At 71.8% G+C, this 57,671-nt stretch carries 47 protein-coding genes (2 of these 47 only partly in view); 29 read left to right on the forward strand and 18 right to left on the reverse strand.

Annotated features, from left to right (window positions below; genetic code table 11):
* Both ABT053_RS02525 and ABT053_RS02530 read left to right on the forward strand, forming a co-directional pair.
* Positions 1-779 carry the 3' portion of an alpha/beta fold hydrolase gene (locus ABT053_RS02525; protein WP_350967033.1) on the forward strand. 1,156 nt of this gene lie to the left of the window's left edge, so only the last 779 of its 1,935 coding nucleotides appear in the window; its start codon lies off the left edge, out of view; its stop codon occupies positions 777-779.
* A gap of 274 nt (positions 780-1,053) precedes the next feature.
* On the forward strand, positions 1,054-1,500 hold the full coding sequence (locus ABT053_RS02530; RefSeq protein ID WP_350967034.1) for a hypothetical protein: 447 nt from the start codon (positions 1,054-1,056) through the stop codon (positions 1,498-1,500).
* Positions 1,501-2,022: 522 nt separating this feature from the next.
* Here the strand turns inward: ABT053_RS02530 and ABT053_RS02535 are convergent.
* From ABT053_RS02535 to ABT053_RS02550, 4 genes are read right to left on the reverse strand one after another with little or no spacing between them, the layout of a single operon-like run.
* A complete protein-coding gene (locus ABT053_RS02535; RefSeq protein WP_502991697.1) occupies positions 2,023-3,180 on the reverse strand; it encodes an acyl-CoA dehydrogenase family protein in 1,158 nt (385 codons plus the stop codon).
* A gap of 2 nt (positions 3,181-3,182) precedes the next feature.
* Positions 3,183-4,133: a hydroxymethylglutaryl-CoA lyase gene (locus tag ABT053_RS02540; protein WP_350967036.1), complete on the reverse strand. Its 951-nt coding sequence runs from the start codon at positions 4,131-4,133 to the stop codon at positions 3,183-3,185.
* A 25-nt stretch (positions 4,134-4,158) separates the two neighbouring features.
* A complete protein-coding gene (locus ABT053_RS02545; RefSeq protein WP_350967037.1) occupies positions 4,159-6,165 on the reverse strand; it encodes an acetyl/propionyl/methylcrotonyl-CoA carboxylase subunit alpha in 2,007 nt (668 codons plus the stop codon).
* A gap of 35 nt (positions 6,166-6,200) precedes the next feature.
* Positions 6,201-7,769 carry a carboxyl transferase domain-containing protein gene (locus ABT053_RS02550; RefSeq protein ID WP_350967038.1) on the reverse strand — a complete coding sequence of 523 codons (1,569 nt, stop codon included), beginning with the start codon at positions 7,767-7,769 and terminating at the stop codon, positions 6,201-6,203.
* 132 nt (positions 7,770-7,901) lie between these two features.
* Between ABT053_RS02550 and ABT053_RS02555 the strand changes: the two genes are divergently transcribed.
* A complete protein-coding gene (locus tag ABT053_RS02555) occupies positions 7,902-8,519 on the forward strand; it encodes an SACE_7040 family transcriptional regulator (RefSeq protein ID WP_350967039.1) in 618 nt (205 codons plus the stop codon).
* Positions 8,520-8,525: 6 nt separating this feature from the next.
* On the opposite strand, the gene ABT053_RS02560 is transcribed toward ABT053_RS02555, so the two are convergent.
* Together ABT053_RS02560 and ABT053_RS02565 are read right to left on the reverse strand one after the other, a co-directional pair.
* Positions 8,526-9,392, reverse strand: a complete 867-nt coding sequence (locus tag ABT053_RS02560; protein ID WP_350967040.1) for a universal stress protein — start codon at positions 9,390-9,392, stop codon at positions 8,526-8,528.
* Positions 9,393-9,931: 539 nt separating this feature from the next.
* A complete protein-coding gene (locus ABT053_RS02565) occupies positions 9,932-10,465 on the reverse strand; it encodes a hypothetical protein (RefSeq protein WP_350967041.1) in 534 nt (177 codons plus the stop codon).
* A 598-nt stretch (positions 10,466-11,063) separates the two neighbouring features.
* Between ABT053_RS02565 and ABT053_RS02570 the strand changes: the two genes are divergently transcribed.
* On the forward strand, positions 11,064-13,280 hold the full coding sequence (locus tag ABT053_RS02570) for a thiamine pyrophosphate-dependent enzyme (RefSeq protein ID WP_350967042.1): 2,217 nt from the start codon (positions 11,064-11,066) through the stop codon (positions 13,278-13,280).
* Positions 13,281-13,441: 161 nt separating this feature from the next.
* Positions 13,442-13,855, forward strand: a complete 414-nt coding sequence (locus ABT053_RS02575; RefSeq protein ID WP_350967043.1) for a hypothetical protein — start codon at positions 13,442-13,444, stop codon at positions 13,853-13,855.
* A 40-nt stretch (positions 13,856-13,895) separates the two neighbouring features.
* Here ABT053_RS02575 and ABT053_RS02580 read toward each other — a convergent pair whose 3' ends face one another.
* The 3 genes from ABT053_RS02580 to ABT053_RS02590 are packed head-to-tail and all read right to left on the reverse strand — an operon-like array spanning position 13,896 to position 16,482.
* Positions 13,896-15,041 (reverse strand): magnesium and cobalt transport protein CorA, encoded by a 1,146-nt coding sequence (locus tag ABT053_RS02580; RefSeq protein WP_350967044.1) that lies wholly within the window; start codon positions 15,039-15,041, stop codon positions 13,896-13,898.
* A gap of 30 nt (positions 15,042-15,071) precedes the next feature.
* Positions 15,072-15,548 carry a nuclear transport factor 2 family protein gene (locus tag ABT053_RS02585; protein ID WP_350967045.1) on the reverse strand — a complete coding sequence of 159 codons (477 nt, stop codon included), beginning with the start codon at positions 15,546-15,548 and terminating at the stop codon, positions 15,072-15,074.
* Between the two features lie 16 nt (positions 15,549-15,564).
* Positions 15,565-16,482, reverse strand: a complete 918-nt coding sequence (locus ABT053_RS02590; RefSeq protein WP_350967107.1) for an amidohydrolase family protein — start codon at positions 16,480-16,482, stop codon at positions 15,565-15,567.
* Between the two features lie 83 nt (positions 16,483-16,565).
* On the opposite strand from ABT053_RS02590, the gene ABT053_RS02595 reads away from it, so the two are divergent.
* The 10 genes from ABT053_RS02595 to ABT053_RS02640 all read left to right on the forward strand — a co-directional run bounded on the left by ABT053_RS02595 (position 16,566) and on the right by ABT053_RS02640 (position 28,314).
* Entirely contained in the window at positions 16,566-17,279 is a 714-nt protein-coding gene (locus ABT053_RS02595; RefSeq protein ID WP_350967046.1) for a M50 family metallopeptidase, read from the forward strand.
* Between the two features lie 617 nt (positions 17,280-17,896).
* Complete coding sequence (locus ABT053_RS02600; RefSeq protein ID WP_350967047.1) at positions 17,897-18,598, forward strand: sensor histidine kinase; 702 nt, start codon at positions 17,897-17,899, stop codon at positions 18,596-18,598.
* Between the two features lie 148 nt (positions 18,599-18,746).
* Positions 18,747-21,443 (forward strand): class III lanthionine synthetase LanKC, encoded by a 2,697-nt coding sequence (lanKC, locus tag ABT053_RS02605; RefSeq protein WP_350967048.1) that lies wholly within the window; start codon positions 18,747-18,749, stop codon positions 21,441-21,443.
* 4 nt (positions 21,444-21,447) lie between these two features.
* On the forward strand, positions 21,448-21,579 hold the full coding sequence (locus ABT053_RS02610; protein WP_350967049.1) for a SapB/AmfS family lanthipeptide: 132 nt from the start codon (positions 21,448-21,450) through the stop codon (positions 21,577-21,579).
* Between the two features lie 49 nt (positions 21,580-21,628).
* Positions 21,629-21,766 (forward strand): SapB/AmfS family lanthipeptide, encoded by a 138-nt coding sequence (locus tag ABT053_RS02615; protein ID WP_350967050.1) that lies wholly within the window; start codon positions 21,629-21,631, stop codon positions 21,764-21,766.
* 59 nt (positions 21,767-21,825) lie between these two features.
* Positions 21,826-21,963, forward strand: coding sequence for a SapB/AmfS family lanthipeptide (locus ABT053_RS02620; RefSeq protein ID WP_350967051.1), 138 nt, complete (start codon positions 21,826-21,828; stop codon positions 21,961-21,963).
* Between the two features lie 62 nt (positions 21,964-22,025).
* Positions 22,026-22,160, forward strand: a complete 135-nt coding sequence (locus tag ABT053_RS02625) for a SapB/AmfS family lanthipeptide (RefSeq protein WP_350967052.1) — start codon at positions 22,026-22,028, stop codon at positions 22,158-22,160.
* 175 nt (positions 22,161-22,335) lie between these two features.
* Complete coding sequence (locus ABT053_RS02630) at positions 22,336-24,462, forward strand: ABC transporter ATP-binding protein (protein ID WP_350967053.1); 2,127 nt, start codon at positions 22,336-22,338, stop codon at positions 24,460-24,462.
* Positions 24,459-26,213, forward strand: a complete 1,755-nt coding sequence (locus ABT053_RS02635; protein WP_350967054.1) for an ATP-binding cassette domain-containing protein — start codon at positions 24,459-24,461, stop codon at positions 26,211-26,213. The genes ABT053_RS02630 and ABT053_RS02635 overlap by 4 nt, the downstream gene beginning before the upstream one ends.
* Before the next feature lie 106 nt (positions 26,214-26,319).
* Positions 26,320-28,314, forward strand: coding sequence for a prolyl oligopeptidase family serine peptidase (locus ABT053_RS02640; protein ID WP_350967055.1), 1,995 nt, complete (start codon positions 26,320-26,322; stop codon positions 28,312-28,314).
* Positions 28,315-28,554: 240 nt separating this feature from the next.
* Here the strand turns inward: ABT053_RS02640 and ABT053_RS02645 are convergent, their stop codons facing one another.
* Complete coding sequence (locus tag ABT053_RS02645; protein WP_350967056.1) at positions 28,555-30,906, reverse strand: HelD family protein; 2,352 nt, start codon at positions 30,904-30,906, stop codon at positions 28,555-28,557.
* Between the two features lie 322 nt (positions 30,907-31,228).
* Between ABT053_RS02645 and ABT053_RS02650 the strand changes: the two genes are divergently transcribed.
* Together ABT053_RS02650 and ABT053_RS02655 are read left to right on the forward strand one after the other, a co-directional pair.
* A complete protein-coding gene (locus ABT053_RS02650) occupies positions 31,229-31,735 on the forward strand; it encodes an EF-hand domain-containing protein (RefSeq protein WP_350967057.1) in 507 nt (168 codons plus the stop codon).
* Between the two features lie 105 nt (positions 31,736-31,840).
* Positions 31,841-32,722, forward strand: a complete 882-nt coding sequence (locus ABT053_RS02655; protein ID WP_350967058.1) for a class I SAM-dependent methyltransferase — start codon at positions 31,841-31,843, stop codon at positions 32,720-32,722.
* A gap of 327 nt (positions 32,723-33,049) precedes the next feature.
* Here the strand turns inward: ABT053_RS02655 and ABT053_RS02660 are convergent, their stop codons facing one another.
* The gene (locus ABT053_RS02660) at positions 33,050-34,027 is read right to left on the reverse strand and encodes a helix-turn-helix domain-containing protein (RefSeq protein WP_350967059.1); all 978 of its coding nucleotides are present in this window, start codon (positions 34,025-34,027) and stop codon (positions 33,050-33,052) included.
* A 242-nt stretch (positions 34,028-34,269) separates the two neighbouring features.
* On the opposite strand from ABT053_RS02660, the gene ABT053_RS02665 reads away from it, so the two are divergent.
* On the forward strand, positions 34,270-35,223 hold the full coding sequence (locus ABT053_RS02665) for a proline dehydrogenase family protein (protein WP_350967060.1): 954 nt from the start codon (positions 34,270-34,272) through the stop codon (positions 35,221-35,223).
* Between the two features lie 107 nt (positions 35,224-35,330).
* On the opposite strand, the gene ABT053_RS02670 is transcribed toward ABT053_RS02665, so the two are convergent.
* The 3 genes from ABT053_RS02670 to ABT053_RS02680 all read right to left on the reverse strand — a co-directional run bounded on the left by ABT053_RS02670 (position 35,331) and on the right by ABT053_RS02680 (position 37,923).
* Entirely contained in the window at positions 35,331-35,987 is a 657-nt protein-coding gene (locus ABT053_RS02670) for a response regulator transcription factor (RefSeq protein WP_350967061.1), read from the reverse strand.
* A gap of 417 nt (positions 35,988-36,404) precedes the next feature.
* Positions 36,405-36,788: a hypothetical protein gene (locus ABT053_RS02675; protein ID WP_350967062.1), complete on the reverse strand. Its 384-nt coding sequence runs from the start codon at positions 36,786-36,788 to the stop codon at positions 36,405-36,407.
* 280 nt (positions 36,789-37,068) lie between these two features.
* On the reverse strand, positions 37,069-37,923 hold the full coding sequence (locus ABT053_RS02680; RefSeq protein WP_350967063.1) for a helix-turn-helix domain-containing protein: 855 nt from the start codon (positions 37,921-37,923) through the stop codon (positions 37,069-37,071).
* A gap of 216 nt (positions 37,924-38,139) precedes the next feature.
* Between ABT053_RS02680 and ABT053_RS02685 the strand changes: the two genes are divergently transcribed.
* From ABT053_RS02685 to ABT053_RS02715, 7 genes are all read left to right on the forward strand, one after another.
* Positions 38,140-39,357: a hypothetical protein gene (locus tag ABT053_RS02685; protein ID WP_350967064.1), complete on the forward strand. Its 1,218-nt coding sequence runs from the start codon at positions 38,140-38,142 to the stop codon at positions 39,355-39,357.
* The gene (locus ABT053_RS02690) at positions 39,347-40,885 is read left to right on the forward strand and encodes a hypothetical protein (RefSeq protein WP_350967065.1); all 1,539 of its coding nucleotides are present in this window, start codon (positions 39,347-39,349) and stop codon (positions 40,883-40,885) included. The genes ABT053_RS02685 and ABT053_RS02690 overlap by 11 nt, the downstream gene beginning before the upstream one ends.
* Before the next feature lie 209 nt (positions 40,886-41,094).
* Positions 41,095-44,559 carry a coiled-coil domain-containing protein gene (locus ABT053_RS02695; protein WP_502991698.1) on the forward strand — a complete coding sequence of 1,155 codons (3,465 nt, stop codon included), beginning with the start codon at positions 41,095-41,097 and terminating at the stop codon, positions 44,557-44,559.
* Between the two features lie 586 nt (positions 44,560-45,145).
* Positions 45,146-46,213 (forward strand): endonuclease domain-containing protein, encoded by a 1,068-nt coding sequence (locus tag ABT053_RS02700; protein WP_350967067.1) that lies wholly within the window; start codon positions 45,146-45,148, stop codon positions 46,211-46,213.
* The gene (locus ABT053_RS02705; RefSeq protein WP_350967068.1) at positions 46,213-46,839 is read left to right on the forward strand and encodes a hypothetical protein; all 627 of its coding nucleotides are present in this window, start codon (positions 46,213-46,215) and stop codon (positions 46,837-46,839) included. The genes ABT053_RS02700 and ABT053_RS02705 overlap by 1 nt, the downstream gene beginning before the upstream one ends.
* Before the next feature lie 2 nt (positions 46,840-46,841).
* Positions 46,842-49,997, forward strand: coding sequence for an ATP-binding protein (locus ABT053_RS02710; RefSeq protein WP_350967069.1), 3,156 nt, complete (start codon positions 46,842-46,844; stop codon positions 49,995-49,997).
* Positions 49,998-50,908: 911 nt separating this feature from the next.
* Complete coding sequence (locus ABT053_RS02715; protein ID WP_350967071.1) at positions 50,909-52,072, forward strand: cytochrome P450; 1,164 nt, start codon at positions 50,909-50,911, stop codon at positions 52,070-52,072.
* A gap of 133 nt (positions 52,073-52,205) precedes the next feature.
* Here the strand turns inward: ABT053_RS02715 and ABT053_RS02720 are convergent, their stop codons facing one another.
* Entirely contained in the window at positions 52,206-53,159 is a 954-nt protein-coding gene (locus ABT053_RS02720) for a DNA-3-methyladenine glycosylase family protein (RefSeq protein ID WP_350967072.1), read from the reverse strand.
* A gap of 393 nt (positions 53,160-53,552) precedes the next feature.
* On the opposite strand from ABT053_RS02720, the gene ABT053_RS02725 reads away from it, so the two are divergent.
* Positions 53,553-53,900: a VOC family protein gene (locus ABT053_RS02725; RefSeq protein ID WP_350967073.1), complete on the forward strand. Its 348-nt coding sequence runs from the start codon at positions 53,553-53,555 to the stop codon at positions 53,898-53,900.
* 85 nt (positions 53,901-53,985) lie between these two features.
* Here ABT053_RS02725 and ABT053_RS02730 read toward each other — a convergent pair whose 3' ends face one another.
* Positions 53,986-54,441 carry an ATP-binding protein gene (locus tag ABT053_RS02730; protein ID WP_350967074.1) on the reverse strand — a complete coding sequence of 152 codons (456 nt, stop codon included), beginning with the start codon at positions 54,439-54,441 and terminating at the stop codon, positions 53,986-53,988.
* 195 nt (positions 54,442-54,636) lie between these two features.
* On the opposite strand from ABT053_RS02730, the gene ABT053_RS02735 reads away from it, so the two are divergent.
* Genes ABT053_RS02735 through ABT053_RS02745 form a run of 3 tightly spaced genes read left to right on the forward strand, consistent with a single transcriptional unit; the run spans position 54,637 to position 55,897 of the window.
* Entirely contained in the window at positions 54,637-55,467 is an 831-nt protein-coding gene (locus ABT053_RS02735) for a helix-turn-helix domain-containing protein (RefSeq protein ID WP_350967075.1), read from the forward strand.
* On the forward strand, positions 55,458-55,667 hold the full coding sequence (locus ABT053_RS02740) for a DUF397 domain-containing protein (protein WP_350967076.1): 210 nt from the start codon (positions 55,458-55,460) through the stop codon (positions 55,665-55,667). The genes ABT053_RS02735 and ABT053_RS02740 overlap by 10 nt, the downstream gene beginning before the upstream one ends.
* Before the next feature lie 20 nt (positions 55,668-55,687).
* On the forward strand, positions 55,688-55,897 hold the full coding sequence (locus ABT053_RS02745) for a DUF397 domain-containing protein (RefSeq protein ID WP_350967077.1): 210 nt from the start codon (positions 55,688-55,690) through the stop codon (positions 55,895-55,897).
* Between the two features lie 172 nt (positions 55,898-56,069).
* Here ABT053_RS02745 and ABT053_RS02750 read toward each other — a convergent pair whose 3' ends face one another.
* Both ABT053_RS02750 and ABT053_RS02755 read right to left on the reverse strand, forming a co-directional pair.
* A complete protein-coding gene (locus tag ABT053_RS02750) occupies positions 56,070-56,720 on the reverse strand; it encodes a response regulator (protein ID WP_350967078.1) in 651 nt (216 codons plus the stop codon).
* Positions 56,720-57,671 carry the 3' portion of a sensor histidine kinase gene (locus tag ABT053_RS02755; protein WP_350967079.1) on the reverse strand. The gene runs 206 nt beyond the window's last position, so 952 of the gene's 1,158 nt are visible here — the last part of the coding sequence; its start codon lies off the right edge, out of view — the gene reads right to left on this strand; its stop codon occupies positions 56,720-56,722. The genes ABT053_RS02750 and ABT053_RS02755 overlap by 1 nt, the downstream gene beginning before the upstream one ends.

Below are 57,671 nucleotides of genomic sequence, written 5' to 3' on the forward strand. Positions count from 1 at the left end.
TCGCCATCAACGACCTGGGGGCGACTCCGGGAAGCTCGACCCTCGGCATGCAGGACGTCTGCGTCGACTGGCCTGCTCCCCGCGTCAGCCCGCCCGTGCCGCCGGGCGCCGGACACCCCCGGGTGCCGGTCCTGGCCCTGGGAGGGGACTTCGACTCGACCACCCCGGCGGAGGCAGCCGCGGTGACCCGGCGCTTCCCCGGCTCCACCTTCTCCCGGGTCCGCTTCGGCGGCCACAGCGTCACCGTGAGCGCTCCGGTGAACGAATGCGTCCGTGGCGCGATGCGCGCCTTCCTCGGCAACCCGGCCGCCTTCGACGGCAGGCCCCGCTGCGACGAGTCGAACCACCGCGCCCTCGGCTCCTTCCCCGGGACCGTGGCGCAGGTGCCCCCGGCGCGTGACACCGCCCTGGACGCGAAGGAGCGGCGGATCCTCGCGGCGGCCTTCGCCACCGCCGCCGACGCGACCGCCGGGCGCAATCCCCTCGGGTACCCGTCCTGGCTGCCGGCCACGCAGGAGGGCCTGCGCGGTGGCCGGCTGACGTTCGACGACAAGGCCGGCACCGTCCGGCTGCGGGACGTCCGCTTCGTCGGCGACCTCACGGTGAACGGCGAGATCAGCCTGGGCGCCACCGCCACGGCCCGGTTGACCGTCACCGGCGGCGACGGCGGATCCCACGCGATGGAACTGTCATGGAAGGCGTTCCGCGCCGAGGACGACACCGCCGTCTCCGGCACCTTCGCGGGCCGCGGCTTCACCGCGAAGGTCCCCACGCACTGACCCCCCGGCCCGACCGGGCGGCCCGACCCGACGGGGGCCGGGCCGCCCTCCGGCGCGCCCGCGTGGCCGGTGCCCGTGGGGCGGGGGCGGCGAGAAAGGTTGATCTTCTTTCACGAGAGCAGACGACCACTCGCGAGCGCGACAGACAAAGGGGAACATAACGTGGATTATGTTCCTAGTTTTTGGATCATGAACGCGTGACCTGTCACACACGCTATGTCGCAATTTGATCACTCAGACCTAGTGAACCGACTCGCCACGATGCAATAGCAACGTGGACGTCTTCAATCTCTATTTTTTCGACTTCGGCGGCGCCTTACTGGGTGCCGCCGCCGCTTTTTTCATTGCGCTCGCGATCGTCCGCTCAGAGCGACAAGCCAGGCGTCGATTGAATGCAGTCCGTGAGGATCCTGGCGAAGGGCTCCGCCGCCGCATCGAGCGCGTCAACGAGGCGTTCATCGAAGCCGCCACCCTCATGGCTGACCTGCAGCACGACCTCGCCGCTCAACAAGCCGCCCGCGAAGAACTCATCGCCAAAGCCGAAGAGCAACAGCGGCTCCTCGCCATCGACCAGGAGACGGCCGAGAACATCCGGCAGATCCTCGTCGGCGAGACCAAAGCCACCATCCGCGCCGAGCAGCGTCAGCAGTGGAAGTTCTTCCTGCTCGGCGCCCTCATATCCATCCCCATCGGCATCGGCATCAACGTGTTCGTCCCCTGACCACGCTCACGCCGCCGCAGTCGCGAGTTCCGCACGAAGCTCGTCGCGCCCTTCCGGCGTGGCCGCACCGGATCGCCCCGCCAGGTGCAGTCCGCGATCGTCGCGAGATCCGCGAAGTCGTACACCACCACGGCATCCGCTCGGGCGTCGAACCGGCGAGCCCACTGACGAATCGTCACCGCAGACCGGCCCAGCCGCACCGCCGCCATAGCCGCCGTCACAGGGGACACGACCACCCCCGGACCACAGGAAGCCCCGAGCAATCAGCTTGAGGGCGCACGTCTCTCCGTCGAACCGACGTGTCACACGCCCTCCGACCAGCCGCAAGCCGGAAGCGGGACCGCTACCGGCCTCGTCCGCGACCAGGCCTCGCTCCTCCACCTGCGACACATGACGGCCACACGCCGAACACACGAAGAACCCCACCCGGACGTCCCGGTTCAGCACCCGCTCACCGCACCGGCACCGCGCAGGCACTGCGCGGGCACTGCGCGGGCACTGCGCAAACGGGGTTTCGGCAGGTCAGAGGCCGGAGAGCCCCAGTTCCCGGGCGATCAGCATGCGCTGGACCTCGCTCGTGCCCTCGCCGATCTCCAGGATCTTGGCGTCGCGGTAGAAGCGGCCGACCGGGTACTCGTTCATGAACCCGTACCCGCCGAAGATCTGGGTGGCGTCGCGGGCGTTGTCCATGGCGGCGTCGCCGGCGACGAGCTTGGCGATGGCGGCCTCCTTCTTGAACGGCTCGCCCGCGAGCATCTTCTCGGCCGCGTGGTGGTAGGCCAGGCGGGCGGTGTGGGTGCGGACCTCCATGTCAGCGATCTTGAACTGGATGGCCTGGTAGTGGCCGATGGGGTGGCCGAAGGCGTGGCGCTCGCGGACATAGCGCAGCGACTCGTCCACGCACCCCTGGGCCAGGCCGGTGGACAGGGCGGCGATGGCGACGCGGCCCTCGTCGAGGGTCTGCAGGAACTGCGCGTAGCCGCGCCCGCGCTCGCCGAGCAGGTTCGCCGACGGGACGCGGCAGCCGTCGAAGGAGAGCTCGCGGGTGTCGGAGCAGTTCCAGCCCACCTTGGAGTACTTCTTCGACACGGTGAGGCCCGGGGTGCCGGACGGCACCAGGATGGTGGAGATCTCCTTCTTGCCCCCGGCCCGCTCGCCGGTGATCGCGGCGACGCCGATGACGCCGGTGATGTCGGTGCCGGAGTTGGTGATGAACGCCTTCGTACCGTTGATCACCCACTCGTCGCCGTCCAGCACGGCGGTGGTCCGCATGCCGCCGGGCACGTCGGAGCCGCCGCCGGGCTCGGTGAGGCCGAAGGCGCCGAGCATCTCGCCCGACGTCAGCCGGGGCAGCCACTCGGCGCGCTGCTCGGGCGTGCCGAACCGGTAGATCGGCATCGCGCCCAGCGACACCGCGGCCTCGACGGTGATCGACACGCTGGAGTCGACCCTGGCCAGCTCCTCCAGGGCGAGGCAGAGCGCGAAGTAGTCGCCGCCCATGCCGCCGTGCTCCTCGGGGATCGGCAGCCCGAACAGGCCCATCGCGCCCATCTGCCGCACGATGTCGTAGGGGAACTGCTCGCGCTCGTAGAGGTCCCCGATCACCGGGGCCACCACGTCGCGGGCGAACGCCTCGACGGTCTTGCGAAGCTCCTCGTACTCCTCGGTCAGCTTGGGCATGATCACTCCTCGGCGTTCTCTGCGGTGGTGCGGGACGGGTTCTCGCCCAGGGCCTGGACGACCCGCGACGGGCTGGGGCGGCCGAGCCTCGCGGCGAGCCAGGTGCTGGTCTCCACCAGCGAGGGCAGGTCCAGCCCGGTCTCGACGCCGAGGCCGTGCAGCATCCAGACCAGGTCCTCGGTGGCGAGGTTGCCGGTGGCGCTCTCGGCGTACGGGCAGCCGCCGATGCCGCCGGTGGAGGCGTCGACGACGGTCACCCCCTCGCGCAGGGCGGTGAGGGTGTTGGCGAGGGCCTGGCCGTAGGTGTCGTGGAAGTGCACCGCGAGCCGGGAGGGGCCGCCGAAGGCCTCGATCAGCGCGGCGACGTGGCCGGGGGTGCCGACCCCGATGGTGTCGCCGAGCGACAGCTCGAAGCAGCCCAGGTCGAGGAGCCTGCGCCCGACGGAGACGACCTGCGCGACCGGCGTCGGCCCCTCCCACGGGTCGCCGAAGCACATCGAGACGTACGCCCTGACCCTCAGGCCGTGCGCCAGCGCCCGCGCGACGACCGGCTCGAACATCTCGAACTGCGATTCCAGCGTCCGGTTGAGGTTCCGGGCCGCGAAGGTCTCGGTGGCGCTGGCGAAGATCGCGATCTCCTCGACGCCGTGTTCGAGCGCGCGGTCGAGGCCGCGCTCGTTGGGGACGAGGACCGGGTAGCGCACCCCGGGCACCCGTTCCATGACCGCGAGCAGCTCCGCGGCGTCGGCGAGCTGGGGCACCCACTTGGGGTGCACGAAGCTGGTGGCCTCGATCACGCGGTGCCCCGCGGCGGCCAGCCGGGCGACGAACTCGGCCTTGACCTCGACGGGGACCACCGCGGCCTCGTTCTGCAGCCCGTCGCGCGGCCCGACCTCGTAGACCGTGACCCGCTCGGGCAAACCCTCCGCCCGGACCCGCTGTGGCTCGCGCATCACGCCCTCCTCACCGGCTCGCGCGTCATGACGGCTCCTCCCCGCTGACCACGGCGAGCACGGCGTCCATCGCGACCGCCTGGCCCGCCCGGACCCGCAGCTCGGCGACGACCCCGCCGATCGGCGCGGTCACGGTGTGCTCCATCTTCATCGCCTCCACGATGAGCAGCGGCTGCCCCTCGGCGACCCGCTCCCCCTGGCTCGCCTTCACCACGAGGACGGTGCCCGGCATCGGGCTGCGGACCTGCCCGTCCCCCGCGCCGCCCGCGCCGGCCCGGTCGCCGGGGTCGCCCAGGTGGCGGCGGGTGAGCGCCCAGGCGTCGCCGTCGCGGCCGAGCCACACGGTGTCGCCGTCCCTGGCGACGGCGTAGCGCCTCGCGGTCCCGCCGAGGGTGACGAGCAGGTCGCCGCCCCCTCCGGCCCCGTCGCCGCCCCCGTCACTTCGGTCGCCCTCGTCGGCCAGCCGCGCCCGTACGGGCTCCCCGTCGGGCAGGCGGACCTCGGCCCCCGAGGCGGGCAGGCCGCGGACCCGGAGCTCGGAGACGCCGTCGCGGGTCTCCAGCCGGTAGACGGTCCAGGCCGCCTCGCCCAGCCGCCAGCCGTCGGGGACGTCCCACGGATCGGCGGCCCCGGACGGGACGTGCTCGCGGTGCAGGACCAGGGCGGCGGCGGCCAGGACGTCGGCGGGGACGGAGGGAGCGCCCGCGTGGGGGACCAGCTCGCCGAGGTGGCGCTCCACGAGGCCGGTGTCGAGGTCTCCGGCGACCACGGAGGGATGGCCGATCAGGGCCCGCAGGAAGGCGATGTTGGTGGGCACCCCGAGCACGGCCGTGGCCGCGAGCGCGCCGTCGAGCCGCCGCAGGGCGGCCGCCCGGTCGGGACCCCAGGCGATGACCTTCGACAGCATCGGGTCGTAGTCGCTGCCGACCAGTCCTCCGGTCATCAGGCCGGAGTCGACCCGCACCCCCGGCGGCTCGCGCAGCGCGAGGACCCGGCCGCCGGTCGGCAGGAAGCCCCTGGAGGGGTCCTCGGCGTAGACGCGGGCCTCGACGGCGTGGCCGTCGAGGCGCACCTCGTCCTGGGTGAGCGGGAGCGGCTCCCCGGCGGCGACCCTGAGCTGGAGCTCGACCAGGTCCAGGCCGGTGACCAGCTCGGTGACGGGGTGCTCGACCTGCAGACGGGTGTTCATCTCCATGAAGTAGTAGTCGCCGGTCTCGCCCTGGACGATGAACTCGACCGTCCCGGCGCCGGTGTAGCCGACGGACCTGGCGGCCTCGGCCGCCGCCGCGCCCATCGCGGCCCTGGTCGCGGCGTCGAGGAGCGGGGACGGCGCCTCCTCGACGATCTTCTGGTGCCTGCGCTGGAGGCTGCACTCGCGCTCGCCCAGGTGGATGACGCCGCCGTGCGCGTCGGCCATCACCTGGATCTCGATGTGCCGGGGGTTCTCCACGAACCGCTCGATCAGCAGGGTCGCGTCGCCGAACGCGGCGGCGGCCGTACGCCGGGCGGAGGCGAGCGCCTCCGGCAGCTCCCCGGCGGAGCGCACGAGCACCATGCCCTTGCCCCCGCCGCCCGCCGAGGGCTTGATCAGCGCGGGGAAGCCGACCCGTACGGCGGCCTCGGCCAGGTCGTCGCCGGGCTCGGCGCCGCCGGGGACGACGGGGACGCCGGCCGCGGAGACGGTGGCCTTGGCGCGGATCTTGTCGCCCATCGCCTCGACGGCCTCCGGCGGCGGGCCGACGAAGACGAGCCCGGCCTCCGCGCAGCGCCGGGCGAAGGCCGCGTTCTCGGCGAGGAAGCCGTATCCGGGGTGTACTGCCTGGGCGCCGGTCGCCGCGGCGGCGGCGAGGATGCCGTCGGCGTCGAGGTAACCGCCGGGGAGCCGCACCGCGACGTCGGCCTCGCGGACGTGCCGCGCTCCGGCGTCGGCGTCGCTGTGGACGGCGACCGAGCGGATGCCCAGCCTCCTGAGGGTGCGGGTGATCCGCAGGGCGATCTCGCCGCGGTTGGCGACGAGGACGGTGTCGAACATCCGACGGGGTGGCGATGAGAGGGTCATGGGTGCGGTCACATCCGGAAGACGCCGTAGCCGACGGGTTCGAGGGGGGCGTTGGCCGAGGCGGACAGGGCCAGGCCCAGGACGGTGCGGGTGTCGAGGGGGTCGATGACCCCGTCGTCCCAGAGGCGGGCGGTGGAGTAGTAGGGGTTGCCCTGCTCCTCGTACTGCGCGCGGATGGCGTCGGGGTCGGCGTCGCCCACCGTGGACAGGACGTTGGCGGCCTGCTCGCCGCCCATCACCGAGATGCGGGCCCCCGGCCACATCCACAGGAACCGGGGCGAGTAGGCGCGCCCGGCCATCGCGTAGTTGCCGGCCCCGAACGAGCCGCCGACGACCACGGTGAACTTGGGCACCCGGGCGCAGGCGACGGCGGTGACCATCTTCGCGCCGTGCTTGGCGATGCCGCCCGCCTCGTACGCCCTGCCGACCATGAAGCCGCTGATGTTCTGCAGGAAGACCAGTGGGATGTTGCGCCGGTCGCACAGCTCGATGAAGTGGGCGCCCTTGAGCGCCGACTCGCCGAACAGGATGCCGTTGTTGGCGACGATCCCGACGGGGTGGCCGTGGAGGTGGGCGAACCCGGTGACGAGCGTGGATCCGTACTCGGCCTTGAACTCGCCGAACCTGCTGCCGTCGACGATCCGGGCGATGAGCTCGCGGACGTCGTACGGCGTGCGGGTGTCGGCGGGGACGATGCCGTACAGGTCGCGGGGGTCGTGCGCGGGCTCCTCCGAGGGCGCGCGCTCCCAGGGGGAGGGGGTGCGCGGCGCGAGGGTGGAGACGATGTCGCGGACGATCCGCAGCGCGTGGCGGTCGTCGTCGGCGAGATGGTCGGTGACGCCGCTGACGCGGGCGTGCAGGTCGCCGCCGCCCAGCTCCTCGGCGCTGACCTCCTCGCCGGTGGCGGCCTTCACCAGCGGCGGGCCGCCGAGGAAGATCGTGCCCTGGTTGCGGACGATCACCGCCTCGTCGCTCATCGCCGGGACGTACGCGCCGCCCGCCGTGCAGGAGCCGAGGACCGCGGCGATCTGCGGGATGCCGCGCGCCGACATGGTGGCCTGGTTGTAGAAGATCCGGCCGAAGTGCTCGCGGTCGGGGAAGACCTCGTCCTGCCTGGGCAGGAACGCGCCCCCCGAGTCGACGAGGTAGACGCACGGCAGGTTGTTGTGGAGGGCGACCTCCTGGGCCCGCAGGTGCTTCTTGACGGTGACCGGGTAGTAGGTGCCGCCCTTGACGGTGGCGTCGTTGGCGACGACCACGCACTCGCGGCCGGAGACGCGGCCCACCCCGGTGATGATCCCGGCGGCGGGGGCGGCGTCGCCGTACATCCCGTGGGCGGCCAGCTGGGAGAGCTCCAGGAAGCGCGAGCCCGGGTCGAGCAGGGAGTCGACGCGGTCGCGGGGCAGCAGCTTGCCCCGGGAGACGTGCCGGGCCCGCGACCTCTCCGGGCCGCCCAGGCCCGCCACCGCGACGCGCTCCCTGAGATCGGCGACAAGGCGCTCGTTGACCTCGGCGTTGCGCTTGAAACCCTCGCCCCCCGGGTCGCAGGCGCTGCGCAGCACCGGCCAGCCACTCATCCGAGCCTCCCCGTCCGGCCTGCCCGGCCTGTCTGATCCGCGCCTGTCTGATCCGCCCGGCTTCGCCGCCGCCGGGTCACCGGTCATCAACTCCACCGCAGATGTTAGTCATTATTAACGTTACCGTCTACCATGCGAGGGGTGACGACTGTTCAGCCCTCCGCCCGCGGCCGCGGCTCACGACGTGTGGAGATCCTGGACGCCGCGGCGGAGCTGTTCGCCGCGCGCGGCTTCCACGGCGTCTCGATCGAGGACATCGGCAGCGCGGTCGGCACCTCGGGCCCGGCCCTCTACCGGCACTTCAGCGGCAAGGAGGCCCTGCTCGCGGAGATGCTGCTGGACGTCAGCGAGCGCCTGCACGCCTCGGGCGCGCGCCGCGTGACCGAGGCCGCCGACGCCGAGCAGGCGCTGGACGCCCTGCTCGGCTGCCAGATCGAGTTCGCGCTCGGCCATCCGGCGCTGATCACCGTGCACGACAGGGAGCTGGGCAACGTCCCCGAGCCCGCCCGGCGGCGGATCCGCAGGCTCCAGCGGCTGTACGTCGAGGAGTGGGTCACCGTGCTGAGCGAGCTCTACCCGGGACGCCCGCAGGCCGGGCTGCGCGCCGCGACCCACGCCGTCTTCGGGCTGCTCAACTCCACCCCGCACAGCGCGGGCGAGCTGCCGCCCGCGGCGATGGCCGGGCTGCTGCGCGGGATGGCCCGTGCGGCGCTGGCCGCCACCCAGGGCGCCCAAGGCGTCCAAAGTTAAGAACCACTAACTCCTGACGAGGCGTTTCCGCCGCGGGGACGGGTGCCACGCCTGCGAGGGGGTTACCACGACCGTGCACGGCGCCTCGCGCAGCATCACCTGGCAGACCGGGCCGATGGCGGGATCCATCGGGTCGTCGCGCTCCCGGTCGGCGACCACCAGCAGGTCGGACCGGTCGGCCGCGTGGCGCAGCACCTCGACGTGCGGCCGCGTCTCGACCAGGCTCTCCACCTCGACCGCGGGATACTTCTCCTCCCACACCGCGACGTCGGTGTTGAAGCGGACGGCCGCCTGCCTGATGTCGCGGGTGTTCTCGGGACAGAGGCAGATGACCAGCAGCTCCGACCTGCGCAGCCTCGCCTCCTCGAAGGCGATGCCCAGCTCCGCCGAGTCGGGGCCCGCGTTCTCCGCCGCGATCGCCACCCGTCCGGCGCGCGGGTGGCCGGACCGCCTGACGACGGCCACCGGGCAGCGGGCGTGCGCGGCGACCTCGACGGTCGAGCCGATCCGCAGCTCGTCGGGACCGCCCGCGCCGCGCGGGCCGATCGCGATCAGCTCCGCGGCGCCCGACAGGCCCACCAGGGCCGCGGCCGGGGTCCCCTCCACCAGCTGCCCGCGCACCGGCACCCTGGGCGCCAGTTCGCGCGCCGCCATCAGGCCGTTGTCGAGGACGCGCCTGCCCATGCGGCGTACGACCTCGGTGGTCTCGGGGGCGAGGGAGAGCCTGGGGTAGGGCCACTGCCAGGCGTGGCAGACGAGCAGCGGGCGAAATCTCAGGCGGGCCTCCTCGACGGCCCACCGCAGGGCCAGGCGGCTCTCCGCCGAGCCGTCGTATCCGACAACCACCGGTCGCCCGTCGTCCTGTACCGGCATCACGGCTCCTCTCCCCCGTTTCCCCGTCACTCCCTCCCATCCTTCTCCGATCCGCCTGCCGGGAAGGGTGTGCTCCTACAAGACTCTTCGTGTTTTGCGGCTCGTATCGGTAAAGCTCATTCGGCAAAGCCCGTATCGGCGAAGCCGCCTCGGCGAAGACGCCCGTCTCCCGCCCGGGGGCGACGGGAGTGCCCGGGGTGGCGGGAGGGCGCTCGTGATCGGCCGGGGCCGGGCCCGGGACCCGGACCCGGGCCGCACGGGCCCGCCGGAGCGGCACGGCGGCCGGTCACCGGCGGGTCGTCGGTACGGGGCGATCACGGGCATGGACCGCCGGTCACCGGCGTGAGCCGGTCACGGGCACGAGCGGCTCACGAGCGTCCCACGGGCAGCTCCACGAGCGGGCAACACAGGCGACTCAGAGCGGCTCCACAGGCGGCTCACGAGCGGCTCACAGGTGCCTCACGGGCATGAGCCGCTCACGAACACGAGCGGCTCACGGGCACGGGAACGAGCCGGTCACGGGCGCTGGTACGGCCCCGTCACAGGCACGATCCGGCCACCGTCACGACGGCGGTCGGCGCGCAGAGCGTGCTCGCCCAGGCGGCGACGGCGGACGTGACCACGAGCGGGGTGCCCGGCGCGGCGAAGATCACCGGGACCGACGGGACGACCGCGGGCGGCGCGGTCACGGGCGGCACGACGTCGACCGGCGGGGTGGCGCCGGGCGGCGGGACCGCGCCGGGCGGGGTGGCACCGGGCGGCGGGACGGTCCCCGGCGGGACGCCGTCGGAGGGCGGAGGGGTCCCGGGCGGGGTGGCGCCGGGCGGAGGGGTGGTACCGGGCGGGACACCGTCGGTCGGCGGAGGCGTGCCGGGCGAGGCGCCGTTGGACGGCGGAGGGGTGCCGGGCGGCGGGACGGCGTTGGACGGCGGGGGCGTGCCGGGCGGCGGCGGGACGGCACCCGGCGGGACACCGTCGGACGGCGGCGGGGTCCCGGGCACCGCGGCGTTCGAAGCGCTCCCCGGCACCGGAGGCGGGGGCGGCGTCGCGGCCGAGGGTGACAGCGCGGACATCGGTGCGGTCCCCGGCACCGATGCGCCTCCGGGCGCCGATGCGCCCCAGGTGGCCGGTGCGGCGGGGGCCGGTATCCCGGGTACCGGCGTGTCACCGGAGAGCGCCGGGACGGGTGACGCCGTATCCGGAAACGGCACGGCGGCGTGGGCCGCGGCCGGCAGCATGACGGCCGCCCCCACCGCCCCGGTGAGAATCAGTTTTCCAAGCATGTGCGCCTCCACTGATGTGACCGATGTGACTGGTGTGATGGACGTGAACTCCGAAGATGCTGGCAGCCGCACTATCCGCCGCCGGCAAAGACACCCTCCGCGGAAAGTCAGCGGGAGGAACGGCTTGTGGCAACAGGGGCGCAAGATGTCCGGGGATCACGGCACAGGACCCGGAAACGAATGCGCTCAGGTCATTCGGGGTTTCCGCCCCTTTCCGCTGGTCCGCCCCGGGGTGAGGACCCCGGCGTCATTCATCGGGCAAACCAGTGAAAACAATCCTGACAAGACGTCATGAACAATAGTCAAACGCGATCGGGCCGCGAGCCCGTACGCATCAAAGATGTCAAGGTTGAGGACGGCGTCCGCCCACGGGGGACATAATCGGGCTGTGGCGCGCGACACTGTTGAGACCCATTTCACCGAGGCCGTGACCGCCCTTTCCCCGGGGGCGCCGCGCGATCCCGGCCTGCCCGTGCGGGAGGGCACGACCCTGACGGGCGCCCGCTGCCGCGAGCTGTTCGAGTTCCAGCTCGGCAGCAGGCTGCTGGACGTCACCGCCCGCTGGCTGCGCGAGCAGGGCGAGGGCTTCTACACCATCGGCTCGGCCGGCCACGAGGGCAACGCCGCGGTCGCCGCCGCGCTGCGCGCCACCGACCCCGCCCTCCTGCACTACCGTTCCGGCGCCTTCTACCTGACCCGGTCGGCGATGGCGGGGCGGCTGCCCGAGGAGGGGCTGCGCGACGTGCTGCTCGGCCTTACCGCCTCGGTCGAGGAGCCGATGGCGGGCGGGCGGCACAAGGTCTTCGGCCACCCCGACCTGGCGGTGATCCCGCAGACCTCCACGATCTCCAGCCACCTGCCCCGCGCGGTGGGCGTGGCCTTCGCGATCGAGCGCGCCCGCCAGCTCGGCCTGCCGGGGCCGTGGCCCGCCGACGCGATCGCGACGTGCAGCTTCGGTGACGCCTCGATGAACCACGCGAGCGCCCTGTCGGGCCTCAACACGGCCGCCTACGGCTCGTACCAGAAGCTGGCGCTGCCGATCCTGTTCGTCTGCGAGGACAACGGGCTGGGCATCAGCGTGCGCACCCCCGACGGCTGGGTCAGGGCCGCCCACCACCCGCTGATGACATACTTCGAGGCCGACGGCTGCGATCTCGCCGACGTCCACGACGTGGCGCTCGCCGCCGCCGACCATGTCCGCGAGCACCGCGCCCCCGCCCTGCTGCGCGTCGGCACCGTCCGGCTGATGGGCCACGCGGGCTCGGACGTGGAGCTGTCCTACCGGACCAAGCGGGAGATCGACGCCGACCTGGCGCGCGACCCGCTCGTGGCGACCGCGCGGCTGCTCGTCGAGGCGGGCCTGACCACCCCCGACGAGCTGCTGCTCCGGTACGAGACGACGCGCGAGCACCTGCTGAAGATGGCGATGGAGAGCTCCCGGCGGCCCCGGCTGGTCTCCGCCTTCGACATCGTGGAGCCGCTGGCCCCCCGCACCCCCGCCGCCGTCGCCGCGGCCAGCACCCGGGTCGCGGCGCCGGACGCCAGGGCGAGGGCCTTCGCGGGCAGGCTCCCGGAGCAGGAGGGCCCGCTCACCTTCTCCCAGGCCGTCAACCGCACCCTCGCCGACTCCCTCGCCGCCCACCCCGACACGCTGGTCTTCGGCGAGGACGTGGCCCGCAAGGGCGGCGTCTACGGCGTCACGCGCGGCCTGCAGAAACGCTTTGGCCCCGGCCGGGTGTTCGACACCCATCTGGACGAGCAGTCCGTGCTCGGCCTCGCGCTCGGTTCCGGGGTCTCCGGCCTGCTGCCGGTGCCCGAGATCCAGTATCTGGCGTACCTGCACAACGCCCTGGACCAGATCCGGGGCGAGGCCGCGACGCTCCAGTTCTTCTCCCAGGGGGCCTTCCGCAACCCGATGGTGGTGCGCGTCGCCTCCTACGCCTACCAGAAGGGCTTCGGCGGCCACTTCCACAACGACAACTCCGTCGCCGCGCTGCGCGACATCCCGGGCCTGCTCGTGGCCTCCCCCGCCCGGCCCGACGACGCCGCCTCGATGCTGCGCACCTGCCTCGCCGCCGCCCGCGTCGACGGCAGCGTCTGCGTCTTCCTCGAGCCCATCGCCCTGTACAACACCCGCGACATGTTCGAGGAGGGCGACAACGGCTGGCTCGCCCCGTACGCCCCCCCGGTCCGGTGGGCGGAGACGCACATCCCGATCGGGCGGGCCCGCAGTTACGGCGACGGCCGCGACCTGACCATCGTGACCTTCGGCAACGGCCTGCTGATGAGCCTGCGCGCCGCGGTGCGGCTCACCGCCGAGGGGCACGGCTGCCGGGTCCTGGACCTGCGCTGGCTCTCCCCCCTCCCGGTGGAGGATCTGATGCGGGCCGCCGAGCTGACCGGCAAGGTGCTGATCGCCGACGAGACCCGCCGCACCGGGGGGGTCTCGGAGAGCATCGTCGCCGAGCTGCTCGACGCGGGTTTCACCGGCAGGATCGCCCGGGTGACCTCCTCCGACAGCTTCATCCCGCTGGGCGAGGCGGCCAGGCACGTGCTGCTGTCGGAGGCCGAGATAGAGGCGGCCGCCCGCAAGCTGCTCGGCTGACCCGGCCCCGGTCCGGAATCCCGCAATCCCCTGGTCCGGAATCCCGGAATCGGCCTCACTTCGCCGCCGGAACGTGTTCAATTGATCGCACGCCGTCACGGGTCATGGCTTCGGCCCGCCGGCAGGCCGACCCTCCATTCCCCCGAACAGCAGGAGGTAGTATGCCCGGCGTGGCGTTCAAGAGCACCGTTCAGCGCGTGACGGACCTGGAGGCCTGGGCCTTCAGGACCGGCGAGGACCTCGATGACATCAAGGAGACTCTGCGCGATCTCCCCAAGATCATCCGCGAGGAGGTCATGACCTACACCGCGCCGATGTTCGAAGAGATCATGAACAGGATGGCCACCAAGGAGGATCTCTCCGCTCTCTCCGTCAAGGTGGACGGCCTGGAGACCAAGGTGGACGGTCTGGGGACAAAGGTCGAAGGACTCGAAGCCAAGGTGGACAACCTCGACGGACGGATGGGCTCCATGGAGGGCCGGATGGGCTCCATGGAAGGCCGGATGGACTCCATGGAGGGTCGGATGGATTCCATGGAAGGCAAGCTGGATCTGATCCTGGCCAAGCTCGGCTGATCCTCGTCGGTGGCCCCGGGCCGGTGGTCCGGGGCCCGCGTCAGAGCCAGTCGCGGCGCTTGAAGACCAGATAGAGGGTGAGGCAGACGCCCGCCATGAGCAGGACCGCGAAGGGATAGCCCCACTGCCAGTGGATCTCGGGCATCACGTCGAAGTTCATGCCGTAGATGGTGCCGACGAGGGTGGGGGCGAACAGGATCGCGGCCCAGGCGGAGATCCGCTTGACCTCCTCGTTCTGGGCGTTGCTCGCCTCGGTGAGGTTGGTCATGTGCTCGTTCTGGGCCTGGGCGACCATGGTCGAGTTGACCACGAGGATGTCGTGGAGCATCTGGCGGAAGCCGCTCACCCGCTCGGCGACGGTGATCGCGTGGTCGGCCACGTCCCGCAGGTATCTCTGCAGCTCCTGGTCCACCCCGTACTTGGCGGCCCCCGCGATGAAGCCCTCGATCATGCCGAGGAGCGGCTGGGTGGCCCGCTGGAACTCGATCACCTCGCGCGACAGCTCGTAGATGCGGCGGGAGACCCCGGGTTCGTTGCCGAAGACCTGGACCTCGATCTCGTCGATGTCGTTCTGCAGACCTGCGACCACGGGGGCGTAGCCGTCCACGACCGCGTCGAGGATGGCGTAGAGCACCGCCTGCGGGCCCTGGCCGAGCAGCTCGGGGTCGTGCTGCATGCGGCGGCGGACCTGGGACAGGTCGGGCGCCTCGCTGTGCCGTACGGTGATCACGAAGTTCGGGCCGACGAAGACGTGCAGCTCGCCGAAGTCGACCTCCTCGGCCTCGTCGAGATAGCGGGCCGGGCGGAGGACCACGAACAGGGTGTCGCCGTAGCGGTCGGCCTTGGGCCGCTGGTGGGCGACGATGGCGTCCTCGACCGCGAGCTCGTGCAGGTCGAACTCCTCGGCGACGTTGAGGATGACGCCGTCCTCGGGCCGGTAGAAGCCGATCCAGGCCATGCTGTCGGGGGTGTTCTTCAGGCGTTCGAAGGCCTCGGGCAGCGACTCCGGGGTGGCGGCGCGGTGGCCGTTGACGTAGATCGCGTTGTCGATGACGCGGGAGCGGGGCGGAGCCGGCCGCCCGTCGCCGGCGAACCTGGGGTCCATCGACCGCTCGGGAGACTCCTGACCGGTGCCGGGACGCCCGCGCACCAGGCTCCGCAGGCCCCGCATTCGCCGGTCGGTCACGCGTCTCTCCTCATCGGGCGCTCGTGAACGTCATCGGGCGCTCATGAACTCCTGCAGCGACCGCATCGCGGTGGTACGGATCTTCGCCCTGAGCATCGGGGTCCAGCCGAGGACGATCCCGACCGGCCGGCCCATCGCCATCCTGGACCAGCGCCTGAGGTCGAAGTCGTCGTGGTGGCGGACGATCAGGCCCTCGTCGAAGCGGAAGAGGGCGTCGACCTCGTTGACGACCTTCCTGCCCGTCTTGCCGAAGGTGTAACGGCCGGTCCAGTGCGCCGTACCCTCGTGCGGGCGGGCGGTGACGTCGCGGACGGTCACGGTGAGGTCGGCGCTGCGGCCGAGCAGCATCCGCCACATGCCCATCACCCGGTCGCGCCCTTCGAGGTCCTGGAAGACGGGGTCGCCGAAGGTGACGTCGGGGTGGTAGCAGAGCTCCATCGCGTCGGCGTCGCGGCGCGCGAAGGCGTCGTAGAACGTCTTGATGAGCTCGGCGTTCCGATCGTTCACGAGTTTCTCCCGGTCATCAATGTCCTGCGGACCGAGTGTAGTGCGCGGACAGGTCGAGGAGATTGTCCGCGTTGTGCCAGCACACCGCGCGGAGCCAGTCGTCTCCGAGCCCGAGCCGGTCGAGCGCGTGGAGCTGGTGGGCGTACGGGTGGGGGATGTTCGGGAAGTCGCTGCCGAGCAGGATCTTGCCGGCCAGGCCGAGGTCGCGCAGGCGCGGCAGGAGGCGCGCGGGGAACGGCATGCCGCGCTCGGCGAAGTCGGTGAAGGTCATCGTGGTGTCGAGCCGCACGTTCGGGAAGGTCTCGGCCATCGTGAGGAACGCGTCGTACTCCGGCATGCCGAGGTGCGCGACGATCATCGGCAGGGCCGGGTGGCGGTCCAGCACCCCGCCGATCGGTCCCGGGCCCGTGTGGCGGCCGGGCAGCGGGATCGAGCTGGTGTGCACGACGACGGGCACACCCCGCTCGGCCAGCAGGCCCCACACGTCGTCGATCTCCTCGAGCCGGGGGTCGAAGTCGCCGACCTGGAGGTGAACCTTGAAGATCCGCGCCCCTCGGCCGAGCGCGTCCCGGACGTAGCCGAGGGCTCCAGGTTCGGGGTAGAAGGTGGCCGAGGGAAGACATCCCGGGGTACGGGCGGCGAAGTCGAGCGTCCATTCGTTGAGGCTCACGGCCATGCCCGGCCGGTGCGCGTAGGCCAGCGCGGAGAAGACCCGCACCCCGAGCGCCCGCAGCCCGGCGATCCGCTCCTCCGGGGGCAGCCGGTAGTGGATCGGCCACCCTTTCCCCATCAAGGGGCCGCCGTGCTCGAAATGGTGCCAGACTCGGCGTTCCATCCGCTCCGGCAGGAAGTGGACGTGCACGTCCGCCAGACCGGGCAGGCCCAGTCCTCGCCACCAGGCGGGGACGCCCGCGTCGTCGAGTTCCGGAATCATGTTCGGCACGGTTCCGACTTTATCGCCAGCACACCGGCAGTCGTGGGACGCTTTGCTCTCACATCGCGAAGGAGAAACGAGCGTTGTCCGACCTCTGGGTGACCCTGACCACGACCCGTTCCGGGCCGCCCCTGTGGGTCGTGCTGCTGTCCGCCCTGGTCGCGCTGGGCGTGGTGTCGTGGTCCACGTCGTGGCAGCTGTCGCGGGGGCTGATCACCATCGCCCACGAGGGCGGGCACGCGCTGGTGGCGCTGCTCACCCGGCGCAAGCTGGAGGGCATCCGGCTGCACTCCGACACCTCCGGCGTGACCCTGACCCGGGGAAAGCCCCGGGGATTCGGCATGATCCTCACCGCCGCCGCCGGATACGTCACCCCGTCCCTGCTGGGGCTGGGCGGGGCGTGGCTGACCGCCTCCGGGTACGTGGCGGTGCTGATCACGCTCGTGATCGGGCTGCTGTTCTGCATGCTGCTGATGATCCGCAACCTGTTCGGCGTGGTGAGCCTGCTCGCCACCGGGGGCGCCATCTTCGCCTTCACCTGGTACGCGGCGCCCGACATGGACGCCGTCCTCGCCTACCTGGCCGTGTGGTTCCTGCTGCTGGGAGGCGTACGGCCGATCGTGGAGCTCCAGCGCAAGCGGCGCCGCCACCAGGCGCCCGACTCCGACGCCGACCAGCTCGCCAGGCTCACCTTCATGCCCGGCGGGTTCTGGGTGTTCCTGTTCCTGGTGGTGGCGGGGGCGTGCCTGGTGGCCGGGGCCTACCTGCTGCTGCCCTCGGCGCTCAGGCTCATCTGAGGTTCTCGAGGCGCTTGAGGCCTTGAGGCCTTGAGGCCCTGCCTCGTCCGAAGCCCGCCGAAAGCACCCAAGCCTGTTCGGGGCCCGTCCATCGGAGGCCCGAGCTTCTCGGAAGTTCGAGCTTGTTCGAATCGGGCTCGTCGAAAGCCCGGGTTTCTCGGAGGGCCGGGCTCATCGGGGGACGGGCTTGTCGAGGGAGCGGGCTCGGCGAAAGTCCGGGCTCGTCGAAGGGGCGGGCTCGTCGAAAGTCCGGGCTTGCCGGGGAAAGCAGCGGCCGGTTCGCCGCCCGCCGGTCCTCGCGGTCGCGGCCTGAGACGCCTGAGACGCCCGAAAGGTGTGAGGCGCCAGAGGCGCCGAGGATGCCGGATACGGCGTCATCTACACCACCGACACGTCCGGTCCCACGGCCGCCGCCATCACCGGCGAGAGGCCCCGCAACAAAACGGTCACGATTTACGGCGAGGGTATTAGAAGCACTAATCACTGTATTTCATGCTGGCGTTGTGACACCCCTTGACCTTCCGCATCAGGCCACGAAGCCACCCTTCTTTATTGACACTTAACGGCTTTTTTGAGTTTATTATCGGGGATATCATTTCTCCTGCGAGAGGCGTTCCATGCCCCACCCCGCTTACCTCGCAGGAGCGGCCGGGGTGGGCGTCCTGCTGGCCTCGCTGGGCATGACGCTCGTGCTCGTCCTGCGCCTCAGGCGGCTTCGCGCCGAGCGGGAGAGGGCACTCACCAGGGCGTACGAGGGGTTCGCCCGCGACATGCACGACATCGTGGGGCACTGGCTCTGGCTCGCGTCCATCAGGGGGGAGCTCGCCCACCGCAGGGCGAACGGCGACGCGCGCCTGCGCGAGGACCTGGAAGAGGTGCTGCGGGCGGTGCGGCAGGCCGCGCACGCCGTGCGGAACGTGTCGGCGGCCCGCCACCGGCTGTCGTTCCCCGGCGAGGTCGCGCGGGCCAGGACCCTGATGGAGGGCTTCGGGGCCTACTGCTCGGTCCGGGTGGACGTGGACGGGCTTCCCGACGCCGTGAGCGCCACGCTGGGCGCCGTGGTCCGCGAGGGCGTGACGAACATGCTGCGGCACAGCCAGGTGAAGCGGTGCGCGATCGAGCTGGTCGAGAGCGACGGCCGGCTGCGCCTCACCGTCGTCAACGACGGAGCCCCCCGGCGGGAGACCCCCTCCACCGGCAGCGGCGTGGACAACCTGGACCACCGGGTGGGCGAGCTGGGCGGCACGGTACGGGTGGCCGGCGGCACCGACGGGTGGTTCACCCTGATAGCCGAGGTTCCGGGTAATTTTTCCGAATAACCTTCACGTCCGGCACGAAAGCGCAGGTAGCGCACACCGTCACGGTCGACACTGTGAGTTTCGCATATACGAGTGGTTGAGTTTGTAACTAGTGGTTTCTCGGGTTATCCGTAATTCTCTCTTCTGGAAGACAGCAGGGGAGAATGCCGTGGATGACCAGTATGAGCTTTATTGTCTGGCGGACCCGCTTTTTTATGACACGCTTGACGGCCGCCGGGGAGATCACCCCGATTTCGCGCTCGCTGCCCGGGATGTCCCGGAGGGCTGGCAGCACCAGGCGACCGACACCTGGATGCACTACGCGCCGCTCGCCGGCCGCACCCCCGCCCAGGGCTGGAAGATCCACGTCTCCGCCCGCGCCGAGGACGCCGACCGTGCCATAGAGGCGGTCTGGGACTACTGCGTCCCCCGCGACATCGCGTTCAAGTTCCTGCGCAGCCTGCCGGTCATGACCATGCTGAACTCCAAGGCCGCCCCCCGCGGCGCCAGCGGGAAGCTCGTGACGATCTACCCGGTGGACGAGGCGCAGCTGGAGCTCACGCTCAAGGAGCTCGACGAGCTGCTGCGGGGCGTCGAGGGGCCGTACATCCTCAGCGACCTCCGCTACGGCCAGGGCCCGCTCTTCGTGCGGTACGGCGGTTTCGCCGGGCGGCGCTGCCTGGCCGACAACGGCGAGCTGGTGCTGGCCATCGAGGACGGTGAGGGGCGGCTCGTCCCCGACGTGCGGGAGCCCGCGTTCGGCGTGCCGTCCTGGGTGACGCTGCCCGCCTTCCTGGAATCCCACGTGGCCGCCCGCAACGCGGTCACCACCGAGGGCCTGCCGTACCGGGTCGAGAGCGTCATGCAGTTCTCCAACGGCGGCGGCGTCTATCTGGGAGAGGACCTGCGCACCGGGGAGCGGGTCGTGCTGAAGGAGGCCCGCCCGCACGCCGGCCTGGACGCCGCCGGCCGGGACGCGGTGGCGCGGCTGGCGCACGAGCGCGACATGCTGGAGCGCCTGGCCGGGCTGGACGCGGTGCCCGCGCTGATCGACTACTTCACCCTGGGCGGGCACCACTTCCTGGTCGAGGAGTTCGTCGACGGCAACCCGCTCCAGCGGCAGCTCGTGCACAAGTACCCGCTGACCAGGGCGACCTGCGACGACGAGGCCATCGCCGAGTACACCGCCTGGGTGCTCGACACGCTCCCCAAGGTGCGCCGGGCGGTGGAGTCCCTGCACGAGCGCGGGGTGGTCTTCGGCGACCTGCACCCGAACAACATCCTCGTGACCGAGGACGGCCGCCTCGCACTGATCGACTACGAGGTGGCGACCCTCACCGAGGACCGGGGCCGCGCGGCGCTCGCCCACCCGGCGTTCGGCGCGCCGGCCGACCGGCAGGGGGTCGACGTCGACCTGTACGCCCTCGCCTGCCTCTGCCTCGGGCTGTTCGCCCCCCAGCTCACGATCATGCTGCCGCTCGACCGCGCCAAGGTGGCCGACCTGGCCAGGCTGATCGGCGACACCTTCCCCGTGCCGCGCGAGGTGCTCGACGAGGCGGTCCTGACCGTCACGGGCCCCGAGCCCAAGGCGGCCACCCCGTACCCGAAGCCGGGGCTCGACGACTGGCCGACGCTCAGGGAGGCGATGACCCGGGCCATCCTGGCGAGCGCCACCCCCGAGCGCGAGGACCGGCTCTTCCCCGGCGACGTCGCCCAGTTCCAGCCCGGCGGGGGCGTCAACCTCGCGTACGGCGCGGCGGGTGTCCTCTACGCGCTGGCCGCCACCGGGGCCGAGCGCCGTCCCGAGTACGAGGACTGGCTGCGCGCGAAGGCGCTCGCCCCCGACCCGGGGACGGGGATCGGGTTCTACGACGGCCTGCACGGCGTGGCCTACGTGCTCGACCTGCTCGGGCACCGCCAGGACGCGATCGACACCGCCGACCTGTGCCTGCGCCAGAAGTGGGAGTCGCTGGAGCTCGGCCTGTTCGGCGGCCTGGCCGGCATGGGCCTGAACCTCCTCCACCTGGGCGGGACCACCGGCGAGCGGACCTTCACCGAGGTGGCACTGCAGATCACCGGCATCTGCTCCGACAGGCTGGGCGGGCCCGACGACGTACCGGAGGTCAGCGGCGGCAGCCACCCCCGCGCCGGGCTGATGTACGGCTCCTCCGGGCCCGCTCTCCTCTTCCTGCACGCCTACGAGCGCACCGGCGACGCGTCGATGCTCGACAGGGCGGCCGTGGCGCTCCGGCAGGACCTGCGGCGCTGCGTCGCCGGCGAGGACGGGACCCTCCAGGTCAACCAGGGCTGGCGCACGCTGCCCTACCTGGACGAGGGGTCGGTGGGCATCGGCATGGTCCTCGCCCGCTACCTCGCCCACCGCGAGGACGAGGACTTCCGCACCGCGCTCGACGGCTGCCGGCGCGTCACCCGGGGACGCTACTTCGTGCAGTCCGGCCTGTTCACCGGCCGGAGCGGCATGATCGGCGGCCTCGGCTGGGGCCTGGGCCCCGAGCCCGGCGCCCCCTCCGCCGACCACGGAACCGGCCACGGAACCGGCCACGATGCTGGCCACGGTGCCGACCACACAGACCTGGCCGAGCAGCTCCGCGGGCTGGACTGGCACGCGCTGCCCCACGGCGGCGGGCTGGCCTTCCCCGGCAACCAGCTGCTCAGGCTTTCGATGGACTTCGCGACCGGTACGGCCGGAGTCCTGTTCGCGATGAGCGCCGTGCTGCGGGACCGGCCGGTGTTCCTCCCCTTCATCGAGCCGCCCGGCGGCACGAGCGCCCCGTCAGGGGTGTCCGCGCACGGATCCGCCGGGCGGTTTGGCTCCCGTCACGACGCACAGCGGAAGGAGGTGTAACGACATGGTTCTTCTCGACCTGCAGTCCCTGGAGGCCCCCACCGGCGGCGGTGGTGGCGGTGGCGGCAGCACCCTCACGGTCCTGGGCTGCAACTCCGGCAAGCCCAGCAACCTGAGCGTCGCCCTCTGCCACTAGGCAACCCGGTTTTTCCGATATCGGTTCCCATCAGAAGTGAGGCAATCCCATGGTCCTTCTCGACCTGCAGTCCCTGGAGGCCCCCACCGGCGGCGGTGGCGGTGGCGGTGGCGGCGGCAGCACCCTCACGGTGCTCGGCTGCGAGTCCCACAAGCCCAGCAACCTGAGCGTCGTCCTCTGCCACTAGTCCTCCCGTTCCACAGAACCCGTAGAACCCGTAGAACCCGTAGAAACGGAGCACCTCCCATGGTCCTTCTCGACCTGCAGTCCCTGGAGACCCCCACCGGCGGCGGCGGCCACGGCGGCGGCGGGGGCAGCACCCTCACCGTCCTGGGCTGCAACTCCGGCAAGCCCAGCAACCTGAGCGTCGCCCTCTGCCACTAGGCATTCGCTTTTCCCGATATCGGTTCTTCCCATCAGGTTCCCAGCAGAAGTGAGGCAATCCCATGGTCCTTCTCGACCTGCAGTCCCTGGAGACCCCCGACGGCGGCGGCCACGGCGGTGGCGGCGGTAGCACGCTGACGGTGCTCGGCTGCAACTCCGGCAAGCCCAGCAACCTGAGCGTCGCGCTCTGCCACTAGTGAGACCCCGTGCCCGGGACGGCCAGCGACGGCGGCCGTCCCGGGCACTCCCGTGCCGGGCGGGTCCTGGACGTCGATGACGCTGCCAGGAAAGCCGGAAAAGCAGGAAGAAGTACGGAAAGTCGGAAAGTTCGCGAAGTCGGGGAAATTTCGGGAAGTCCGAGGAGGAGCCAACGTGCGGGCAGCGGACCGGCTGGTGGCCGACACCGTACGGCGTGGCGGGCCCTGGCTGGCCGTCCTCGCGGTCACCTCCGTCCTGGGCGCGTTCGCGCAGCTCGCGCTCCCGCTCGTGCTGGGCCGGACGGTCGACGAGCTCGTGGCCGGTACGACCGGCGCGTCCGGCACCTCGGGTACGCCCGGCGGCACCGGCGCGGCGACCTGGCTCGCCGCCTGCGCCGCCGCCGTGATCCTGACCGTGGTCTGCGACACCCTCGGCGTCTGGGCCGCCGGATCGAGCGGCGCGCGCTCCTCGGCCTGGCTCAGGAACCGGGTCGTGCGGAACGTGCTCGGTGTCGGGCCGGTGATCACCCGGAGGTTCCCCGAGGGAGACCTGGTCACCCGGATGGGCCTGAACACCGAGGAGATCGGGCGCGCCCCCGAGTCGATCGTCACCGGGGCCGCGCTGGTCATCCCCACCGCGGGCGCCGTGGTGGCCCTCACCCTCATCGACCCGCTGCTGACCGTGACGCTGGTCGCCGGGCTCGTCCTCATCGCGCTCGTCCTGCGGGCCTTCCTCAGCGTGAGCACCTCCATAGCGGGCGACTACCAGGCGGCGCAGAGCGACATCGCCGCCCGCCTGGTCGACGCCCTCGCCGGGGCCCGTACGATCGCCGCGGCCGGTACCGCCGACCGGGAGCGCGCGCGGGTGCTCACCGCCCTGCCCCGGTTGCGCGGGCACGCCATGGACATGTGGCGGGCCAACGCGCGGGCCGGGGTGCAGGCGGGGGCGGTGGTCCCGCTGCTGGAGGTGGCCGTGCTCGGGGTGGGCGGGCTGCGCCTGGCCGCCGGCGACCTCACGGCCGGGGAGCTGTACGCCGCCGCCCGCTACGTCGTGCTCGGCGCCGGTCTCGGCTCGGCACTGGGCTACGTCAGCCGCCTGGCCAGGGCGCGGGCCGCCGCGGCCAGGGTGGAGGAGCTGACCGCCGAGAGCCCGCGGGCCTACGGCACGTGCCCGCTGCCCACCGGTCCCGGCACACTCGAACTTCGCGGCGTCGACGCGGGCGGCCTGCGCGACGTCGACCTCGTCATCCCCGGCGGGCAGGCGGTGGCCGTGGTCGGCCGCTCGGGCGCGGGCAAGTCCCTGCTCGCCGCGGTCGCCGGACGGCTGGTGGACCCGCGCCACGGCACGGTCCTCCTCGACGGCGTGCCGCTGCCCGACCTCTCCCGCGAGTCGCTGCGCCACGCCGTCGGGTACGCCTTCGAGCGCCCGGCGCTGCTCGGCGACACCGTCGCCGCCGCCGTCGCCCTGGGACTCGACGCTCCCGCCGTCGTCCCCGGCACCGGCCGCCACGGCCGTCGCACCCGTACCGGCGCAGGGTCCGGCCACCATGACCGGGACGGCCGGGCGGACGGGAGGGACGAGGTCGTGCGGGCGGCGGCGCGGGCGGCCCGCGCCGACGCCTTCGTCCGGCGGCTCCCCCTGGGGTACGACACGCCGCTGGAGGAGGCGCCCATGTCCGGCGGTGAACGGCAGCGGCTCGGCCTGGCCCGCGCCTTCGCGCAGGGATGGCGCCTGCTCATCCTGGACGACGCCACCTCCAGCCTGGACACCGTCACCGAGCGCCAGGTCGCCCGCGCGCTCTCCAGGGAGCTGCGCGACCGCACGCGGCTGATCGTGACCCACCGGGTGGCGACGGCGGCGGCGGCCGACCGGGTGATCTGGCTGGACGACGGCCGGGTGCGCGCGTGCGGCGGCCACCGGGCGCTCTGGGCCGACCCGGCCTACCGCGCCGTCTTTCAGACCGGCACGTCCTCCCAGGCCGACGCTCCCCCGCGACCGGACGCGTCCTCATGGGCCGACACGTCCTCACCACCGGTGGGCGTCCCCTCACCGGCGGGCACGTCGTTCCAGACGGACGCGTCCTTCCGGCCGGGTTCCTCCTCTCCGCCGGGCACCTCCAGCACGGTAGGCGCCTCCTCCCCGGCGGGCACGTCGTTCCAAGCGGACGCGTCCTCCCAGGCCGACGCGTCCTTCCGGCCGGGCGCCTCCTCCCCGGCGGGCACGTCCCGCACGGCGGGCACCTCCTCCCCGGCGGGCACGTCGTTCCAAGCGGGCACCTCTTCCAGGGCGGGCAGGTCGTGAATCCTCCGGACCGGCACATCGAGCACGTCGGGCACGTCGGGAACGTCGTCGACAGGCCCCTGCGGCGGGCGCTCAGGCGGGACCCGTACCAGCTGGTCAGGCTCGCGGGCTGGTCCGTCGCGGAGACGGCGCCCTCGCTGGTCATCGGCCTCGCCATCGCGCGGGCGATCGACGACGGCTTCGGCGCGGGACGTCCCGCGACCGGGTTCGCCTGGCTAGCCCTGCTCGGCGGCGCGTGGCTGCTCGCCGCGGTCGGCGCGCGGCAGGTGGTGATGGCCGTCGCCTCGATCGTGGAGCCGTTCCGCGAGGAACTGCTCGCGCACGTCGTCGACGACGCGCTGCGCCACTCGGTCAGGTCGGGACGGGGACCGGGGGCGGCGGCGGTGGCCCGCTCCAACCTGCAGGTCGAGCTGGCCCGCGACGCCTTCGCCTCGGTCATCACGGTGGTCAGGTCGTTCGCGTTCACCGTGGTGAGCGTCATGATCGGGCTGGCGACCCTCGTGCCCGAGGTGCTCGCGCTGGTGCTGCCGCCCTTCGTCGCGGGCCTCGTCATCTTCCTGCTGTCGCTGCGCGCCCTGGCCAGGCGGCAGCGGGACTTCATCCTCGCCGACGAACGCACCGCCGAGGCGCTCGCCACCATGGTGGGCGGGCTGCGCGACATCACCGCCTGCCGCGCCGAGGAGCGGATGGCGGACGACGTCGGCCTGCGGGTGGCGGAACAGGCCCGCGCGGCCCGGTCGCTGGCGCGGGTGACCGCGCTGCGCACGCTGTCGCTGGCGGTGGGCGGCTGGCTGCCGGTCCTGCTGGTGCTGGCCGCGACCCCCTGGCTGGTGGGCGAGGGCGCGGGCGCCGGGGTGATCCTGGGCGCCCTCGCCTACGTCACGCAGTCGCTGGCGCCCGCGCTCGGCAACCTCGTGGAGGGGCTGGGCATCAACGGGGTCCGGCTGCGGGTGGCGCTCGGCCGGCTGCTGCGCGACGGCGACCCGCCCGTACGGGCGCGCGGGCGGCTCTCCGCGCGGGACGGCGAGGCCGGGGCGGCCGCCGAGCTGCGCGGCGTGACGTTCGCGTACGGCCCGCACGCGGAACCGGTGATCGACGGCCTGGACCTGTCGATCCCCGAGGGTGACCACATCGCGGTCGTGGGCCCCAGCGGCATCGGCAAGTCCACCCTCGCCGCGCTCCTGACCGGGCTGCTCGCGCCGGGGGCGGGCCGGATCCTGGCGCGCGGGGTGCCCGCCGACCGGCTCGACCCGGCCGACCGGGTGCTGATCCCGCAGGAGGCGTACGTCTTCCGCGGCTCCCTGCTGGAGAACCTGACCTACCTGGCCGACGCCTCGCGGGAGGCGGTGGACGAGGCGGTGGACGCGGTCGGCCTGGCGAGCCTGGTGGCGCGGCTGGGCGGCTACTCCGCCGAGATCGACTCCGGCATGCTGTCGCCCGCCGAACGGCAGCTGGTCGCCCTGGCCCGCGCCTACCTCGCCCCGGCCCGGCTGGTGATCCTCGACGAGGCGACGTGTCACCTGGACCCGGCCGCCGAGGCTCGCGCCGAGGAGGCGTTCGCCCGCCGGGGCGGCACGCTCCTCGTCATCGCCCACCGGCTGAGCTCCGCCCTGCGGGCCCGGCGGATCCTCGTCATGGACGGCACCAGCGTCCGGCTGGGCACCCACGAGGAGATGCTCGCCTCCTCCCCGCTCTACGCCGACCTGGCCGGGCAGTGGGACCCGTCGAACGTGCGGGAGCCGGTGCCGTGATTCCCGTCGAACGCGCGGGAGCCGGTGCCGTGATTCCCGTCGAGCACGCGGGAACCGGTGCCGTGATTCCCGTCCAGAGCCCCAGGCCTTCATCCGGAGGAACGCGATGATCTACCCTCCCGCCGAGCGGCGACCGGTCGTCGACCACCTCCACGGCCACGCCGTGCCCGACCCGTACCGGTGGCTGGAGGATCCCGGCAGCCCGGAGACGCGGAGCTGGTCGGCGGCCCAGGAGGAGCTGTGGCGTGAGCACGCGGCCACGCTGCCGGGACGTGACCGGTGGCGCTCGCGGGTGGCGGCGCTGACCGGCGCCGGGTCCGTCGGCACGCCGATGTGGCGCGGCGGCGGCAGGTTCTTCCTGCGCCGCACCGCCGCGCAGGAGCACGCGGTCCTCTACCGCACCGGCCCCGACGGGGTGGAGGAGACGCTGATCGACCCGATGGAGCTCGACCCGAGCGGGCTGACCACCCTCGACCACTGGCAGCCCGACCTGGACGGCAGGCTGGTGGCGTACCAGCTGTCCAGGAGCGGGGACGAGCGGTCGGAGCTGCGGGTGATGGACGTCGCCACCCGCCGGGTGGTGGACGGCCCGATCGACCGCTGCCGGTACGCGCCCGTGGCGTGGCTGCCCGACGGGAAGGCGTTCTTCTACGTCCGCGCCCGCCAGGTCCGCCTGCACCGGCTCGGCACCCCGGCCGAGAACGACGCCGTGATCATGGGTGAGGAGCGCTCGTACGGGCTGGGGATCAGCTACAACGGGCGCTGGCTCACGGTCTCGGCGATGGCGGGCGACGGCAACGACCTGTGGATCGCCGACCTGTCGTCCTCCTCCCCCGAGCGTCCCGACCTGCGGGTGATCCAGCGGGGGGCGGGCGCGGTGACGGCGCCCGCCGTCGGCCGCGACGGGCGCCTGTACCTGCTCACCACCCTGGACGCGCCGCGGGGGCGGCTGTGCGTGGCCGACCCCGCGCGGCCGGGCCCCGAGCACTGGATCGGCCTGGTCGGCGAGGACCCGGAGGCGGTGATCGGCGAGTTCGCGATCGCCGGGCAGGAGCTCCTCGTCGGCTGGACCCGGCACGCGGTGAGCGAGATCAGCGTCCACGACCTCGCGACCGGGAGGCGGCGCGGTTCGGTGCCGCTGCCCGGCCTCGGTTCGGCCGGGGGGCTGACCACCCGCCCCGAGGGCGGCCACGAGGTCTGGTTCACCTACACCGACAGCGTCACGCCCGCGGGGGTGCACCGCTACGACACGCGCACCGGGCTGACGTCGCCGTGGAGCGCCGCGCCCGGCGCCGTGGAGGTGCCGGAGCTGGAGGCCAGGCAGCTGGTCTTCGCCTCGGCGGACGGCACACCGGTGCGGATGGTCGTGCTGGCCCGGCCCGGCTCTGGCCCCAGGCCCACGATCCTGTACGGCTACGGCGGGTTCGGGCTCTCGCTCACGCCGTCGTACTCCAGCTACATCCTGCCCTGGGTCGAGGCGGGCGGGGTCTTCGCCCTCGCCCAGCTGCGCGGCGGCGGCGAGGAGGGCGCGGCCTGGCACCGCGACGGCATGCTGGAGCGCAAGCAGAACGTCTTCGACGACTTCGCGGCGGCGGCCGAGAAGCTCGTCGCGGACGGCTGGACCACTCCTGACCGGCTGGGCGCGTGTGGCGAGTCGAACGGCGGGCTGCTGGTGGGCGCCGCGCTGACGCAGCGCCCCGACCTGTTCGCCGCCGCCGTCTGCTCGGCGCCGCTGCTCGACATGGTCAGGTACGAGCGGTCGGGGCTCGGCCCGTCGTGGCGTCCGGAGTACGGTTCGGCCGACGACCCCGAGCAGCTGGGCTGGCTGCTGGGCTACTCCCCCTACCACCGGGTCGTCGAGGGCGTCGGCTACCCGGCGACGCTGCTGACCACGTTCGGCGGCGACTCCCGCGTCGACCCCATGCACGCGCGCAAGATGTGCGCGGCGCTGCAGGCGGCGACGTCGGGCCCGCGGCCGATCCTGCTGCGCCACGAGGGCGACGTCGGCCACGGCTCCCGCTCGGCGAGCCGCGCCGTCGACCTCGCGGCGGACATGCTCGCCTTCCTCGCCGCCCACACCGGCCTGGAGGCCGGTACGTGAAGCCGGGACCGTCGGCGTGAGCCCGAATCTCCTTACGTGAAGCCGGGACCGTCGGCGTGAGCCCGGATCTTCGCGTGTGAAGCCGGGATCGTCGGCGTGGGTCCCGGTCGTCGCCACCGGCTCGGTCGGGGTCGTACGCGTGTCGCGCCCTTCCCGAGCGTCTCACTGACGGCACCCGCTGACGGCACCCGTTGGCAGCACCCCGTGAGCAGCGCCCCGCCGGCGCGCTCGCGGAAGGCCTCAGTCTCGGGCGAGCAGCCACGCGCCCGTCACGCGCGACGTGGCCCGCGACGGCGGGAGATCCGTGGTGCGCAGCACGCCCAGCCGCTGGGTGGCGCGGGTCAGGGCGACGTAGAGGTTGTTGAGCCCGCGCGGCGACTCGGCGGCGATCAGGCCCGGCTCGACCACCAGCACCTCGTCGAACTCCAGGCCCTTGGCCCGCCCGACGTCCAGCACGACGACGGGACGTGGCGCGACCGGGTCCTCGCCGACCGACGCCTCCGGCACGCCCGCCACGATCGCGGAGCCGAGCGGCTCCAGCAGCGAGTCGGGCGTGATGACCGCCAGCCTCCGGCCGGTCAGCCCGGCGGCCTCGGTCGCGACGATCTCGACCAGCCGGCCGGTGAGCTCCCCGGGCGGCACGCGAAGCCCCCGGGGCTCGACGCCGCTCTCCCGCACCGAGACGGGCGCCTCCAGGCCTGCGTCGATCTCGGCCAGCACGTCGGCGGCGACGGCCATGATCTCGGCAGGCACCCGGTAGTTCCGCGTGAGCTGCTCGAGCCGCCAGCGCCCCTTGACATAGGGGTCGAGCACCCGTTCCCACGACAGGGTGCCCGCCGGGTCGCCGCTCTGCGCCGTGTCGCCGACGACGGTCATCGACCTGGCCGGGCATCTGCGCATCAGCAGCCGCCAGGCCATCTCCGACAGCTCCTGCGCCTCGTCGACGATCACGTGTCCGAACGCCCACGTCCGGTCGGCCGCCGCGCGCTCGGCCGGGGTGCGGTGGTCCGTCTCCCGGTGCCGCTCGGCGAGCGTGTCCGCGTCGACCAGGTCGTTGACCGTGAGGATCTCGGCCTCCTGGTCGTCCTCCAGGTCGGTGGCCCGCGAGCCCATCGCGACGTCCAGCACGCCCTGGGCGTAGGAGACCCGCTCGCGCCGCTCGTGCTCCTCGCGGAGCCGCTCCGCCCGGGTGTCCTCGCCGAGCAGTTCGGCAGCCTCGTCCAGCAGCGGCACGTCGGCGGGTGACCAGCCGCCGCCCGGCTCCCGCAGCAGCAGCGCCCGTTCCCCGGGAGTGAACCCCGGTGTCGCGGAGGCGATTCGGTCCCGGGAGCCGAACAGGTCCGTGAGCAGCCGCTGCGGCGTCAGGTCGGGCCAGAGCTCGTCGAGCGCGGCCCGGACCGCCTCGTCGGTGAGCATCTCCCGGCGGATGTCCTCCACCTGGCCGTCGTCCAGCAGGCGCTCGCCGTCGAACGGATCGGTGCCGACGCGTTCGGCGTACCGCTCGGCGAGGGCCCTGCTGATCTCACCGACCACGATCGGCCTGGCCGGGTTGTGCGGGGACAGGGAGCCTCGTGCCATGTCGCGCGCCCGCTCGCAGGTCCGCCGGTCCAGGCGCAGCGTCTGTCCCTCGTACTCCACGTCGAGGTGGTCCTCCGGCACCCACTCGCGGTCGCGTACGGCGGCGGCGACCACCTCGGCCATCGCCGCCCGCCCCTTCACCTCGGTGGTCCCGGGCGTCTCCTCGCGTTCCGCGGTCACCCCGGGGTACAGCTCGCCGACGGTCGACAGGAGCACGCTCGTCTCGCCCAGCGCGGGAAGCACGTTCCCCACGTAGCGCAGGAACGCGGCGTTCGGTCCGATCACCAGCACGACCCGCCGCGCCAGCCGCCGCCGGTGGGTGTAGAGCAGGTAGGCCGCGCGGTGCAGCGCCACCGCGGTCTTTCCCGTCCCCGGCCCGCCCTGCACGACGAGCACCCCGGTGTGCCCGGACCGGATGACACGGTCCTGCTCGGCCTGGATCGTCTGGACGATGTCGGTCATCCGGCCGGTCCGGCCGGCGTTCAGGGCGGCCAGCAGGGCGGCCTCGCCCGCGAGCCCCTCGTGCCCGGCGCCCGCCGCGGACGCGAGGTCGAGCCACTCGTCGTGGATCTCGGTCACCGTGCGGTTGCGGTCCTTGATGTGCCGGCGCAGCCGGACGCCCTCCGGCGTGACCGCGGTGGCGAGGTAGAACGGGCGGGCGGCCGGTGCCCGCCAGTCGATGAGCAGCGGGGCCGCGTCCTCCGCGTCCCCGGCGTCCCCGGCGTCCTCCGCGTCGTCGAGCATGCCCATCCTGCCGATGTGGCGGCACTCGCCGTCGAGCATGTCGAGCCGCCCGAAACACAGGCCGTTCCCGGCCGCGTCGAGCCGGGCGAGGCGTTCGGCGTAGGCGGCGTGGGCGGCGTCCTTCTCGACGCGCGCCTGGGCGTTGCCGCCGGAGGTCGCGAGCACCTGCGCCAGCCGTCCGGTGAGGTGTTCGCGGAGTTCGTCGAGCCGGTCGTACAGCACCGACACGTACTCCCGCTCCTCACGCAGCGCCTCGTTTGACAATCTCACTCCTCGTGATATAATTAACCAGCAGACGTATTTTTCTGCACAATGGACGATGAGTAGCGTAAGCCCTTTCGGCGCGCCCGTCCAACTTCTTCGCGCCCGTCGTCGAACGGCGCCTTTCAATGGCACAGGTAATTACGCCTTTTAATGTCCAGCCGTATTAATTCCGTCGGCCACAACCGGCCTCTTCGGCCGCCGGCCGCACCGCGGGTGCGCAAGTCGTGACTCGGCATGATCATGTACAGTTGACGCCACGATTCCATCCCCATTCCGAGCGGCGGCCAGAGAAAGGCAATGGAATATGCGGATAGCAGCCATCGATCGGGTGAAACTGATTTTCGCCCTGTTCGACGTGGACGGCACCGGTTATCTGGAGGCCGGCGACTTCGAACGCATGGCGGCCCGCGTCGTCGCGGTGGCCGCCGATTCCGACGACGCCGCCAAGGCCGCCATGCTGGCCGCCTTCCGGCACTACTGGACGGCTCTCGTCACCGACCTGGACGCCGACCACGACGGCCGTGTCAGCTTCGAGGAGTACGCCGCGTGCGTCCTCTCCCCCGAGCGCTTCGACGCGGCGATCACCGACTTCGCCGAGGCGCTGGCCGCGCTGGGCGACCCGGACGGCGACGGGCTCATCGAGCGGGGCGTCTTCGTGGCGCTCATGACGGCCATCGGCTTCGAGCGCGCGAACATCGACGCCCTCTTCGAGGCGTTCGGGCCGTCGGAGGACGACCGGATCACGGTCCCGGTCTGGATCACCGGCATCAAGGACTACTACCACCCGGACAAGACCGGCATCGCGGGCGACCGCCTGGTCGACGGGCTGGTCTGACCGGGGTCCCGGTGGCCCGGCACATCCGGTTTTCGGCTTCGGCGTGAGCGTAGGCGTAGGCGTTGAGCGTAGATGTAGGCGTAGACGTAGGTGTAAGGAGGGCACGTGCCAGGTGTCGAGGACGGCGTCGGCCTGACCGCTCTCATGGTCGCCGCCGCGCGGGCGATCGAGACCCACCGGCCCGACGCCCTGGCCGGCGACACCTACGCCGAGCACTTCGTACGCACCGCCAGGGTGTCCGCGACCTGGCCGGTCCGCCCGGAGGAGGTGACCGGCGGGGACGCCAACCCGCTGTGGGGCAGGCTGGGACGCTATTTCGGCCTGCGTACCCGCGTCCTCGACGACTCCCTCACCCGCTCGGCCCACGCGGGCGCCCGGCAGGTCGTGCTGCTCGGCGCGGGCCTCGACACGCGGGCCTTCCGGCTCGGCTGGCCGCCCGGCCTGGTCGTCTACGAGATCGACCGCGACGGCGTCCTGAAGTTCAAACAACACGTGCTCGACGGTCTCGCCGCCGTCCCGGCGGCCACCCGCCGCCCGATCGCGGTCGATCTGCGTGACGACTGGGCCCACGCGCTGCTGAGCAGGGGCTTCGACCCGGCCGTGCCGACCGCGTGGCTGGCCGAGGGCCTGCTGCTTTATCTCCCACCGGCCGCCGAGCGGCGGCTCATCGACACCGTCGACCACCTGAGCGCCGAGGGGAGCACCCTGTTCTTCGAGGTCAAGCTCGGGCCGGAGTCTCCGGAGGTCCGCGCCGGCCCCATCTACGCCGCGACCAGGCGGCAGATCGGCGTCGACCTGCCCGCCCTGTTCGACAGGGAGCCGCGTCCCGACTCCGTCGGCCACCTGAGGGACCGGGGCTGGTCCGTCACGGTTCACACCCCCTTCGACTTCGCCCGCCGCCACGGTCGCGGCCCGCTCCCCGAGCCGAACGACGCCCTGTCGAGCAACCGCTGGATGTTCGCCGACAAATCCGGCACGAGCCTCTGATCGGTTTCTTCGCCGTGAACGCCCGGCCGTGAACGCCCGGGTCCCGATGTCCGGAACACGGGCGTTCACGGCGGGAAAACCCCTTTTGATTATCGAGAATGGTTTTCTGGAGTCATCCACGGTGAGTGCCGGGAATGTTTTCCCGTACGGGTGTTGAACGCGTCGCCGACGTGCTTCCCATGGCCCACACCTCGAAAAGCGCCTCCCGTGTCACGCCCTGAGAACCGGCGGCTCACCTCCGTGGGACCCGGGTCCGGCGTCGGTCGGCTCGCGTACGTGCCACCCGCCCGGCGGTCAGATGAGGTGACCGCCCCACCCGCCCGGCGGTCAGGTGAGATGACCGCCGCCCGAGCCCGCGCGCGGGCCGCGGAAGGCGCGGCGATAGGCGTGCGGCGTGGTGCCCAGGCAGCGGGCGAAATGGTGACGCAAGGTGGCGACCGACCCGAATCCGGCCCGTTCGGCGACGAGGGTGACCGGCTCGTCGGTGCTCTCCAGATGGCGCTGGGCCAGCAGGACGCGCCGGCCGGTGAGCCACTGGAGCGGCGTGGTGCCGATCTCCCGGTTGAAGCGGCGGGCGAAGGTGCGCGGCGACATGTTGGCCCGGCGGGCCATCCGCTCCACGGTCAGCTCCTCGTGGAGGTTCTCCTCCAGCCAGGCCAGCAGCGACGCGAGGTGCCCGGCGCCCGGCCCGGGGTCCGGGCGCCTGACGTACTGGGTCTGGCCGCCGTCGCGATACGGGGGCGCCACCATGCGCCGGGCGATGTCGTTGGCGACGGCGCCGCCGTGCTCCTTGCGGACCAGGTGCAGGCAGGCGTCGATCCCGGCGGCGGTGCCGGCGCCGGTGATGACGGGATCCTCGTCCACGTAGAGGACGTCCGGCTCCACCCGGGCGAGCGGGTAGCGGCGGGCGAGCTCCTCGCCGTGGCGCCAGTGAGTGGTGCAGCGGCGGCCGTCGAGCAGCCCGGCCTCCCCGAGCAGGAAGGCGCCGGAGCAGATGCTGAGCACCCGGGCCCCGCGCCGTACCGCGGCCCGCAGTGCCTCCAGCAGCTCCTCCGGCTGCCGTACGCCCGGGTCGGAGGCCGGGACGCCGATGAGGTCCGCCGACTCCAGCCGTTCCAGCCCGTGCGGGGTCTCGATGTGGAAGCCGTGCCGGGTGCGCACGCTCCCGCCCGTGGCGGAGACGACCGCGAAGTCGTAGGCGGGCAGGCCGTCGTCGCCGCGGTCGATGCCGAAGACCTCGCAGAACACCCCGAGTTCGAAGGCGTGCCCGCCGTCGAGGGCGAGGACGGCGACGTCGCGCAGCATGGGAGACCTCCTGGTGACGGTACGGGCCCGGCACGCTCCTTGTGGCGGTACGGGGCCGGCACGACGTGGCGGTACGGGCCCGGCACGATGAGTGGCAGAAATTTCATCATATTAGGCATTCCTGCCACTTCCTGGGCCGGTGGGCCGCTGGAAGGCTGGCACCAGGCCGGCCTGGCCTGGCCCGGCTCGGCCCGGCTCGGCCCGCTTCGGCGAACCCTTCACCTTCGACAGCTAGGCGCGCGATGACCACCGTTCAGCTCACCGATACCGACGTCTCCACCCGGGCGGCCCAGGTCCTGCGCACGCTCGCGCTCGACGAGAGGCTCAAGTGGCGGGTGCCCGCGGACCCCGTGCTCGGCCCCCTCGCCCGGCGGGTGGCCCGGCGCTTCGTGGCGGGCGAGACCCTCGCGGACGCGCTGGGACGCGTGGCGGAGATCCACGCGGCCGGCCACCGCGCGAACGTCGAGTACATGGGAGAGAGCTGCCGCGACCCGGAGCGGGCCCTGGCGGAGACGGCCGTGTTCGTCGACGCCGCCCGCCTGCTCCCGCCGCGCTGCTCGGTCTCCCTCGACCTCTCGCACATCGGACTCGCGATCGACGAGGAACTCGCCCTCGAGAACGCCGTCCGCGTCGCGGAGGCGACCGCCGGCACCGGCCGGGAAATGATCATCTCGGCGGAGGGCTCCGACCGCACCGACGCGGTCCTGTCGGTGCACCGGAGGCTGTGCGAGCGGTTCGGCCACGTCGGGGTCACCGTCCAGGCGAGGCTGCACCGCACCGGCGAGGACCTGCGGGGGCTTCTCGCGCTGCCCGGACGGATCCGCCTGGTCAAGGGCGCCTTCCTGGAGCCGGAGAGCGTCGCCTACGCGCGCGAGGACGCCGCGCTGCCCGCCGCCTACCTGCGCCACGCCGAGTCACTGGCCGACTCGGGACACCTGTGCTCGTTCGCGACCCACGACTGGGACCTGATCCATCGCGTCGACCGCCATCTCGGCGGAGCGGGCCGCGCCGACGCGCCGTGGGAGTTCGAGACCCTCCTGGGTCTCGGCCCCGACCGCCTCACCGCGATGGCCGAACGCGGCCACCCCACCCGCGAGTACGTCGTCTTCGGCACCGAGTGGTGGTTGTACGTGTGCAACCGGCTGGCCGAGGACCCGCGGCGGCTGCTCCAGGCCCTCGTCGACGCCGCCGCCTAGCCCGCGTCCGGCTCCCGAAGGCCTTGGGATCGGGGGACTTCCCAAGGTCGTCGTATCCGCCGGGCGTAGGACGGCACCGAGGTCCGCGGGGAGAGATGGGTGAGCGGTCAGTTGAGCGAGCGGTAGCGGCTCAGGATCGGTTCGGTCAGGTCGTGGGACCACAGCCAGCCCGCCTCCCTGGCGATCCTGACCGCCTCGACGCGCGTGCGGGCGTCGACCTTGCTGAGGATCCGCGCCAGATAGTTGCGCACCGTGCCACCGGACAGGCAGAGACGGTCGGCGATCTCTCCGACCGGCGCTCCCTCGGCCGCGGCCTCCAGGACCTCCAGCTCGCGCGCGGTGAGCGGGTTTCTCCTCGCGTTGAGGGCGGCGACGGCCAGCTCGGGGTCGACGACCCGCTCACCGGCGGCCACCCGGCGTACGCAGCCCGCGAGCTGGCCCGCCGGGGCGTCCTTGACGACGAAGCCGCGCGCCCCGGCGTCCAGGGCCCGGCGCAGCGCGACCGGGGTCGCCAGCCCGGTCAGGATCACCGTCCCGCACTCGGGAAGTCTGCGGTGCACCTCCGCCGTCGCGGTGAGACCGTCGGTGCCGGGCAGGCCGATGTCGATGAGCGCGACGTCCGGCTGGTGGAGCAGGCAGGAGCGGACCACCTCGTCGCCGTGACCGACCTCGGCGACGACCTTGATGTCACTCTCCGTGGAGAGCAGGGCGACCATGGCCCCTCGGACGAGATGCATGTCCTCGGCGATCAGGACGCTGATCATGAATCGTCTCCCCCTTGTTGCACCGCGCACTCTCATCTGGCCCGGGGACACTACCCAAGGAAGTCGGGTGACTACCGCAAGTCCGAGTTAAACACGAAACACGGGGCATTGAGCCGTGATTCGCGCAGGTCGGAGACTTCACCTCGCACCCGATGAGGGCCGGTGATTACCGGGAAGCCGTGCGAAAGGCGCGTACGACCCGGGTGAAGCGGCCGAATCGGCCGCGAACGCCGGTCACGACGGACCGCGCGGCCCTCCCCCCGGAGTGACCGAACTCGTGTTCGCCGGATGCCGGGGGCGGGCTCCGGGGAGGCGGTTCCGGTTGCGGTCCGTAACCGGGGCGATCGTTGCGGAAGCCATCGAAGTACGACAGGAGCGGCGAGTGCTATCGAAGGGGGACGGGTTCGGTGAGAGGGGTCAAATCGGAGCGGCGGCCTCGTGGTGTTCCATCAGGACGTCGGTCAGCAGGTAACCGCCGTGTATCAGGTGGATCAGCGGGCGGGCGCGGAGTTCCCGGTAGTGATCGGCTATCCGGACCGCCGCCGCGACCGGGGTGGCGGCGCTCGTCCACAGCGGCCTGTCCCGGTCCGCGGAGACCGGGACGATCCACCAGAAGCGGCACGCGTCGTCCAGGCGGGCGACCAGACCGTAGTAGACGGAGATGACGATCTTTCCGGACGGCAGGCGGTGGACGTCCGCCGGGATGTTGTGGGATCGGGCCAGCAGGGCCGCCAGTTCACGGGCCCGGAGTTCGGCGGGAGGAGGCGCGAGGTCTTCGGGGTTTCTGTGATCAACGGTCACGCTGGCGAGGGTAAGGATCTTTGGACGCCGGTCTCAACGATGTTGCGCGATGTTGCGCGTTCACTCCTCGCGAAGCGCCCCTTTCGGCGATCCGCGCTTCCTGAGAGCTCACCGATGCGCGCTTCCCGGGAGCTCACTGATCCGCGCTTCCAGGGGAGCCTCTCCGCGCGGAACCCCTCAGGGCTCACCGCAGCTCATCAGAGCTCATCAGAGCTCACCGGGGCTCACCGGAGCCTTCGCGAGGCGCCGTTCCCGGCGGGGCGTCACCGCTCTCGCGGCGTCACTTCGCGCGGAACTCGCCCGCCGCGGCCCGCAGCATGTCGCGGGCCTCCTTCCCGTACACCGCGGCACCGCTCAGCGCCCGGAACGCCTTCTCGTACACGACCACGTCGCTCGGGGCCTTGTGCTGGATCTGGCCGGGCACGGTGTCGACGCGGACCCGGTTGGCGTCGTATATCCAGAAGTTCTCCGGCGGCATGAGCGGCGGCCTGATCGTCGCGGAGACGATGCCGAAGGACACGTTCGCGGTGCCGGAGGTCAGCTCCGCCAGCCGGTCGAGCTGGGCGACCATCTGCTCGGGGCCGACCAGCGGCATGCGGAGCGCCTGCTCCCCGACGACGAACGCGAACCGCTTGCTCCCGTTGCGCAGGATCTCCTGCTGTCTCAGCCTCGCCGCGACCGCGGCCTCGATGTCGTCCGGGATGCCGCGGAAGTCGATGATGGCGCGCAGATGGCCCCGGGCGTAGTCACCGGTCTGGAGCAGTCCGGGTACGGCCGAGTGCTGCCAGACGCGGAACTGGTGGGTCTTGTCGTACAGCGGCTGGAAGGAGCGCTGGACGTGGCCGAGGCCGCTCTCCTCCAGGCGGCGCCAGTCGGTGTACATCGCGTCGATGTTCTGGGCGGCCGCGATGAGGTCGACCACCTGCTCGTCCGCGTCGCAGGCCTCGCACCACGTGCGGATGTCCGCCTGGTTGGGCATCTGGACCGCGTTCTCGATCTTGGAGATCTTGGTGTGGTCCAGGCCGGTCTTCGCCGCCAGCGCTCGCCCTGTCAGCCCGGCGTCGGCGCGGAGCGCCCTGAGCCTGGCGGCGAGGATGCCTTTGGCCTCGTCGATGCGTGCTGTGGAGGTCGCCATCTCCATCACCTTGTCACCGCGGGGGGTTGGTGCTCCGACAGTACGTCGGATGTTGCGATCTGTCTTAAATGTTGCGAATAGTTGCCGAAGAATCGTGGGCACGCTCCCACAACGCTTCCCGGTTCGCGGCCCCGGCCCCCGGCCCTGTCGTGGCGGAGGGGCGCTTCTCAGCGGTCCGGGTCAGGATTGTCGGGCGCAAGCCTTACGGTAGGGCGCGTGCCAGAGACGAACCACGAGATCACGCTCGACTCGGCCCTCACCGAGGAGGCCGTGCTCTCGACCTACCGCCGCATGTTCGCGGCGCTCGCCCGCGACAGCGGCGCGGTGGTGGACGACCCTGCGCTGGTCGACATCGCCGAGACGCTGTTCGCGGCGTTCGCCGAGGCGGGCGAGGAGTGGCTCACCCACGAGCAGATGCGCCACGTCTGCCGGGCCTACCCGCTCGACCGGTTCGAGAACCGGCTCCGGGTCCTGCGCGGTCTCGGCGCGATCCGCGAGGTGTTCCCCAAGCCCAACCAGCTCCGCTACCGCGCGTCGTTCACCAGCGTGGTGGGGCTGATGTTCATCCGCCGGATGATGGACGACGGCGGCCAGTCGGAGATGCACCGCCTGCTCGCGCTCGAGGACCTCAACGTGGCCGACCCCCGCACGACGATGGAGGAGGCCCGCGCCAGCGCGCAGAATCTGTCGCGCGCCTTCCGGCTGTGGGCGCTGGAGCTGATCACGCTGACCGGCGGCACCATCGAGGAGCTGCGCGAGCAGGCGCCGAAGCTGTGGGGCACCGAGGAGATCGCCCGGCGGGCGCAGAGCCTGCACGGCACCATCCTCACCCGCTGGCCCGACCTCGACCGCACCTGCACCGAGCTGCGCGCCGCCATCTACTCCTACAGCGACGCCTCGCGCCGCGCCGCCGGGCGCCTGGCCGACTCCGCGGGCACGACGAGGAACCTGACGCTGCTCCCCGCGGAGACCTGGCGCACCTTCGCGCAGACCGCGAGCAGGGAGCGCCTGGCCGCGGTGCTCGACGGGTTCGTCTTCGACGCCCCCGCCCCCTGGCACGACCCGGCGGCGATCGTCAGGGCCGTGGACGAGAGCCCCCGCCCGGCGCCCGCCCAGCCCACTCCCCCGCGCTCGGCCCTGCCCGACCCCGGTCCCGCCGACACCCACACCCCCGGCGCCGACGGCCTCGACCACCTGACCGCCGTGGCCGAGGCCGCGCTCGCCGGGCGTTCCGCCGCCCGGCTGGAGGAGCTGCTCACCGCCGACGGCGAGTGGGTCTCCGCCCGCCGGCTGCTGGCCGACCTCGTCTCCGCCGACCTGCGTCCCGACTCCCCGTACCGGCTGCGCTGGGCCGACGGTCTCACCGCCGACCCCGGCGGCGAGCCCGCCTGGCTCTCCCACGGCCACCTCGAAAGGACCGGCGGTGCCGGCTGATCCGCGACACACACCGGCCGCGACGGCTCTCGCGCACGAGCGCGCGACGGCGGCGGGGGCGACGTACGAGCAGGTGACGGCGCACGTCCGTGCCAGGGCGGGCGGTCCTCTCCCGCTCGCGGCCGGAGAGGCGGCTCCCTCCGGAATGGCCCGGCTGGGGCGCGGCGACGGGACAGGCGTGGCGTTGCCCGTCTGGCCCGACGGGGCGACCCCGTCCCTCCTGGAGGAATACCAGGTCGCGCCGATGGCGGTGGAACGATCCGGGGAGACCCGGCGGGTGCTGGCCGCGGCGCTGCGGTGCTGCTGGACCGACCTGTCCGCCGACCCCTGGCCCGGCGGCACGGCCACGGTCGACGACGTGCTGTCGACGTACCGGGCGCTGATCGGGCGCGGCGACGACCTCATGCGCAACTGGGCGGTCGGCGCGCTGCGCCGCCTGCACGACTCGGCCTGGCTGGAGGTCACCGGCGGTCTCGTACGACTCGGCCCCCGGTGCGCCTCCTGGCCCGCCTCGTCGCACGCCCAGTTGCGGGAGCTGATGCGCCGCCTGCCCTCCGGAGAGGAGGTTCCGGGCGGCCCGGAGGTGCTCCCGGTCGCCGAGGGCGCCCTCGGCGACGCGGAGGCCGGGGCCGGTGTCACGGTTCCCGAGGAGGTGGACGAGGACCTGCTCGGCCCGTTCGACGAGCGGCGCAGGGCCGAGGTGGTGGCGGCCTTCATGGCGGTGGAGCACGCGGCCGAGCCGGTGCACGAGGCCCGCTTTCCCGCGCTGCGCGACCCGGTGATGCGCCGCGCGCTCGCCGAGATGCTGGCGCGCCGGGGCCGGGTCCTCGTCCACGACCGTGACGCGTGGACCTCGGGTTACGCGGCCGAGACTCTCGCGGAAGGGGGCACACCTTCTGGGCCGGTTCCGGGCTCGGCACCGGGAGCGGGAAACGTCTCGGGAGCGGGAACCGTCTCGGGAGCGGGAACGAGCTCGGGAGCGGAGGCGGTGCCGAGGGCGGCTGTGGCCTCGGAGGCGGGCTCGGGTGCGACCTCGACGGTGGACCCGGAAGCGGGCGCGGTCGCGGGAGTGGGATCGGTCGCGGGTGCGACCTCGGGAATGGGTTCCGGTACGACCTCGGGGATGGGCTCGGGTGCGGCCTCGGGAATGGGCTCGGGAGTGGGCTCGGCTCTGGGGGAGTCCGAGCGGGCGGTCCTGGTGCTCGTGCTGATCCACTCGGTGGCGATCCCCCGGGCCGACGGCCTGCTGCCCGCCGACAGCTGGCTCTCGCCGTTCCCGGCCCAGGTCGACGAGCTCCGGCGGCACACCAGACTGCCGATCGGCGAGCTGGACGCCGCGCTGCGCGTCCTGCGCCACGCGGGCCTGGTGACCCAGGTGAAGGCGGGCGAGGAGGCCGGGGGTTACGTGCCGGGGCCGCAGTTCCACCGGCTGACCCCGCAGGCCAGGCGCCGCCTGCAGGAGGAGCTGATCCTCGCGGCGGGACCGCACACACCGCTGGCGGCGGCCGTACGGGCCGGTCGGCGGTGAGCGGGGCGGGAAAGACCGCCCCTCGCGACGACGGGCCGGAGACCCCGGTGGCGAGCGGCCACGAGAAGGCCGTCGCTCACGACGCGCCGAGCCGGGGGCCTCACAACACGTCGAACGCGGGGCCTCACGATGAGCCGGACCCCGGACGGGACGCCGGAGACCCGGCGCTCCAGGTGCCGGAAGCAGGACGGAAGAAAGGAACGACGGGGTTGACCGACCAGCGGAACCAGGCCGCGAAGAGCTCGCGCGGGAGCCGGGCCAGGGCCACGGAGAGCCGCACCGGCACAACCGGAGCCAAGGCTGGGGCCGGGAAAGTCTCTCCGGCCGAGGTCGGCGGAGCCACCCGGACCGGGAACATCCGGGCGGAGAGTGCCCGGAGCGGGGGCACCGGGGGTTCCGAGACCGGCGCCGAGAACTCGGGCGGGACGCAGGCGACCCTGGTCCCCGTGGAGGTGACCCGTGCCACCGCCCCGAGCGAGAACGTGGTGGGCGACCGGGTGCTGATCGCCGTGCAGCCGGTCAACATCTCCCGGCTCTCGACCCACCCGGTGCCGACCGTGCCGGGCACGCTGATCGTGGTCGCGGGCGCGGGGCCGAAGGACTCCAACGGCGCGGGCAAGTCGTCGTTCATCGCGATGATCACCGCACTGCTCGGAGACGAGCAGTGGCGTTTCGCCTCGGGGGCGAAATCCGTCGCGGAGCTGCTGTTCAACGCCGAGCTCGCGGCGGGCGGGGGCGGCCGGACGTGGGCCAGCGCCGACCACGGTTACATCGTCGGCGTCTTCGCACCGGCCGATCCCGCGCACACCGGCCCCGTCCCCACCGGCCCCGCGAGCACCGGTTCCGCGCCCACCGGTTCCACGAGCACCGCCGGTCTCACGGTCGGCGCTTCCGCGAGCACCGCCCCCGTGGGCACCGGCCCCGCTGGCGCCGCCTCCGTGGACGGCGATTCTCCAGGCGGCTCCTCGGACACGGTCTCCCCGAACGCGGTCCCCCCGGAGGCGACCTCCGAAAACACGGCCTCCCCGGACGCGGCCTCCCCCGATCCCGGCTCCCCGCGTCACCCCTCCCTGGACGACGCCGTGACCGTGTGGCTGCGGGTCAACCAGGAGGCGCCGCACCTGGAGATCAGGTGGATCCAGGGCGTGCACCTGGCGGTGGCGGCCTCGGAGGCGGAGCGGGTGGCGCGGGCCGACGAGCTGTGGACGGCGCTGCCCCGCTCGGCGGGACGCCGCGACGTGGTGGCGCGCGACCTGACCAGGTTCCTGTACGGCGACCGCGTCAGGTGCGTGTCGTTCCTGTCGACCTCGGTACGCAGCAAGGTCGCCACCAACCTGCTCTCCCAGCCGCTCAACGAGATCTCCCCCGAACGGGTCTTCGAGGCGATCGCCGCGCTGACCGGCCTGGACTCCGAGCTCGACCAGGAGCGGGAGGCCCGTCGCGACGAGCACGCCAGGCGGGTGCGGGCGACGCGGGCCATGGAGCTGCTCCGGGAGTTCGAGGGCGAGTCGCGTACGCTCCTGGAGACCTTCGACAGGCGTGACCGGGCCCGTGTCCGGCTGGCCGACGCGCTGCGCTGCTGGCGGGGGCGGCTGGCGCGCAGGCTGGCCGACGCCGGGCAGCGGGACGACGCGTTCGCGGCCGAGCTGGAGCGGGTCCGCGCGGCGGGCGGCCGTGCCACGGAGGCGATCACCGAGGTCAGGGCCGAGATCGCCACGCTCAAGGACGACACGTTGGAGCGCGGGCTGGCCGAGGCCCGCAGGGAGCTGACCGCCCTGCAGGCACGCGCGGCGAAGCTGGACGCCGACCGGGCGGTGGCGGAGAACTCGGTCGACGAGCTGCGCGGCTGGATCCCCGGCCTCGAGGAGCAGCGCCGCCTGGCCGACGGGCGCGACGTGGCGACGGCGGGTGCCGAGCTGGCCGAGGCGAGGACACGGCTGAACGAGGCGCTCAAGGCGCTGGGCGTGGCCGACCGGGAGGCCGAGGGGGCGAAGGCCGCGCTGGACGACGCCGAGGGCGGCCCGGCGGCGGCCCAGCTCAACGCGCTCGCCGAGGCGGGCGTCGGGGCGACCGGCCTGCTCGACGCGATCGACGTCGCCGAGCAGGCCCGCGACGACGCGGCCGCGCCGAGGCGAGGCGGTCAGGCCGCGCCCGCGCTGGGAGCGCGCGGGTGGCCGCACGAGCACGCGGTGATCGTCGACGCGGCCGACCTGGAGGCCGCGGCGCGGGCTCTGGGCGCGCTGCCGGGATCGGTGCTGGTCAGCGCGGCGGGCGTCACCGTCGTGGGATCGTTCGAGGTCGCGGTCACCGGCCGGGAGGCCCGCATCAAGGCGGCCGAGCAGCGCCTGCACCGGGCACGCGACACCCAGGAGAGCGCGGCGGCGGTCGTGCGTGCCGCCGAGGACGCCGTGGCCGAGGCGGGCCGGAGGCTTGAGGGGGCGAAGGCGTCGGTGCAGCTGGCCGACATCGAGCGCCGCCTGGCCGAGCGGCGGGGCGCGCTCACCGAGCTGTACGAGGCGCTGGCCGGGATCGCCCCGAAGGTGGACGAGGCCGAGCGCCGGGCGAGCGGCCTGGACTTCCGGGCCCGTACGAGAAGCATGGAGATCGAGCGTCTGGAGGGCCGCAGGGCCCGGCACGAGTCCGACCGCGACCAGGCCGCGGAGCAGGCGGCGAGGATCGCCGCCGACCGCGACGCGCTCGGGCTGGACGCGCTGGCTGGCGACTGGGGCGGCACCGTCGACGGAGCCCGCGAATGGCTGGGCGCCCTGGACGAGCAGGAGCGCCCGCTGACGTCCGAGGAGTGGTGGCGGGCCGCCGAGCGCCGCCTGGACGAGGCGATGCGCGACACCTTCCCCGGCGAGGACGAGGAGATGCCCGAGGAGCTGCGTTTCCTGGTCAGGGAGCGCACCTCGCCCGGCGCCGGGCGCACCGCCCGCGAGCAGGCGACGTTCCCCGGCGTGTGCTCGGCGCTCGCGTCCTACCTGCGCGGCCAGGAGGAGTACGAGCGGCACCGGCGCCGCCAGATCGAGACGCAGATCGTCACCCGGCAGCGCGACCTGACGGCCGCCGCCAGGGGCGCCGAGGAGGCCGCCCAGTCCACCGCCGTGCACCGGGCCGCGCTGACCGCCGCGATCAGGGCGCGGCTGACCCGGGTGGCCGAGGAGTTCGACAAGCTCGACACCTCGTACGGCGGCTACGGCGCGACGCTGGAGTTCCCCGTCCCGCCCGCGCCCGCCGACCCCGAGCAGCGCTGGGCGTGGCGGGTGACGCCCAAGTGGCGCAGGGGCGAGGGGCAGGGGTTCGTGCCGTACAACCGGCGGGCGAACACCGCGCTGATGGACGAGAAGGCGGTGAAGCTGGTCTGCGCGGCGGCGATCGCGTCCTCGGGCGGCGGGCACCTGTGCCTGGTCCTCGACGAGCTGGGCCGCAACCTCGGCAAGGAGCACCGCAGGGAGGCGGTCGCGCTGTTCCGCCGGATCGGCGAGACGTACGGGATCACGGTGATCGGCGCGCTCCAGGACGACATGGAGCCCTACGCCGTCGACGCCTGCGGGCAGTACGTCAAGCTGCGCCGCTCCTCCGACGCCATGCCGTACAACGAGCCGCCGATCGTCATCGGCCACGACCTGCACGCCGAACGGGTGCGCGCACTGGCCGCCGCGGTGAGCCGGTGAGCGAAAAGCTCATGGGTGGGAAGAGCGGTGAGCGCGTTCGGACGGCGCTCACCGGTCCGTGGTGACCTCCGGGTCCTTTCGCCGCCCAAGGAATGGGTAACCGCTGAGGTTGAAGCCCGGAGGCCAGAGCGTCATGCGTCATTCATGACCACGAGATGCCATATATCAGATATGCCGGAATTGTGAGGTATCCGGAAGACGATTAACCGACCGCCGAAGATCGATTACGACGCGAGGCGATACAACCGCACGTGGCGCGGGTGTTTTCCCAAGACGTGCATCGGGCCGAGGCGGCCGCGCGTCTCTCCGATCGCGGCGGCCCCCTCGGCATGACCGGCTGAATCGGTGAATCGGCCTACGCCCACGGGCCAGCGGAGACACGGGGTGCCCGCACCCGCCGCCCAGCTGGAGATCATGGCAGCGCCCCATGACATAAACGAAGATGCGCAAGGCGGCCAGGATGGACGTTTGGCTGGTTTTGTAACTTCAGAACGGGAGATATCTTTAGATTCCCTACGCCTCACCTTGTGCGCCCTATATCCTACGCAAAGTCACGTTTTCAAAGGGGTGCCGAGAGGGAGCCGGTGTGGCATTGTCATGGGGCGATCTCCCGGTCGGGAGGGTGCTCCGCCTCGCCGGAGTTGATTCCAGCATTGACGCCAATGTAATGGAATTGTTGCTGAATCCCTTACCGGAGACCGGTCCCGCCGTCGTCACCTACACGGCGACCGGCGGTGAGTCGGCCTCGGAGGTGGTGGAATCCATCCTCCGCGAGCTGGAAACACTGGCCATCGGGCTTTTCCCCGCCTGGTTGCCCGAAGGGGAGAGACTCTCCGGTCCCGGCGGTGGCGGAGTGGCGGCGGCGAGGATTCTCGCGATGCGCCTGGCATCGAGCACCCGTCATTTCGGACCGTTCCTGGCCGACCTCGCCGCCCGGGCCATCCGGCACAGCGGCCCGCTGGTTCCCGGACAGCGCGCCCCCACAGGACGATCGTTCCCCGCGGAGTCGCGGGCGGCCGGTCTGGCCCGGGTCATCGCCTCCACGTTCGGCCGCGAATCGGCGGCGCTGGTCGTCTATGTGCCGGAGAAACCGACCTCCCATGAGGAGACGGTCCTGGTCGCCGGATGTGAGTGGCTGGCACACCGGAGCGGCATGGGGATCTGGCTCGTCGGTCCCGAACTGCGCCGCGTCGAGACCCTCTACCTGAAATTGCCCGCGGCGGTCAGGAGACTGGCCGAGGAGATGACGGCACCGCCGCTCACCCCGACGGCAGGAGTGCCGCCGATCGCCGGAAAACCACATCCGGCGAGTGTGGTCGAGCGGGCGATGGAGGCGGCCCTGGCGGAATGCGGGTGGGCTCGTGGCCGGACGTGGAATCAGACGTATCAGTCCAGAGACCCCTTGTTCGTGATGATTCGCACGGATCTGATGTGGGCCCCGGAGAAGTGCGTCGTGGAACTCGACGGACCGGAACACGAGACGCTCGCCCAGATGGAGCGTGACCGGATTCGTGACCGGCACCTGGAACGTGACGGGTTCACGGTGTTGCGATTCACCAACCAGCAGGTGATGAGCGAGCTGGGGGCGGTTTTGCGCCACCTCGAAGGATTTCTCCGGGGCCGACGCCTCGGAATGAACGAAGGAGCAGGCTGATGTCCGAAGGAAGACTCACGTATCGGCAGGTCGCGGTTCTGCTCGTGCTGAGGGAGCTCAAAACCGCGTTGGCCCACAAGGAACTGAAAGAGGAGTGGGGCTTGGAGCTCGACGCCAAGAACCGCGCGGGTCTCGTCGACGCCAAGCTGATCGAGTTGGAGACCAGAGAGCGTCGAGCCCTGTGGTACGCGATCACACCGGCCGGTGAAGAGCGCGCGGTCGAAGAAGTACGCGCGGGAGTCCCGGTGACCTCCCGCTCGGGCAAGACGTTGGCTCTGCTGTACCTGCGGTCCCTTTCGGCGCCCGAAGTGACGGTCCCGGCCGTTGAGGAACCCGTCCGGGCGCCGGTCACGACGCTGTCACCGGAGGAGGTGGAAGGGCGCATTCGCGCGGCGTACGCGAAGATCACGCCTGGCACGGGCCGGTGGGCCGCGATGACCAAGCTGCGAGCCCTCCTGACGGACATCGACCGGGATCTCCAGGACGACGTCCTGCGCACCATGATGCTGGCGGGACGGGTGGACATCGAGCCGGTCGCGATCTTGGGTGACCTGAAGCCCGAAGACCACGCCGCCGCGATCGTCATCGGCAGCACACCCAACCATCAGTTCCGCGTCGGAGCGTGACGATGGTTACCGAATGGTACGCACTGGAGAGCCTCAAGCCCTTCTCGACCGTCAACGCCACTGAGGATATCTGGCAGCCGGTTCCGTTCCACGTGCCAGAGATGCACCCGGCGGCCTCCTACGCTCTTCGCTCGGGACTGGCCGCCGCCACCGACTCTCCCGCGACCAGCCCGATCGGGGTGGTCCTCGAGGGCGGCGCCGGAAGCGGAAAGACACACCTGATGAGCTGGCTGCGTGAGCAGGTCATCCAGCGCGACGGCTACTTCTTCCTCATGAGCATTTTCGACGCCCGCAACTTCTGGGAAAGCGCGGTCGTGTCCGTCCAGGACGGGCTGGCCCGGGTGGGCACGGACGAGGAGACCCAGCTCAAACGGTTCCTCCGCAATCTGACGGGCCGGATGCGGCTCCCACGAAAAACCCAGCAGGCGATCATCGGTAACCAGACGGTCACCCCCGAAGACCTCGACCTGTTCATCGAGGCCCTGTACGACATCGACCGCCGGGTCGGCAGAGAGGCACAGGACGTCGCTCGGGCTCTGGTGCTCCTGGGTGCCGGCCACAACGCCCTGGTGGCCATCGGCGAGTCCTACATCTGCTCGATCGCGGACGGCGAGAGCGACCGGTCGAGGTGGGGCTTCCGGCAGGTCCGCAAATCTCCGCAGGAGATCGTCCGTGACATCTCGCGGCTGCTGGCGTTGACCGGCCCGAGTGTCGTGGCCTTCGACCAACTCGACACGTTCATCGCGCAGAGCAGCGTCTACGTCGAGGGCAGCCCCGACCCAGTGGCGACCGCGGCGGTCCTCCAGTTCGCCCACGGGCTGACCAACCTCCGTGAGATGACCAGCCGGACCCTGACGGTTCTCTCCTGCCTGCCGGAGACGTGGACGCTCGTTGAGGTTCTGGCCGTCCAGAGTTTCAGGGATCGCTTTCACAAGGCCGCGTTCCTCCGGCGCATTCCGACCCCCGCGGTGGGCGCGGAGCTCGTCACCATGCGACTCGCGGAGCACTTCAAGGACATCGGTTTCGACCGGCCGTATCCAACGTGGCCGATCAGGCCGGAGGCCTTCGCCCAGGCCCCCTTCTACACTCCGCGTGAGGTCCTGAACCGTCTGTCCCAGCACATCCGGGCGTGCCTGATACAGGGCAAGGTCACCGAGTTGGACAGCCTCGACGCGCCCTCGAACGTGGTCGATCCCGTTGTGAAGCGCGACCCCGAAGAAGTGCTCCGGGGGATCGACACCAAGTTCGCGCTCCTGGCGGACTCGGCCGACGTCAGCGGAGCGCTGGAGGCCGAACGGGAGGACGCGGTTCTTCCCGGCCTGCTCTCGGCGGGTCTCCAGGCATGGGTCGTGGAACGGCGTGGGACGTTCGCGCCCTACCGAGTCGATCCGCCGATGGGCCAGAAGACCTCTCTTCACGCGGGTCTCAAGCAGGTCCTGAACGAGGCGACCGAAGACGAGATCCACTGGGCGTTCCGCGGCATCGCCGCCACGCATCACCTCGCGGCGCTGACCCGGCTCCGCAAGGCGGTGCTCAAAGCCGGTCTCGCGGAGGAGAATCCCAAGCGCCGGTTGATCGTCATCCGGAACATCCCGTGGAACTCCGGGCCGGTCACCCAGGAGTCGGTCGCCGCCTTCCGCGCCAGGGGCGGCCGGGTGATCACGGCCGACGAGGAGGATCTCAGGGTGCTGTGCGCCCTGCGGGACCTCTTCGCGGAGAACCTCCCGCACATCGACCAGTGGATCGCCGACAGGAAACCCACCGCCAACCTCAAGCTCCTCAGGGACGCCCTGGGTGATTGGGCGGATCCGACCGCTCCGCGGGTGCCCCAGGCCCCAAAAGACCCAGAGGGGCCGCCCGCGCAGGCGAAGCCCCTGCCGGCCCGTAAGGTCGGCGCCTCGGGCCACTCTCCGGAGAGCGGGCCGGTCGGAGTACCGTCGCTGACCGTGGGGCGCTCCTACGATCGCGGGATCCCGATCTCCGTCGAGTTGGAGGCGCTCCGTAAGCACGTTGCGATCTTCGCGGGATCCGGCTCGGGGAAGACCGTTCTGATCAGGCGAATCGTCGAGGAGTGCGCGCTCCAGGGCGTCTCCTCGATCGTGCTCGACCCGAACAACGACCTCGCCCGCCTCGGCGACGCCTGGCCGGAGGAGCCTTCCGCCTGGAATCCCGGTGACGGGGATCTGGCGGCTCGTTACATCGCGGACACCGATGTCGTGGTCTGGACACCGCGCCGGAAGAAGGGCCGTCCACTCGCCTTCCAGCCGTTGCCCGACTTCTCCAGCGTCCGGGACGACGTCGACGAGTTCAACGAAGCCGTCCATGCCGCCATCGCGGCGCTCGCTCCGCGCGCGAAGGTGGAGGGCGGCACCGGCAAGGCCCAGGTCGCCCGGGCGGTGCTCACGGAGGCGGTTGTCCACTTCGGGAAGTACAAAGGTGGCGGCCTCGACGGGCTGATCAATCTGCTCGCGGACTTTCCCGAAGATGTCAGTCGGATCAGCGGAGCGGTGAAGATCGCGGATGGGCTCGCCCAGGTGCTCCGGGCCGCCGCCGTGACCGATCCGCTGTTCGGCGGGGAGGGTGAGCCGGTCGATCCGGGGCGGCTTCTCACTCCGGCCTCGGGGAAGCGGGCCCGGGTGTCGGTCATCAGCTTCGTGGGGCTGCAGAGTGACTCCGAGCGGCAGTCCTTCGTGAACCAGCTGCAGATGGCGCTGTTCGCCTGGATCAAGAAGAACCCCGCCGGTGACCTGCCCCTTGGCGGGCTCTTCGTCATGGACGAAGCGCAGACCTTCGCCCCCTCGGGCGGCATGACCGCGTGCACGCAGAGCACGCTCGCGCTGGCTTCCCAGGCCCGGAAATACGGGCTCGGGCTGGTGTTCGCGACCCAGGCGCCCAAGGGCCTGCACAACAGGATCCCGGGCAACGCCGCCACGCAGTTCTACGGCCTGCTCAACGCGGATGTGCAGATCGAGGCGGCCAAGGCGATGGCCCGCGTCAAGGGCGGCAGCGCCGATGACATCGGTTCGCTTCGCAGCGGCCAGTTCTACGTCGCACCCGAGGGCGCGGGGTTCGCGAAGTTGCGTACACCCCTGTGCCTGACCCATCATCCCAGGGCGCCGCTGACGACCGAGGAGGTCATCGCCCGAGCGAGCCGATGACCTCGCAGGTCAGCTGCTCATCACCCGTGGTGTGATCACTCGTGGGGAGGATCGTGCGCGCCGCCGGAACGTCCGTCCCGGGCTGCGGCCGCACGGTCTCTCCCACCCGTGGGACCTCCGTCGCTCATCGCGACTCCACGTGTCACCAAGACGATCAAGGTCGCCCCGTTCGGCGTTCGGGAGCACCACGCCGGTCAGCTCGCCGGGCGGCTCAGGTCCTCGGGGCTGGCCGAGGACGGGAATCCCGTGCTGGCCCCCCACATCTCCGCGAACCGGCCGTCGTCGATGCGCCGCGCACATCGCCCAGCTCATCCTCGAAGGGCTACGGCCCCAGTCCCGGTAGGCGACACACCCGGCCGTCTTCGTGGGCACTTCTCGATCGCGCAGAACCTTCACGTCCTCTCCCTGCTTTCAGCACACCTCCATGCTTGGCTTCGCTCATGGAAGGGGAACGGGAACGGGACATGGGACGGCGTCTTGAGACCGTTCCGGTCAGAACAGGCACAACGAGGGAAGACAGGACGGGCTGCGTCGCCTTCTTCGTGGTGATGTCGCTGCCGGTGCTCGCGCTCGTGGATTGGACCGTCGCGACGGCCGTCATCCGTGCTGTCCAGTGTGGGCACCATGAGCGGGGAGGTGTCCTGGACTGCGGTGGCTCACCCGCGATGGGGGAGGCCTTCCCCATGGGGGCGCTGTCGGCGGTGCCGATGCTGGCCGCGCAGATGTGGCTGATCGGTTTCGCGATCCGGCGGATTTCAAACGGGCCGCGCCCGCTCGCTCGAAGACGGCACTCGTGCCGTAGAAGCCGCCGGCGCGCATGACGGTCTCCCCGCCGACGGCCCGGCTGGGATTGCATGATCGTTCCATTGACGAGATCTTGTGGGGTAGCCCCGATTCCCTCAGGAGACGACATGTTGCCCCTTCATATGCGCCGCCAGGAGTTCGACCCCGATCCCGAGTTGACCGTCGCTCGTGAGCAGCCCGGTCTGCAGCGCGTTCCCACGCCCTACGGGCCGGAGGCCTGGCTGGTCACCCGTTACGACGACGTGCGCGACGTGCTCAGGAACGCCGAACTGTTCAGCTACGCCAGCGGCATCAACCTGCCGCCCATGAGTGAGGAGCAGGCCAAACGTCTCCGCGCGGGGGCGTTGCTGATGATGGACCCGCCCGACCACACCCGGTTGCGCCGCATGCTGACCCCCGAGTTCACGATGCGCCGTATCCGCCGCCTGGAGCCCCGGGTCCGCGAGATCGTCGCCGACCATCTGGACGCGATGGAACGTACCGGCGCACCGGCCGATCTCGTCTCCCAGTTCGCCACCCCGATCCCGTCGCTGGTCATCTGCGAACTGCTTGGGGTGCCCTACGAGGACCGGGACGACTTCCAGGCCCTCAGCGCCACGCTCCTCGACTTCAACCGCCCGGCCGAGGAGCGCGGGAGGGCGCAGATGGGGCTGAGCGCCTACATGACCGGGCTGGTCGGGCGGGCGCGGGCCGAGCCGGGTGAGGACCTGATCGGCATGCTGGTCCGCGAGCACGGCGACGACCTGACGACCGACGAGCTGGTCGGCATCGGCGGGCTGCTGCTGGTGGCCGGGCACGAGACGACGGCCAACATGATCGGCCTGGGCACGCTGGCGTTGCTGCGCCACCCCGAGCAGCTCGGCCTGTTCCGCGAGGACCCGGCCAGGGTCGACGGCGTGGTCGAGGAACTGCTGCGCTGGCTGACGATCGTCCACCAGGGCGCCACCAAGGTGGCCGCGGCCGACACCGAGATCTCCGGGGTGCCGATCGCGAAGGGCGACCTCGTGGTGGTCTCGCTCCCGGCCGCCAACCGCGACCCGGCGCTGGCCGAGGACCTGGACCGGCTCGACATCGAACGGCGCGACCTGCCTCACGTCGCGTTCGGCTACGGCGCGCACCACTGCATCGGGGCGCCGCTGGCCAGGATGGAGATGCGCATCGCGTTCTCCGCCCTGTTCGAACGTTTCCCGGGGCTGCGTGAGGCGGGCGAGCCGGAGTTCCGTTCGTTCAACGTCGTGTACGGGCTGTCGGCGTTCCCCGTCGCCTGGTGATCTCCTCGGTCCCCTGGGCGCCGACGAACACCGGCGCCCACGGTGACCGCCGGCCGCGACTCGCCAGTGTCCGTGGGTGGTCGTCGAGGTACGGGACCGTCGCCGGGCGTACGACCCGAAGTTCCGGCCGGTTTCAGGCCGTGGGCAGCCGGTTGACGGGGTGGTCGCCGGTCGCCCAGAGGTACTGGACGGCGTAGGCGCGCCAGGGTCGCCAGGCGTCGGCGTGGCGGGTGAGCGCCGCGGGGGTGACGGGCAGGCCGAGATTGCGGGCGGCGGCGCGGACCCCGAGGTCGGTGGGGATGAAGGCGTCCGGGTCGCCGAGGGCGCGCATCGCGATGGTCTCGATGGTCCAGGGCCCGAGTCCGGGCAGCGCCGAGAGCCGCGCGCGGGCTCGTTGCCAGTCGCCTCCGGTCCCGAGGTCGATCTCGTCACCCGCCAGGGCGGCGATCAGGCCGGTGAGCGTCGCGCGGCGCGTCCGGGGAAGGGCGAGCCTCGCAGGATCCAGCGAGGCCAGCGCCTCGGGGGTGGGGAAGAGGTGGGTGAGACCCCCGTCGGGGTCCGTGATCGGCTCGCCGTAGGCGAGGACCAGCCGGGCGGCATGGGTGCGGGCGGCGGCGGTGGACACCTGCTGCCCGAGCACCGCGCGTACGGCCAGCTCGGACGCGTCGACGGTACGGGGCACCCGGCGGCCGGGGTGCTCGTCCACGAAGGGCGCGAGCACCGGGTCGGCGCGGAGCCGGTCTCCCATGGCGACGGGGTCGGCGTCGAGGTCGAGCAGATTTCGGCACCGGCCGATCGCGGTGGAGAGGTCTCGGCGGTCGCTCAGGACCAGGCGGCAGCCGACGTGGTCGGGCATCGGCCACAGGCTGACGACGCCGTGGCCGTACGGCAGGCGCAACGTGCGGCGGTACGCGCCGTCTCGCCACTCCTCCACCCCGGGCACGGCGGTCGCCGCGAGATGCCCGAACAGGTTGCCGGGACACAGCGGAGCCTGGAACGGCAGCCGCAACGACACCGTCCCGTGGTCGTCGGCCACCCGTCGTTCGCGGGACGACACCGACACCGGCACCGGCACCGGCACCGGCACCGGGAAGGCGTAATCCTCACAGCCGGACCCTGACCGGGACCGATCCTCACCGCCGGATCCTGACCGGGAGGACTCCTCACCGCCGGACCCCGACCGGGAGTGATCTCCGCGGTCGATCCCCGTCTGAGCGTCACGTCCCCCTGGCCGGGAGGGCTCCTCACCGCCAGGTCCCGTCCGGGCGGCGCGGTCCCCTGACCGGGAGTTCTCGTCATGCATACCTGCAGTGTCCAGGAGAGCGGCGGCCGTCCTGCCCGCATCCCCCTCGAAAAGCGCACACCTTCCTCACCTGGCTCGTGATATCCGCGCCGTAAAGCCCGCGCCTCGCGTGATCCGAACGGCTTTCGGGGCAGGGGCGCAGCCATGCGCGGACGAACGGATTCTCACTACTGGGGTGTGGTACTCGACGCACCCGACGCACAGGAACTGGCGCGGTTCTACGCGCGCCTTCTCGACTGGAAGATCACCAAGGACGAGCCCGGCTGGGCCACGGTCGCACCGGCCGACGGGGTCACGTACCTGGGTTTCCAGACGGCCCGGAACTACGTACGCCCGGTCTGGCCGAACGCCGACGGCTCGCAGCAGATGATGATGCACCTCGACCTGGAGGTGGACGACCTTTACGGCGCGGTCGACCACGCGATCGAGATGGGCGCGACACTCGCCGCCCACCAGCCGCAGGACGACGTCCGGGTCCTCCTCGACCCCGCCGGGCACCCATTCTGCCTCTACGTGGACAAATAAAACGCTTGTCGCATACACGCCGCGCTTGTGGAGTGTGGAATCGGGTTTTTCGCTGATTGCCGCACATCGCGGGGTGCCGTGCCCGCTATTCCGGCCGTACGGTGAGAACGGCGGCCTCTTGCACGGGGGCCGCCGGTTCGGCCGGAATGGCGCACCACACCGTACGGCCGACCGCCCCGAAGTCGCGGACGCCCCAGTTTCCCGCTGAGAGTTCGTTGACGATGAACAGCCCTCTCCCGTCCTCCGCGTCCAGGGACGGATCGTCCCTCAGGCACGGTTTGCTCGACGCGGAACCGGGGTCGGTGACCTCCACGTATACGAAGTCGTTGACCACCTTCAGGACGACCATGACCAGGTCCCCCACGGGGCCGGGGGTGGAGTGCTCGACGGCGTTCGTGGTGATCTCGGAGACGGCCAGCCGCACCCGTTCGTAGGCGGGGTGGTCGGGGCCGAGGAGCTCGCGCACCATCGCGCGGGCGCGTGAGACCGACTGGGGCTCTCTCCGCAGGAAGGTCTCCCCTAGCTTTCTGGCCGTTTGCATGGTGAACGCCCTTTCGCCCTCCGGGCTTTCTCGCCTCGTCGACCCGGGTCAGGCGACCGCCCGCCGGGTATTCCAAGAATCCCAAACAACCACTACTGTCGGTAGTGACTCCGAACGCACGGTCACTACACAGATGTGTGGAGCCGGGCGTGCATTCGACAGGAGCCGGGAGCGTGCGTTCACGAGAGGACACAAATGACCATCCCCCCGGGCATTGGTTCCACAGTTTCCCCAAAGGAATATTTCGCCGCAGAATTCCGCAGACGTCGTAAAGAGGCAAATCTCACTCAAAAGGAACTGGCCGACGACATCGGGTGGTCGGTCAGCATGGTGAGCATGGTGGAGCTCGCCCACCGGAAGGCTCCCCAGGAGATGATCGAGACGATGGACAAGGTCCTGAAGCTCGACGGTGCCCTGACGAACCTGTGGGATCTCGTCAGCCACGTGGGCAGCCAGCTGCCCGACTGGTTCAGGCCCTGGATCGAGATCGAACGGGAGGCCGAGACCCTGCGGGCCTGGCAGCCCCTCATCATTCCGGGCCTGCTTCAGACCCGCGACTACGCCGAGGCGATCCTGCGGAGCAAGCCCCGCATCACGCCGGAGCAACTGGATGAGTACGTCACGGCCCGGATGGAGCGCCAGACCATCCTCGACCGGGCGAACCGCCCCATGCTCTGGGCGGTTTTCGACGAGGGCGTCCTGCTCCGTCCCGTCGGCGAGGACAGCGTGATGGCGGCGCAGCTCCGCCACCTCACCGAGATGAGCGAGCGCCCCGACATAGTGATCCAGATCCTCCCCCTCGACGCCCGCGCGACGATCGGCCTCACCGGGGGCTTCGTCCTCGCGCACGCGCGCAGGGGCGTGGTCAACGCGGCCTACATCGAGTCGGCCGGTGCGGGTCAGGTAACCGATCGCCCCGACGAGGTCGCCGTCCTAGCATTGCGGTACGAGGCGATCCGCGCCGAGGCGCTGTCCCAGCGCGAGTCGTTGAAGCTGATCAAGGAGACGACCAAGAAATGGATCTGAACCGGGAACTGGCAGAGGCGACGTGGACCAAGTCCACCCGATCGGGAAACAACGGCGGCGAATGCGTCGAGGTCGCCGGACTCTCCGGCGGGCGCCGCGCCGTCCGCGACAGCAAGGACACCACCGGCCCCGCACTCGTCTTCACCGCCACCGAATGGACCACCTTCATCCACGGCATCAAGAACGGCGAGTTCGGCTGACCAAGGGAGACGACCACGCGATGAACCTGAACCGGGAACTGGCAGAAGCGACGTGGACCAAGTCCACCCGATCGGGAAACAACGGCGGCAACTGCGTCGAGGTCGCCGGACTCTCCGGCGGACGCCGAGCCGTCCGCGACAGCAAAGACACCACCGGCCCCGCACTCGTCTTCACCGCCACCGAATGGACCACCTTCATCCACGGCATCAAGAACGGCGAATTCGGCTGACCGCTCCGAGCCCCGGGGCCGGGTCCCGCTCACGGCCCCGGCCCCGGCAGGCCGCCTGGAGCACGACGCTGACCGCTCACACCGACGACGTACCGGCCGTCGCGTTCGGCTCCGATGACAACGCCTCGCGGAGACGTCGTCGCCGTACCTGTCTCGTTGACGTCAGGGCCGTTCAGCCGCCCGGAAGAATCAGGCCCGACTCGTACGCGGCGATGACGGCCTGGGCCCGGTCCTTGACGGCCAGCTTGGCGAACACGTTACTGACGTGTGTCTTCACCGTGTGCTCGCTGACGACGAGCACCGCGGCGATCTCCGCGTTCGACAGGCCGCGGCCGAGCAGCGAGAGCGTCTCCCGCTCCCTGCAGGTGAGCAGGTCGAGCCTGGGGGACGGCTTCCGCGGCCGCCGGGTCACCATGTCGTCGATCAGCCGGCGGGTCACGGCGGGCGCGAGCAACGCCTCCCCGGCCGCCACCACCTGGACGGCACGCACCAGGTCGTCCCTGCGCACGTCCTTGAGCAGGAAGCCGCTCGCCCCGGCACAGAGGGCGTCGTAGACGTAGTCGTCCTGGTCGAAGGTCGTCAGCATGACGACACGCGTGTCCGTTTCCCGGCACACCACCCGCGCGGCGTCGATACCGTCCATCCGCGGCATCCGGATGTCGAGGAGCAGTACGTGAGGACGGTGGGCGCGCACGGCCTCGATCGCTTCGACGCCGTCACCCGCCTCGGCGACCACGCGGATGTCCGGCTGGGTGTCCAGGATCAGCGCGAATCCGCTGCGCACCAGCTCCTGGTCGTCGGCCACCACCACGTCGATCGCCATCACGTCACCTCGCGAGCCCGCACGGGCAGCCGTACCGAAACCTGGAAGCCCCGGCCCGAAGGGGCCGGGCCGAAGGAGGCGGTCCCGCCGCACGCCGCGGCCCGCTCCCTGATGCCGATCAACCCCTGACCGCCCTCGCCACTCTCGCCGCCCCGGCCGTCGCGGCCGTCGCGGCCGTCGCGATCCGGCCCGCGGCCGTCGTCGGTCACGGTGACCCGCAGCGCGTCCTTCTCCCAGGCGAGGTGGACCCGCGCCGATCGGGCGCCGGCGTGCTTGACGACGTTGGTCAGCGATTCCTGGATGACGCGGTAGGCGCCGACCTCCACGTCGTGCGGTAGTTCGATCGGCGTGCCCGTCTCGGTGAGACTCGCCTGCGGGACCCGGCCGACCAGTACGGGGATGCGGTCCAGCGTAGGCTGCGGGTCGAGTGATCCCTGCGTCTCCTTGAGCAGCCCGAGCATCCGGCGCAGCTGTCCCATGGCGTCCCTGCCGCTGGCGGCGATCGCCTCGAACGCCGCCTCCGCCCGCTCCGGCCGGGCGCGTACGGCGAGCGGGCCCGCCTCCGCCTGGACCACCATGACGCTGACGGCGTGGGCGAGGATGTCGTGCATGTCCCTGGCGATCCGCGCGCGCTCGCGCTGGGCCGCCCGCTCGGCGGCCAGCTCCCGCTCCCGTTCGAGCCGCATCGCCCGCTCCCGCAGCGCCAGTGCCTGCTGCCGGCTCAGGGCCGCCACCCGGCCCAGGGCGTAGGCCGCCAGCCACGTCGCCATCCAGCGCACGTAGATGTCCATCGACAGCGGCAGGAACAACGGCCCCGCCGCCGTGACCACGATGGCCGTCAGCCGATGCGGTCGCGGCGATCGGCAGGCCACGGTGTAGATCGCGACCATCCATCCGTACCAGAGCGGCTGGTTCGGCCCGTCGCCGATGACGTCGTAGAACGGGATCGCG

Source organism: Streptosporangium sp. NPDC002524 (assembly GCF_040295985.1).
Lineage (GTDB): Bacteria > Actinomycetota > Actinomycetes > Streptosporangiales > Streptosporangiaceae > Streptosporangium.

Coding starts and splice junctions, on each gene's coding strand:
- ABT053_RS02540 (WP_350967036.1), bottom strand. CDS start 4,133: ATGCGCGAGCCACAGCGGGTCCGGGCGGAGGGTTTGCCCGAGCGGGTC.
- ABT053_RS02620 (WP_350967051.1), top strand. CDS start 21,826: ATGGTCCTTCTCGACCTGCAGTCCCTGGAGACCCCCACCGGCGGCGGC.
- ABT053_RS02590 (WP_350967107.1), bottom strand. CDS start 16,482: ATGATTCCGGAACTCGACGACGCGGGCGTCCCCGCCTGGTGGCGAGGA.
- ABT053_RS02660 (WP_350967059.1), bottom strand. CDS start 34,027: ATGCTGCGCGACGTCGCCGTCCTCGCCCTCGACGGCGGGCACGCCTTC.
- ABT053_RS02535 (WP_502991697.1), bottom strand. CDS start 3,180: ATGCCCAAGCTGACCGAGGAGTACGAGGAGCTTCGCAAGACCGTCGAG.
- ABT053_RS02610 (WP_350967049.1), top strand. CDS start 21,448: ATGGTTCTTCTCGACCTGCAGTCCCTGGAGGCCCCCACCGGCGGCGGT.
- ABT053_RS02640 (WP_350967055.1), top strand. CDS start 26,320: ATGATCTACCCTCCCGCCGAGCGGCGACCGGTCGTCGACCACCTCCAC.
- ABT053_RS02745 (WP_350967077.1), top strand. CDS start 55,688: ATGAACCTGAACCGGGAACTGGCAGAAGCGACGTGGACCAAGTCCACC.
- ABT053_RS02560 (WP_350967040.1), bottom strand. CDS start 9,392: ATGCCGGTACAGGACGACGGGCGACCGGTGGTTGTCGGATACGACGGC.
- ABT053_RS02705 (WP_350967068.1), top strand. CDS start 46,213: ATGTCCGAAGGAAGACTCACGTATCGGCAGGTCGCGGTTCTGCTCGTG.
- ABT053_RS02735 (WP_350967075.1), top strand. CDS start 54,637: ATGACCATCCCCCCGGGCATTGGTTCCACAGTTTCCCCAAAGGAATAT.
- ABT053_RS02545 (WP_350967037.1), bottom strand. CDS start 6,165: ATGTTCGACACCGTCCTCGTCGCCAACCGCGGCGAGATCGCCCTGCGG.
- ABT053_RS02710 (WP_350967069.1), top strand. CDS start 46,842: ATGGTTACCGAATGGTACGCACTGGAGAGCCTCAAGCCCTTCTCGACC.
- ABT053_RS02565 (WP_350967041.1), bottom strand. CDS start 10,465: ATGTCCGCGCTGTCACCCTCGGCCGCGACGCCGCCCCCGCCTCCGGTG.
- ABT053_RS02730 (WP_350967074.1), bottom strand. CDS start 54,441: ATGCAAACGGCCAGAAAGCTAGGGGAGACCTTCCTGCGGAGAGAGCCC.
- ABT053_RS02680 (WP_350967063.1), bottom strand. CDS start 37,923: ATGGCGACCTCCACAGCACGCATCGACGAGGCCAAAGGCATCCTCGCC.
- ABT053_RS02555 (WP_350967039.1), top strand. CDS start 7,902: ATGCGAGGGGTGACGACTGTTCAGCCCTCCGCCCGCGGCCGCGGCTCA.
- ABT053_RS02550 (WP_350967038.1), bottom strand. CDS start 7,769: ATGAGTGGCTGGCCGGTGCTGCGCAGCGCCTGCGACCCGGGGGGCGAG.
- ABT053_RS02625 (WP_350967052.1), top strand. CDS start 22,026: ATGGTCCTTCTCGACCTGCAGTCCCTGGAGACCCCCGACGGCGGCGGC.
- ABT053_RS02670 (WP_350967061.1), bottom strand. CDS start 35,987: ATGATCAGCGTCCTGATCGCCGAGGACATGCATCTCGTCCGAGGGGCC.
- ABT053_RS02715 (WP_350967071.1), top strand. CDS start 50,909: ATGTTGCCCCTTCATATGCGCCGCCAGGAGTTCGACCCCGATCCCGAG.
- ABT053_RS02615 (WP_350967050.1), top strand. CDS start 21,629: ATGGTCCTTCTCGACCTGCAGTCCCTGGAGGCCCCCACCGGCGGCGGT.
- ABT053_RS02665 (WP_350967060.1), top strand. CDS start 34,270: ATGACCACCGTTCAGCTCACCGATACCGACGTCTCCACCCGGGCGGCC.
- ABT053_RS02575 (WP_350967043.1), top strand. CDS start 13,442: ATGCCCGGCGTGGCGTTCAAGAGCACCGTTCAGCGCGTGACGGACCTG.
- ABT053_RS02750 (WP_350967078.1), bottom strand. CDS start 56,720: ATGGCGATCGACGTGGTGGTGGCCGACGACCAGGAGCTGGTGCGCAGC.
- ABT053_RS02740 (WP_350967076.1), top strand. CDS start 55,458: ATGGATCTGAACCGGGAACTGGCAGAGGCGACGTGGACCAAGTCCACC.
- ABT053_RS02600 (WP_350967047.1), top strand. CDS start 17,897: ATGCCCCACCCCGCTTACCTCGCAGGAGCGGCCGGGGTGGGCGTCCTG.